Below are 42,826 nucleotides of genomic sequence, written 5' to 3' on the forward strand. Positions count from 1 at the left end.
GCCGCCTCCACAGCCACGTCGACCACACGGGCACGCTCCTCGTCACTCAGCGTCTGGTACTCGCCGAGGGAGCCGTTCGGCACGACACCGTCGCAACCGTTGTCGATCAGCCAGCGCACATGCGCGGCATAGGCGTCATAGTCGACGGACAGATCCTCGCGCAGGGGCAGGGCGGTGGCGACCATGATGCCGCGCCAGGGCAACCGGTCGGAGGAGGAGCGGGCGGACACGGCGGTCTGGGCAGACGTCATCGGTGACTCCCTAGTGTGGTGTGTGACATTTTACTGGTCAACGAGCGGCGGCCACAAGAGCCACACGGGTGCGGCTGGGGGCGCGCCGGGGCAGGCGTGCGGGGGGAGGCGGATGTGGGGCGCGTGGAGAGTGTGCGGTGCGTGCGTCGCGGCCGCGATCAGCCTGCGGACGGGGGCAGTTGGGCGAGGTGGCCGAGCTCCACCGGGCAGGACAGCGGCCGCCGGTCCTCGGCCGGTCCGCCACCCGCGAGGCAGGCCACGGCCTGGCCGCACATCCTGCCCTGACACCAGCCCATCCCGGCCCTGGTCAGCAGTTTTACGGTACGGGCGTCCCGTGCGCCGAGCTCCCTCACGGCCTCCCTGACTCGCCCAGCCGGCACCTCCTCGCAGCGGCACACCAGGGTCGCGTCGTCCAGCCACCCGGTCCAGCCGTCCCCCGGCCGGTGCGCGGCCGCCATCGCGTCGGCGAACCGGCGCAGCCGCGCCCGCCGCCGCACCAGCACCGCCGCCCCGCGCGGGCGCGGGATCCCCCGCAGCTCGTACGCGATCGCCGCCGCCGCCAACTCTCCCTCCGTCAGGGCCAGTTGCGCGCCCCCGATGCCGCCGGTCTCCCCCGCCGCCCAGATCCCGGGCACGGAGGTGCGCTGCGCGGGGTCGAGCTCCAGGGCGAGGGTGTCGTCGGGCATACGGCGGGTGGCGCAGCCCAGGCCGGTCGCCAGCTCCAGCTGGGGGACGAGGCCGTGGCCGACCGCGAGCACGTCGCACGGCACCCGCCGGTCGCTGCCCGGCACGGGCCGCCAGTCGCGGTCGAGTCGGGACACCGTCACCGCCTCGACGCGGTCGGTGCCGTGCGCGGCCGTCACCGCGTGCCGGGTCAGCAGCCGAACCCGGTGCCGCAGCAGCCCGCCGCCGTACAGCGCCCCCTCGCCGAGCTTGCCGGGGTTGCGGACGAGCGCGGGCAGCTCGCGCGCGTACGAGGTGTACGCGGACGCCTCGACCACCGCGGGAACGGTCGCGCCGGCCGCCGCGAGCGAACCGGCGACGGCGAGCAGCAGCGGACCGCTGCCCGCCACCACGACCCGCCTGCCAGGCAGCACCAGGCCGGACTTCAGCATGGCCTGCGCCCCGCCCGCACCGACGACGCCGGGCAACGTCCATCCCGGGAAGGGGAGTTGGCGCTCGTACGCGCCGGTCGCGAGCAGCACCGCCCGCGCCCGGACCGTGGCCGGTGCCTCCTCGCCGCCGGGGCCGCTCGCGACGGCGTGCAGCAGCCACTCCCCCGTGGCCGCGTCCCGTACCACCGTCCAGACGTGGTGGGCGGCGAGATGGGTGACGCGGCCCGCGCGGCAGTGGGCTTCGAGCCGGGACGCGCGCGTGGCGAACGCCTCCCAGTCGTGGTGCAGCGCCTCGGGCCGGGCGGCGCGCATCCCCGGTGCGGGGTGCCGGTAGAACTGCCCGCCGGGCCGCTCCCCCGCGTCCAGGACGGTGACGCTCAGGCCGAGGTCGGCCGCCGCCACGGCTCCCGCGAGCCCGGCGGGCCCGGCACCGACGACGGCCAGGTCGGACGGCTCAGACGGCGAGGTCGGCATGGCCCGTGCCCTCCTGGGTGGTGATCGCGTCGCCGGGGCGGGCCGCGACGAGGCAGGCACGCTGGTTGGGGCGGCCGTTGACGGTGGCGAGGCAGTCGTAGCAGGCGCCGATCCCGCAGAACGCGCCCCGTGGCTCGCCCTGCGCGCGCGTGGTGCGCCAGGAGAGGATCCCGGCGGCCCACAGCGCGGCGGCGATGCTCTGCCCGGGCAGGGCGGTGAGCGTCCGGCCGTCGAAGGTGAGCGTGAAGGCGGGGTCCGGATTCGCCCGGACGAGGGCGGCGGGTGAGGGCGCGGGGGCGTCGCTGGGGGCGGGCGCGCGCCGCCGTGCGCTGTCACCGGTGAGCTTGTTCCACCACCGCGTACGCGGCGCGCCGGAACCGCCGCCTTCCGTCTCGTACCTCTTCGTCATCAGCCGACTCCCCGCTCGTGCTCACCCTCGCGTTCACCCCTATGCTCCCCTGCCGCGAAGCGGTCGGGCCTGAACGGGTGGAGGTCCAGGGCGGTCCGCTCACCCCGCAGGGCGGAGGCGATCAGCAGGCCGGTGGCCGGGGCGAGGCCGATGCCCGCGCCCTCGTGGCCGCACGCGTGCAGCAGGCCCGGCACCCGGGGGTCGGGGCCGATCGCGGGCAGATGGTCGGGGAGGTACGGGCGGAAGCCGTGGTACGTACGGATCGCGCGAACGCCCGCGAGGACCGGGAACAGCGCCGTGGCCTGGTCCGCGAGACGGCGCAACGCCTCGACGGACAGAGCGCGTTCGAAGCCGACCCGCTCGCGCGTCGCGCCGATCAGGACGGGGCCCGCGGCCGTTCCCTCGACCACCGCGGAGGACTGCAGCGCGGCCGAGCCGCTGGCGACGTCCGCGATGTAGTCGGCGGCGTACACCTTGTGCCGCACGACGCGGGGCAGCGGCTCGGTCACCAGGACGAAGCCGCGGCGGGGCAGGACCGGCAGCGCGCTGCCCGCGAGGGCCGCGACCTCGCCGCCCCAGGTCCCGGCGGCGTTGACGACGGCCGGGGCGAACAGGTCACCCTGCGGCGTACGGACGCCTCGGATGCGGCCGTCCGGCCCGGTGAGGACCTCCTTGACCTCCTGATCCAGATGGACCTCGGCGCCGAACTGACGGGCCGCGCGCAGGAGTTGGGCCGCCGCCTGGGCGGGCTGGACCTGGGCGTCCTGCGGGTAGTGGAAGCCGCCCGGGAGGCCGGGGGCGAGATGGGGCTCCAGGTCGTACAGCCGCTCGGGGCCGATCTCACGCGCCCACACCCCGGCCTTGCGCTGCTCCTCGGCGAACGCGCGCAGCGCCGTGAGGGCGGTCTCGTCGGGCGCCACGACGAGACCGCCCTTGGGCTCGTACTCGATCTCCGGTGGGAGGACGTGGGCGAGGTCGCGCCAGAGTCGGGTGGACAGCAGCGCGAGGTCGAGCTCGGGGCCCGCCTCCTTGTCGGAGACGAGCAGATTGCCTTCCCCCGCACCCGTGGTGCCGCCCGCGACGGGACCGCGGTCGACCACCGCGACGCGGAGTCCGGAGCGCCCCGCGTAGTACGCGCAGGCCGCGCCGACGACTCCGGCGCCGACGATCACGGCGTCCAGGGAGTGTCTCTTGGGCACCACAGTAATATGTCACATTCTCCCGAAGGGGCCAAGGGCCGGAGCGGTCGGTGTCGCCCCGGCCCGAGGGTGGGACGTCAGCTGCGCAGCGGACCCTCGCAGGTGTACGTGGAGGTGCCGCCCTTCTTGTCGGACCAGATGTCGACTGTTCCGAAGGAACAGTTCATGTCCGCGAAGTTGGTGCCCCCAGCTTCCGCCCGGTCGAGGATGAGGGAGTCGACGGTCTCGGACATGTCCTCGAAGACCTGGTCCGGGTCGTTCGCGTCGGCGAGCCTCGCGGTGACCTTGCCCGTACAGATGAAGCGGCGCTTGCCCGGGTCGCCGTTCTGGACGCAGTCCGGCTTGCTGTGGGTGGACTTGACGAACGCGGTGCGCACACCCGACACGGCGGAGTACTTCAGCCGCGCGTTGGGGACGTACGTGGTGTTGGGCACGTACAGCTTGTCCACCTTGGCTATCTGCGCGTTCAGGAAGGCGTTGTACTCGGCCTGGATCTCGGTGTCCCGGCCCATCCGGTTGCGCCAGGCGTCGAAGCCCGCCGGGTCGTCCGCGCGCAGGTACCCGTACATCTCGCGCAGCTGGGACGGGTGCTCGTTCCACAGGAACTCGAAGAACGTTCCCGCGTAGTTGTAGAAGCGGAAGCCGTCGCCGTCGTACGTGGCGTGCAGCAGCTGGTCGACGGACATGCGCGGGCCGCCGCCCGCCGTGTCGGCGATGACGCCCTTGACGAGCGACTTGCGCACGGCGATGCCGTCGCCCCGGGTGCCGCCGTCGAAGAACTCGGCGGTCCCCTCGTCCATGGCGGTGGTGCGGTCGCCGGTGTACCAGGAGCCCGACCCGAACGTCCCGGGCACCGCCCAGCGGCCGTTGAGGTAGTGCGTGTACTCGTGCCGGAAGAGCTCTTCGAGGGTGAGCGAGGAGTCCTGCGGCACACGGCGCTGATAGGTGTAGAAGGTCGCGCCGTCCTCGATGTACATCCCCCCGTTGTTGGTGGAGTAGCCGGTGAGGAACGGCTGGTAGACCTCGTAGTCGGCGCGCGAGGCGTACAGGTGGATGTGGAGGGTGGTGTTGGTGTCGCCCGCGAGCGGCTTGTCGGTGCCGAGCACCCGGAAGAACTGCGACTTCACCTGCTTGCTCGCGTAGTACAGCTGGTCGACGGTGGCCCGGTCGAGCGCGGTGCGGACCTGGATGCCGCCGTTGTCGTACGTGTACGTGTGGGTGAAGAGCTGGTCCTCGACCTGGTTCTTGCACACGTTGTAGGTGGCGCACTGGCCGTAGAAGTTCAGCCAGCTCGCGAGCGACATCCAGGGCGCACTCAACTTGCCGAAGTTCGTCTGCGTGGGAGGCAGCAGGGCGCCGAGGTCGGCGACGATCTGGCTCTTGACGGCGTCGATCTGGCCGAAGCGGCCGTACTCCGACAGCGCGTCGCGGACCACCCAGGCGTTGGCCGTGCCCTTGAGGTGGGTGTAGCCGGAGAAGGCGCGGAAGGCGGCGCGGTAGGCGGGGTCGGCGGCCGCGGCGGCCTGGAACGCGGTGTCCTTGTTGCCCGGGTAGACGCCGAGGTAGTTGACCGAGAGCGCGGAGAGCGCGGCGCCGGCCCAGTCCGTGCTGGCGGCGGTCGGGGCGCCCGGCGCCATGGTCGCCAGCACCCGCTTGATCAGCGGAAGTTGGTGCTGGCGCAGACCGGGCGCGCTCGCGGCGTACAGCGCCTCGCGCAGGGTCTGGGCGTTCTGCGGGGTGACGTCGAAGGTGTGGGCTGCGGAGCCGAGGGCGGCGACGGCCTCGCGCATCGCGTCGACGGTGGGCTGGTCGGTGACGTCGATCTCGCCGTGCCCGTAGTCCTGGTACGCCACCGCGTGGAGGTAGGTGAACAGTTCGAGCAGATGACTGCTGTTCTTGCCGTCGTGGGAGGCGGCGAGGCTGGTGGCGCGGCGGGCGACTGCCTGTACATGGGCGTCGGACATGACCGGCGCGAGGCGCGCGTCCCAGGTCCAGACGAGCCCGCGCAGACAGCCGTCGGCGGTGACGGCCGGGTCGGTGAGGAAGTCGGCGAGCCCCTCCGGGGACAGGCCGGTGATGCCGTCGAGGGTGCAGGGCACCCCGGCGGCGCGCAGCGCGGAGTGGGCGGCCGGGGGGAGCGCGCGGGTCTGCGGCCCGGCTATGCGTCCGTCGTCGTGGCCACCGGGGGCGGGCAGCGGACGGGCCGTCTGCTTGGGCGCCTTGGCGAGGCGGTCCACCTCGTCGAAGGGGTTCGTCCCCTTGTCGGCGGACGGGGTGGGCTTCGCGGCGAAGGAGGCGGGAAGCGCGCGCGAGGCGTCGGCCTTGGCGTTGGCGTCGGCCTTGGCGGGGTGCGGCGCCTGCGTAGCCTGGGCGGCCTGCCCGGCGGTGACGAGCAGGGTCGCCGCGACGGCGGCGGCGAGCAGCGGCTTGCGCGCGGATCTGAGCTGTGACACCGAAAGCTCCTGTGTGGGAGGTGATTTGGGGGGTGGGCAGCGGTGCGTGGACGCATGTGTGTAGTGCGGCCGCGACTCCTGCGGCGGGGCACGACGAACCGCCCCCGGGAGGGGGTGGATCGAGGTGAATCGCCCTGTTCCGTACGGCACTTGGGGAACTGAGGAGCCGCGACTGTGAGCTGTAACATAGTAATGTGAAATTGCACTGACAAGACTTGTGCGGCCGCAATTTCCCCGCGCGTCACTTCGGGGTGCACTGAGGGGGCGTCAGGTGCCCTCCGGCGGGCGGGCTGCGCCCGTTGGTGTCCGCCGGGCGGCCCGCGCCCGTTGGTGTCCGACAGGCGGGCTGCGCCTGTCGGCGCCCGACAGGTGACGGCCGCTGTCAGTCCAGAACCGCGAACCCGTCCAGCTCAACCCGCGCCTGCTCGTCCCACAGCCGTACGACGCCGATCACCGCCATCGCCGGATAGTCGCGCCCGGCCAGCCGGCGCCAGATGAGGCCGAGTTCGTGGGCCTGGGCGCGGTAGTCGGCGACGTCCGTGGTGTACACGGTGACCCGGGCCAGGTCGGCCGGGGTGCCCCCGGCGGCGGCGAGCGCGGCGAGGAGGTTGGTGAGCGCGGTCCGGAACTGCTCGGGCAGCGTCTCGCCGACGACCTTGCCGTCGGCGTCGAGCGCGGTCTGGCCCGCGAGGAAGACCAGCCGGCTGCCGGTGGCGGTCACGGCGTGGCTGAAGCCGGTGGCCGGGGAGAGTTCGGCGGGGTTCACCCGGTGGAGGCTCATCGGTACAGCTCCTTCGCGATGATCGTGCGCTGCACCTCGGTCGCGCCCTCGTAGATCCGGGGCGCGCGCACCTCGCGGTAGAGGTGTTCGAGCAGATGGCCCCGCCGCAGCGCCCGCGCGCCGTGGAGCTGGACGGCCGCGTCCACCACGTACTGCGCGGTCTCCGTGGCGAGCAGCTTGGCCATCGCCGAGTACTTGGGGACTTCCGGCGCCCCTCTGTCGTACGCGGCGGCCGCCCCGTACACCAGCAGGCGCGCCGCCTCCGTGCGGGTCGCCATCTCCGCGACCTGGTGGGCGACGGCCTGGAGGTCCTTGAGCGGGCCGCCGAACGCGCTGCGGCGCGCGGTGTGCGCGACCGTCGCGTCCAGCGCCGCCTGCGCCATGCCGACCGCGAACGCGCCGACGCTCGGCCGGAACAGGTTCAGCGTGCCCATGGCGACACGAAAGCCCCGGTCGGGCTCGCCCAGGACGTCGTCCGCGCCGACGCGCACCCCGTCGAACGCGAGCGTCCCGACCGGGTGCGGGGAGAGCATGTCCAGGGCGGTGCCACTGAGCCCGGGCCGGTCGGCGGGGACCAGGAAGGCGGTCACACCCCGCGCCCCCGCGCCCTCGGTGGTCCGGGCGAACACGGTGCAGAAGTCGGCCTCGGGGGCGTTGGAGATCCAGCACTTCTCGCCGCTCAGGCGCCAACCGCCGCCGTCCGACTCGGCCTTGAGGGCGAGAGCGGCCGCGTCGGACCCCGCGTCCGGCTCGCTCAGCGCGAAGGCGGCGACGGCCCGCCCCGCGGTGACCTCGGGCAGCCACCGGGCCCGCTGCGCCTCGGTGCCGTGCGCGGCGACGGGATGGGCGCCGAGCCCCTGGAGGGCGAGCGCGGTCTCCGCCTCGGTGCACGCGTACGCCAGCGACTCGCGCATCAAGCAGAGGTCGAGCGCGCCCGAGGCGAACAGCCGCTCCAGGAGCCCGAGCTCGCCGAGGGCGGCGACGAGTGGCCGGTTCACGCGCCCCGAGTCACCCTTGTCCGCAAGGGGCCGCAGGCGCTCCTCGGCGGTGGCGCGCAGCCATGCGCACCACTCCTGCTGCTCCGGCTCCAGCGCGAATGCGGGCATGGCGACCCCTCTCGTCTCGCGTCCAGTCTCGCTGCGTCTCGCTGTATTCCGCCGTGTTCCGCCGTATTCCGTCCGACCGCTCTTATCGCGAACCGTTGACTGTCGTCATCCAAACGATACGCTCCAGATGCGACAAGGGGGCGATCCCGTATGGAGCTGAAGACCTCAGCGCATGCCGACACGTTTTCCCGCGACCATCTGCCGCCCGCCGATCAGTGGCCGGAACTGGTCTTCGACCTCCCTGAGCTGCGCTATCCCGAGCGGCTCAACTGCGGTGCCGAGCTCCTGGACCGCACGATCGAGCGGTTCGGCGCGGACCGGCCCGTCTTCCGTACGGCAGAGGGCGCGCCGTGGACGTACGGCGAGCTGCGCACCCGGGTCGACCGGATCGCCCACGCGCTCACCGCCCAGCTCGGTGTGGTGCCCGGCAACCGGGTGCTGCTGCGCGGGCCCACCACGCCGTGGCTGGCCGCATGCTGGCTGGCGGTGATGAAGGCGGGCGCGGTGGCCGTCACCGTACTCGCCCAGCAGCGGGCGCACGAGCTCGCCACCATCTGCGAACTCGGCCGGATCGGACACGCCCTGTGCGACGCGCGGTCGCTCGAGGACCTGGAGAAGGCGGCCGTGCCGGGCCTTCGTATCACCCCCTATGGGGGTAGTACGGCCGACGACCTGCTGCGCCTCGCCGACGCGCCGACGGCCCGGGAGCCGTTCACGGCCGTGGAGACGGCGGCGGACGACGTCGCGCTGATCGCGTTCACCTCGGGCACCACCGGCCGCCCCAAGGGCTGTATGCACTTCCACCGGGACGTGCTGGCCATCGCGGACACCTTCGCCCGTCACGTGCTGCGCCCCCGGCCCGACGACGTCTTCGCGGGCAGCCCACCGCTCGGCTTCACCTTCGGCCTGGGCGGCCTGGTCGTCTTCCCGATGCGGGCGGGCGCCTCCTCCCTGCTGCTCGAACAGTCGGGCCCCAGGCAACTGCTGCCCGCGCTCGCCCGGCACCGGGTCTCCGTCCTGTTCACCGCGCCGACCGCCTACCGGGCGATGCTGGACGAGCTCGACGGGTACGACGTGGGGGCGCTGCGCCGCTGTGTGTCGGCCGGGGAGAACCTGCCCGCCGCCACCTGGCGCGCCTGGCACGAGCGCACCGGGCTACGCATCATCAACGGCATCGGCGCCACCGAGCTGCTGCACATCTTCATCTCGGCGGCGGACGACGAGATCAGACCCGGCGCCACCGGGAAGCCGGTGCCCGGCTGGCACGCGCGCGTGGTCGACGCCTCGGGTCAACCGGTGATTGACGGCGAGCCGGGGCTGCTGGCGGTGCGTGGACCGGTCGGCTGCCGCTATCTGGCCGACCCCCGCCAGTCGGAGTACGTCAAAGGAGGGTGGAACCTGACCGGCGACACCTATGTGCGCGAGCCCGACGGCTACTTCCGCTATGTGGCCCGCGCCGACGACATGATCATCTCGGCCGGGTACAACATCGCAGGACCGGAGGTCGAGGACGCGCTCATGCGCCACCCCGACGTGGTGGAGACGGCCGTGATCGGCCGCCCCGACGAGGCACGCGGGCAGGTGGTCGTGGCGTACTGCGTACTGCGCGAGGGGGTGGTGGGCGACGAGGCCGCGGCCGGGCTGCTGCGCGACCACGTGAAGGCCGAGCTCGCCCCCTACAAGTGCCCGCGCGAGGTCGTCTTCCTGGACGCCCTCCCCCGGACGCCGACCGGCAAGCTGCAGCGCTTCCGGCTGCGGGCCCTAGAGTGATCACGTGGCCGAGCAGCACACACCCCGATCCCTCATCGTCACCCTCTACGGCGCGTACGGGCGCGAGACGGCCGGCTCCCTCGCGGTCGCCGAGCTGATCCGCCTGCTCGCCGCCGTGGGCGTGGACGCCCCGTCCGTACGGTCGTCGGTCTCCCGGCTCAAACGGCGCGGGCTCCTGGTGCCCGAGCGCACCGCGAGCGGCGCCGCCGGATACGCCCTCTCCGCCGACGCGCGTCAACTCCTCGACGACGGCGACCGCCGCATCTACCCGCACGCGCGGCCACGCGCGCGTGACGGCTGGGTCCTGGCCGTCTTCTCGGTCCCCGAGTCGGAGCGCAACAAGCGCCATGTGCTGCGCTCCCGCCTCGCCGGGCTCGGCTTCGGCACGGCGGCGCCCGGCGTGTGGATCGCCCCGGCGCGGCTGTACGACGAGACCCGGCACACCCTGGAACGGCTCCAACTCGCCCCATACGTCGACCTGTTCCGGGGCGAGCACCTGGGCTTCGCACCGACGGCCGACGCGGTTGCCCGGTGGTGGGACCTAACGGCGATCGCCAAGCAGCACGACGAGTTCCTGGGGCTGCACGAGCCCGTGCTGCGTGCCTGGGAGGCGCGCGCGCAGACGTCGTCCGAGGTCCCGCCCGAGGAGGCCTACCGCGACTATCTGCTCGCCCTGGACTCCTGGCGCCGCCTGCCGTACGCGGACCCGGGCCTGCCCGCCCCCCTGCTGCCGCCCGACTGGCCGGGCGAACGCTCGGCAGAGGTCTTCCGCCGCCTGCATGCCCGACTGCGGGACGCGGGGGCGGCGTTCGTACGGGGGGAGGCGGGGGTCAGCTGACCACTCGCCACTGACAGCTGACCGCTGACAGCTGACGGCTGACGGCTGACGGCTGACGGCTGACGGCTGACCGCTGACCGCTGACAGCGAGGCCTTGTTCGCCCCCTCAGTAGGATGACGAAGTGACGGATGAGGACAGGCGCGCCCGCAGGCGGGGGCAGGGGGAGCTGGAGGCCCAGGTCCTGGCGGCGCTGCGGAACGCGGCGGGGCCGGTGACCGCCGGCTGGGTGCGGGAGCGGATCGGCGGAGCGCTCGCGTACACCACCGTCGTGACCATCCTGTCGCGGCTGCACGCCAAGCAGTCGGTGACCCGGGAGCGCGCGGGGCGCTCGTTCGTGTGGACGCCGGCGGCCGACGAGGCCGGGCTCGCCGCACTGCGGATGCGCAAAGTACTGGACGCCGAGGCGGACCGGGGCGCGGTCCTGGCCAGCTTCGTCACCGCGCTCTCGCCCGACGACGAGCGGCTGCTGCGCGCGTTGCTGGACGGCGCCGAAGCGGAGACCGGGGACTGACACGGTGGGTGCGTTCGTCGTCCTTCCACTCGTCCTGCCGCTGACCGCCTGGCCGATCGCCCGGCTGGCGGAGCAGCAGCTGCATCCGCGCGCGGCGACGCGGCTGCTCGCGACGGTCGGCGGTGTTCTCGCGCCCTGTGCAGCACGCTGTGTCTGATGCTGCTGATGGTGGTGGGCACGGCGCAGTTGCCGGGCAATCCGCTGCCCGACGCGTGGGCCGACCCCGAGGTGCGAGCGGTGCTGCCGTACGACGAGGTGGTGGGCCGGGCGGCGATCCCGCTCCTGGTGGCGGTCGCCGGGGCGTGCGCGCACCTGGTGTGGCTTCACCTGCGGCTGCGCACGCGCGCGGCCCGGGCGCTGGCGGGGCTGCCCGAGGGCAGGCTGGCCGTACTGCCGGACGACGCGCTGGCCTATGCGTACGCACTGCCCGGAGGGCGCGGCGCGGCCGGGGCGGCCGGGCGGATCGTCGTGTCGCGCGCGATGCTGGCGAGCCTTGACGCGCGCGAGCGGCAGGCGCTGATCGCCCACGAGGAGGCGCATCTGACGGCACGCCACCACCGGTTCCTGCTCGTGGCCGGGCTTGCGGCGCGCGCCAACCCGTTTCTGCGCCCGCTGCGCACCGCCGTGACGTACACCGCCGAGCGCTGGGCGGACGAGGACGCCGCGCGGACCGTGGGCGACCGCAGGATGGTGGCCCGGGCCATCGGCAAGGCCGCGCTGGTGTCGCGCCCGGCGGCAGGCCGGGGCGCGGCGACCGCGCTGGTGGGATTCGCGACGGCCGGGCCGGTGCCGCGCCGGGTGGCGGCGCTGCTCGGCCCGGTGCCCCCGGCGCCCGCGCTGCCGCCCGCGTGGACGTCGGCCGGGCTCGCGCTGTGGACCGCCGCGGGCGGCGCGGCGGTCTCGGCACTGGCGTCGGCGAACGCGACCGTGACCCTCTTCACGGTCCTGAAGGCCGCGACCGCACTGTGACGAGCCGCTCCGAGGCGCGGCCCGGCCCACCCAACAGCCACCCCTACAGGTCGAACTCGGCCGGTGCCAGCGCCAGCGCGTAGCAGGCCTCGCGCACGACGGCCTGCTCCGTCTTGTCGAAGTCGCCGTCGGCGCCGCCGATGACGATGCCTATCTGAATCACCGCGCGCGCCTCGGCGGGCTTCTTCTTCGCCTTGGCGACCTCCTGCAACACGCTGACCTTGCCGAAGTCGAAGTCGGCGGCGAGCTTGTTCAGGTAGTCGTCGAAGCGGCGCTGGAGGTCGTCGGCCGGGAAGTTCTGCAGCACTTCATTGGTGGAGATGAGTTGCGCGACGCGGCGCCGCTCGGACGGGTCCACGGTGCCGTCGGCCGCGGCGACCAGGGCGCACATCGCCATGCTGGCGTCCCGGAACGCACCGCTCTTCAGGTCGTTCTTCTTGGCGAGCAGCTGCGTCTGCATGGTCGACGCGGACTCCTTGAAGCGGTCCCACAGGGCCATGAGGTCTCCATCTGGTCTCGATAGTCACTTCTACAACGCTGTAGAAACTAACCAGCGGGCCGAATGGTTCCCACGGCGTGTCATTTCCCTGTGAGCCGCGCCTTTCTTCGCCGCTCACTTCAGGCTGAGCCGCGGTCTGGGTGCGTCCGTGCGCCCGGTCGGAGGCCTGCGGCTGCCCGCCCGGTACGGCGGCGGCCAGGGCGCTCCGGGGCCGGAGTAGCCCTGCTCGGCGGCTGCGTGCAGGGTCCAGTTCGGGTCGTAGAGATGGGGCCGGGCGAGGGCGCAGAGGTCGGCCCGGCCCGCGAGCAGCAGCGAGTTCACGTCGTCCCAGGACGAGATCGCCCCGACCGCGATGACGGGCACGCCGAGCGTGTTGCGGATGCGGTCGGCGTACGGCGTCTGGTACGAGCGGCCGAACTCGGGCCGCTCGTCCGGGACGACCTGCCCGGTGGACACGTCAATGGCGTCGGCGCCGTGCGCGGCGAACGCACGGGCGATCTCGACGGACTCCTCGGCGGTGGTGCCGCCCGGCGCCCAGTCGGTCGCGGAGATGCGGACGGTCATCGGCCGGTCGTCGGGCCAGATGCCCCGCAGCACGTCGAACACCTCCAGCGGGAAACGCAGCCGGTTGGCGAGGGAACCGCCGTAGGCGTCCGTGCGTTGGTTGGTGAGAGGGGAGAGGAATCCGGAGAGCAAGTAGCCGTGGGCGCAGTGGAGTTCGAGCAGGTCGAAGTCGCAGCGGGCGGCCCGCCAGGCCGCCGCGGCGAACTGTTCGCGGATGTCGTTCAGCCCCGCACGGTCGAGGGCGTGCGGGACCTGGTTGACACCGGGGCGGTACGGGAGGGGTGAGGCGGCGGCGAGGGGCCAGTTGCCGTCGTCGAGCGGCTCGTCGATGCCTTCCCACATCAGCTTGGTCGAGCCCTTGCGCCCGGAGTGGCCGAGCTGGACGCCGATGGCGGTGCCGGGGGCCTGTTGGTGCACGAAGTCGGTGACCCGACGCCAGGCCGTGGCCTGCTCGGGGGTGTACAGACCGGTGCACCCCGGGGTGATGCGGCCCTCCGCGCTCACGCACACCATCTCGGTCATGACCAGACCCGCGCCGCCGAGGGCCCTGGCTCCGAGGTGGACGAGGTGAAAGTCGCCGGGGAGACCGTCCACGGCGCGGTACATGTCCATGGGAGAGACGACGACACGGTTGCGCAGCTCCAGGCCGCGCAGCCGGAAGGGGGTGAACATCGGAGGCGTGCCGGAGGGGCAGGGGAAGGCGTGCTCGACCGCGTCGGTGAAACCGGGGTCGCGCAGCCGCAGGTTGTCGTGGGTGACCCGGCGGCTGCGAGTGAGCAGGTTAAAAGCGAACTGCCGGGGCGGCTGGTCGAGGTAGAGCGCCAGCTCCTCGAACCAGCGCAGGCTGGCGGCGGCCGCGCGCTGGGTGGACTCGACCACGGGTCTGCGCTCCAGCTCGTACGCCGCGAGGGCGGCCGGCAGGGTGGGCTGCTCCTCGACGCAGGCGGCCAGGGCGAGGGCGTCCTCGACGGCGAGCTTGGTGCCGGAGCCGATGGAGAAGTGCGCGGTGTGGGCGGCGTCGCCGAGCAGCACGGTGTTGCCGTAGGACCAGTGCGCGTTGACGACGGTACGGAAGACGGTCCAGGAGGAGTTGTTGCTCCGCAGCGGCCGGTTGCCCAGGGCGTCCGCGAAGATCTTGGCGCAGCGGTCCACCGACCCCTGCTCGTCGAGCTCGTCGAATCCGGCCGCCCGCCAGACCTCTTCGCGCATCTCGACGATGACGGTGGAGGAGCCGGCGGAGAACGGATAGCCGTGCAGTTGCATCACGCCGTGCTCGGTCTCGGCGATCTCGAAGCGGAAGGAGTCGAAGGCGAAATCGGCGGCCAGCCAGATGTAGCGGCAGCGGTGGCCGGTGATACGGGGCGCGAAGTGTTCGGCATGCGTCTCGCGGGTGGCGCTGTGCACCCCGTCGGCCGCGATGACCAGGTCGTAGCCGGTGGCGAGTTCGGCGGCGGGCGGCGCCTCGGTGCGAAAGCGCAGGTCCACGCCGAGCGCGCGGCAGCGCTGGTGCAGGATCTCCAGGAGCCTGCGCCGGCCGAGCGCGGCGAAGCCGTGCCCGCCGGAGGTGAGGGTGCGGCCGCGGTGGACGATGTCGATGTCGTCCCAGCGGACGAACTCGGCCTTGAGCGCCTCGTACACCACGGGGTCGGCGTGCTCGATCCCGCCGAGGGTCTCGTCGGAGAGGACGACTCCGAAGCCGAAGGTGTTGTCGGGGGCGTTGCGCTCCCAGACGGTGATCTCGCGCTCGGGGCCGAGCCGTTTGAGCAGTGCGGCGGCGTACAGCCCGCCGGGGCCGCCGCCGATGACCGCGATCCGCAGCGGCCGCTCGGCGGGGTCGGGGCCGCTGTCCCGGGGCCCTGGCACGGCTCAGCGCCCCTGCCATTTGGGGGGCCGCTTCTCGGTGAAGGCGGCGTGGAACTCGGCGTAGTCCTGCCCGTTCATCAGGAGGGCCTGGGTGGAGGCGTCGAGTTCGACGGCGGCGGCGAGCGGCATGTCGAGCTCGGCGGTGAGCAGGGCCTTGGTCTGCGCGTACGCGAGGGCGGGTCCGGCCGCGAGGTGGCGGGCGAGCTCGGCGGCGCGCGCGTCGGCCTGGCCTTCGTCGGTGAGCTCGCTGAGCAGCCCGATCCGTTCGGCCTCGGGGGCGCGGACCGGCTCGCCGAGCATCAGCAGCCGGGTGGCGTGCCCGAGCCCGACGACACGCGGCAGCAGATAGGCCGCGCCCATGTCGCCGCCGGAGAGGCCGACCTTGGTGAACAGGAAGGAGAACCGGGCGGAGGGATCCGCGATACGGAAGTCGGCGGCCAGCGCGAGGACCGCTCCCGCACCGGCGGCGACGCCGTGGATCGCGGCGATCACCGGGAAGGGACATTCGCGCACGGCCCGTACGACCTGGCCGGTCATCCGGTTGAAGTCGAGCAGCTGGGCGGTGTCCATGGAGAGCGTGGCGCCGATGATCTCGTCGACGTCCCCACCGGAGCAGAAGCCGCGCCCCTCGCCCGCCAGCACCAGGGCGCGTACGGCCCGCTCGCGGGAGAGCTCGGCGAGCAGATCGCGGAGGTCGGCGTAGGCCCCGAAGGTGAGCGCGTTGAGCTTCTCGGGGCGGGCGAGGGTGACGGTAGCCACCCCACCCTCCACGGAAACCCGCAGGTGGCGCCAGTTTTCGGTGCGGGGTGCGGAGCTGGGGAACGGGCTCATGGAGTACGGCCTCCTCAGCGGGCTGCCAGATGCCTGCACTTCGAAGGTATCACTCATGCGTGACTGTCGTCACGAGTACGCGATACGGCGAGGTCGCCGGGGGCAGGGCGCGGCCAGAGGCGAGGTGCCGTGGGGCTCAGCACGGCGCCAAGAGTGGTGGCGCGCCGAGGACAGGTCCTGGACGAAGGGCAGGGCGAACGCCGAGGTCAAGCGCGGCGCGGAGGACGAGGCCAAGAGGCCGGGTTCGGGGCGCCGCATGGCTCTTCACCCCTGACCCCCGGTCTCTATCCGACCCCTTGCCCTACTTCGTAAGGTTGAAGGGAGTAGTAGCGCCCCGCGCGTCCCCCCGCGCCCCGGGCGACTCCACGCGACCGAACGGAAACCCCCGCCGTGCCCGACCCTCCCGGCGCCGCCCGCGACCCGGCCGGTGCCCCGACCTCGTGGCGTATCCCGCTCCCCCACACCAACGCCGCCGTCCCCATCGCCCGCGCCCTGATCCGTACCGCACTCGCGGACATCGACGCCCCCGCCGACAGCGACACCGCCGAGCTGCTCACCGCCGAACTGGTGGCCAACGCCGTCGAGCACACCGCCGCCGACCAGCCCATCGAGCTGGTCGTGGAGCTACTGGACTCGGGCTGTCAGGTCGAGGTCCATGACCGTTCCCCGCTGCCGCCGGGCAATCTCGGCACCCCGGGACCCCACGCAGAGCCCGACCCGTGGCAGGAACACGGCCGGGGTCTGCTGCTGATCCGCACCCTGAGCTCGGCCTGCGGCCACCGCCCCACCGCGCAGGGCAAGGCGGTGTGGTTCACGCTGCCGGCGCGTCCGCCCCTGCCGGAGTTCCCGTAAGCGTCGCGACCATGACCGCCTTGATGGTGTGCAGGCGGTTCTCCGCCTCGTCGAAGACCACCGAGTGCGCGGATTCGAAGACCTCGTCGGTCACTTCGAGCTCGGACAGGCCGTACTGCTCGTGGATCTCGCGGGCGACCGCCGTGCCGAGGTCGTGGAAGGCGGGCAGGCAGTGCAGGAACTTGACGTCCGCGTTGCCGGTGGCGCGCAGGACGTCCATGGTCACGGCGTAGGGCGCGAGCGCCTTGATCCGCTCAGCCCAGATCTCCTTGGGCTCGCCCATCGACACCCAGACGTCGGTGGCGACGAAGTCCGCGCCCGCCACACCCTCGGCGATGTCCTCGGTGAGGGTGATCCGGGCCCCGCTGCGCTCGGCGGCCCGGTGCGCGAGGGCGACGACGGCGTCGGCCGGCCAGTACGCCTTCGGGGCCACGATCCGTACGTCCATGCCGAGCAGCGCGCCCGTGACCAGGTAGGAGTTGCCCATGTTGTACCGGGCGTCACCCAGATAGGCGAAAGCCGTCCGCTCCAGGGGCTTGTCGGTGTGCTCGGTCATGGTGAGGACGTCCGCGAGCATCTGGGTGGGGTGCCAGGCGTCGGTGAGCCCGTTGTAGACCGGCACGCCCGCGTGCGCGGCGAGCGTCTCGACCGTCTCCTGGGCATCCCCGCGGAACTGGATCGCGTCGAACATCCGGCCGAGCACCCGCGCGGTGTCCCGCGCCGACTCCTTCTTGCCGATGTGCGAGCCCGACGGGTCGATGTACGTCGTGGAGGCACCCTGGTCGGCGGCCGCCACCTCGAAGGAGCACCGCGTACGCGTCGACGGCTTCTCGAAGATCAACGCGATGTTCCGCCCGCGCAGCCGCTGGACCTCGGTGCCCGCCTTCTTCGCCGCCTTGAGCTCGGCGGCGAGGGCCACCAGGGCGCGGAACTCCTCAGCGGTGAAGTCCAGCTCCTTGAGGAAGTGGCGGCCTGCGAGGTCTGTCGCCATGGTGACTGCTCCTGGGTGACGGAAGGCGGGAACACTGTAAGTATATGCGATTGAACGCATCACTATACGGCATCGCGTTCCACTGGACAGCTCATACAGCGCGGCCCGCCCCGCCCCCGCCCCAGCTCGCTGCCGGGAATCTCGATCACCTCGATTCCCTGCTTACGCAAATGCGTGTTGGTGGTGACATTGCGCTCGTACGCCACCACCACGCCCGGCTCGACCGCCAGGACGTTGCAGCCGTCGTCCCACTGTTCGCGCTCCGCCGAGTGCACGTCCTGGGTGGCCGTCAGCACCCGGATCCCGTCCAGGCCGAGCGCGGCCGCCATGGCGCGGTGCATGTGCTCCGGGGGGTGGTCCGTCACCTTCAGCTCCTGCTCACCGGCGCCCGGCTCGATCGTGTACGAGCGGAGCATGCCGAGCCCGGCGTACTGAGTGAAGGTTTCTCCGTCGACCATCGTCATCACCGTATCGAGGTGCATGAACGCCCTGCGCTTGGGCATGTCCAGCGCCACGATCGTCCGTGCGGAACCGGCCGCGAAGAGCCCGCGCGCCAGCATCTCCACGGCCTGCGGCGTCGTCCGCTCGCTCATCCCGATGAGCACCGCGCCATTGCCGATCACCAGCACATCGCCGCCCTCGATGGTCGAGGGATAGTCGGCCTGCCCCTTCGACCAGATGTGGAACCGCCCGGCCTCGGGGCCGGAGAAGAGCGGATGGTGGCGGTAGATCGCCTCGAAGTGGACGGTCTCGCGCTGCCGCGCGGGCCAGCGCATCGCGTTGATGGACACCCCGTCATAGATCCAGGCGGAGGTGTCACGGGTGAAGAGGTGGTTGGGCAGCGGGCCCAGCAGGAAGTCGTCCAGGTCCATCGCGTGGAACCGGACGGACACCGGCTCGGCGTGGCGCTCCAGGAACTCCCGCTTGGTCATCCCGCCCACCAGCGCCTCCGCGAGCTCGGCGGCGGACAGCTCCTCGAAGGCCTCGCGCAGATGCCCGGTGGCCAGCGGCCCGTACTCCTTCTCGTCGAAGACCCGGTCCAGTACGAGCCGTCTCGCCTGCGGGATCGCCAGCGACTCGCGCAGCAGATCGCCGAAGAGGTGCACCTCCACCCCGCGGTCGCGCAGCACGTCCGCGAAGCCGTCGTGCTCCTGGCGGGCCCGGCGCACCCAGAGCACGTCGTCGAAGAGGAGAGCGTCCTTGTTGCTCGGAGTGAGCCGCTTCAGCTCCAGATCGGGCCGGTGCAGGATGACGCGGCGCAGCCGCCCGGTCTCGGAATCGACATGGAATCCCATGCCCCCATCCTGTCCCGCGCGCCGCCCGCTCACCCGGCGAACCGGCGGCTTCCGTCCCGGCCCGTGGGGCGGAGCGCACGGCTCCGCCCCACGGCGTCACAGCCTGGGGTCCACCGGCTCCGACTCCAGGGCCAGCACGGCGAAGACCGCCTCGTGAACACGCCACAGCGGCTCCCCCGCCGCCAGCCGGTCCAGCGCCTCCAGACCCAGCGCGTACTCCCGCAGCGCCAGCGAACGCTTGTGCCCCAGAGAGCGGTGCCGCAGCCGCTCCAGGTTGTCCGGGCGCACATACTCGGGACCGTAGATGATCCGCAGATACTCGCGTCCGCGCACCTTGATTCCGGGCTGCACGAGGCGCCCCTTGCCGTCCCGGGCCAGCGCCTGGAGCGGCTTGACCACCATGCCCTCGCCGCCCGCACCGGTCAGCTCGAGCCACCAGTCGACACCGGCCCGCACGGACACCTCGTCGCCGGTGTCGACGACCAGGCGCCGTGTGACCTGGAGCAGACCCGTCGGGTCGTGCTCGACCAGGCGGTCCAGCCACGCCAACTGCTCGTCGTGGGGCACCGCGGCCAGGCTGCGGCCCTGCACGGCCAGGATCTGGAAGGGCGCGAACCGCACGCCCTCCAGGCCATCCGTGGTCCAGCAGTACCGCCGGTACGCGTCGGTGAACGCCTCCGCGTCCCGCGCCCGCCCGCGCTGACGCGCCAGCAGCCCGTCGACGTCGACACCGCGCGCCGCAGCCGCCTCCAGAGCCCCCAGCGCGCCCGGGAAGACCGCCCCCGACGCGGCACCCACCGCCGCGTACTGCGAACGCAGCAGCCCCGAGGCCTTCAGCGACCACGGCATCAGCTCGGCGTCGAACAGCAGCCAGTCCGTACCGAGCTCGTCCCACAGCCCAGCCGCGGACACGGCGGCCCGCAGTCGGCCGAGGATCTCCTCGGTGACGGCCGCGTCGTCGAAGAACGGGCGACCGGTGCGGGTGTGCAGGGCGCCGGTCGGCCCCTCCACCCCGAACCGCTCGCGCGCCACCTCGGCGTCACGGCACACCAGGGCCACCGCCCGCGAGCCCATGTGCTTCTCCTCGCACACGACCCGCGCGACACCGTCCGCCGCGTACTGCGCGAACGCCTCCGCAGGATGCTCCAGGAAGTGCTCGTCACCGCCGCTGCCACGAGCCGCCGCACGCGAGGTCGCCGTGGGCGCCATCGTCGGCGGCAGATACGCGAGCAGCCGTGGGTCGACGGCGAAACGGCTCATCACCTCGAGCGCGGCCGCCGCGTTCTCCTCGCGCACCGCCACATTGCCCAGCTCCCGGGTCTCCACGACCCGGCGGCCGTGCACATCGGCGAGGTCGAGCGGGCGTCCGTCATGGCCACCGGGCGCCTCGGTGGCCAGCGGACGGACCGGCTCGTACCAGACCTTCTCGGCAGGCACGTCGACGAGCTCGCGCTCCGGCCAGCGCAGCGCGGTCATCTTTCCGCCGAACACCGCACCCGTGTCCAGACAGATGGTGTTGTTGATCCACGATGTGTTCGGCACCGGCGTGTGGCCGTAGACGACCGCCGCGCGACCCCGGTAGTCCTCGGCCCACGGGTAGCGCACGGGCAGGCCGAACTCGTCGGTCTCGCCGGTCGTCTCTCCGTACAGCGCGTGTGAGCGGACACGCCCCGACGTACGCCCGTGGTACTTCTCGGGCAGACCCGCGTGACAGACGACCAGCTTGCCGCCGTCGAGCACATAGTGGCTGACGAGCCCGTCGATGAACTCCTTCACCCGTTCCTTGAATCCATCGTCCTCCCTGTCCAACTGCTCGATGGTTTCCGCCAGTCCATGGGTGCGCTGGACCTTCTTGCCACCCAGATAACGTCCGAGCTTGTTCTCATGGTTCCCGGGAACACACAGAGCGTTACCATCGGCCACCATTTTCATCACGCGCCGCAACACGCCCGGACTGTCCGGCCCGCGGTCGACGAGGTCACCGACGAAGACCGCCGTACGGCCCTCGGGGTGTGCCCCGTCCACGTAACCGAGCTTCGTCAGCAGCGTCTCCAGTTCGGAGCGGCAGCCATGGATGTCACCGATGATGTCGAAGGGGCCGGTGAGGTGGGTGAGGTCGTTGTAACGTCGCTCGATCGCGATCCCGACGCTGTCCACCTCCGCCTCGGAGCGCAACACATGGACCTTGCGGAACCCCTCGCGCTCCAGGCCGCGCAGCGAACGCCGCAGCTCACGACGGTGCCGGGCGATGACCTGGCGAGGCATGCCGGCACGGTCGGGCCGGGCCGCGTTGCGGGTGGCACAGACCTCCTCAGGCAGGTCGAGCACGATCGCCACGGGCAGCACATCGTGCTCCCGGGCCAGCTGGACCAGCTGTCTGCGGCTCTCCACCTGCACATTGGTGGCGTCGACGACCGTCAGCCGCCCGGCCGCGAGCCGCTTGCCCGCGATGTAGTGGAGCACGTCGAAGGCGTCGCCGCTGGCGCTCTGGTCGTTCTCGTCGTCGGCCACCAGGCCGCGGCAGAAGTCCGACGAGATGACCTCGGTGGGCTTGAAGTGCCGACGGGCAAAAGTGGACTTGCCGGATCCGGTGGCACCGACAAGGACGACGAGGGACAGGTCGGGGACGGCGAGCGCGCGCGTGCCGGACGGGGCCGGGGCCCCGGCTTCCGGGTTTGTCTCGATACCGGCACCAGTGCTGGTGCTGGTATTGACGCTGGTGCTGGCACTCGTACGGGTGCCGGCACTTGCACTGGTGCTGTTGCTGGTACCGGTGTTGATGCTGGTACCGGCCCCGGTGTCGGTGTCGTTCTCGGCGTTCATGCGGCGTTCGCCTCCTTCACGGTCGTGATCATCTCGAATACAGCCATCTGAGTCGGGGGACCCACCTCGGCGTCGTCCGGCCCCACGGGGACGAACTCGACGCCGTACCCATGCCGTTCGGCCACCGAAGCGGCCCAGTCGCGAAACTCCGCACGCGTCCACTCGAACCGGTGGTCGCCGTGGCGCACATGCCCGGCCGGGAGCGACTCCCAGCGCACGTTGTACTCGACGTTCGGCGTCGTCACGATCACCGTTCGCGGGCGCGCCGCGCCGAACACCGCGTATTCGAGCGCGGGCAGCCTCGGCAGGTCGAGGTGCTCGATCACTTCGCTGAGCACGGCCGCGTCGTACCCCTTGAGCCGCTTGTCCGTGTACGCGAGCGAACCCTGCATCAGGGTGATCCGCCCGGCCTGCCGCTCGCCCATCCGCTCCAGGCGCAGCCGCCGCGCCGCGATCGTCAGCGCGCGCATCGAGACGTCCACCCCCACGATCTCGGTGAACCGGACATCCTTGAGCAGCTCCTGCACCAACTGACCCTGGCCGCAGCCCAGATCGAGCACCCGGCTCGCCCCGGCGGCGGTCAGCGCCGCCAGGATGGCTTCGCGCCGCTGCACGGCGAGCGGAACGGGCCGCTCCTCCGTGTCGGTCGTCTCGTCCACCGCGTTGTCGATGGCCTCGACCGCGATGTCATCGGCCTCGGCCAGCCGCACCAGTTCGAGGCGTTCCATCGCCTCCCGGGTCAGCCCCCAGCGCCGGGACAGATAGCGACTGGTGATCAACTTCTGCTCGGGGTGGTCGGCCAGCCAGCCGTCACCGGCGCGCAGCAATTTGTCGACCTCGTCGGGCGCGACCCAGTAGTGCTTGGCGTCGTCGAGCACCGGCAGCAGCACGTACAACTGCCGCAGCGCGTCCGCGAGCCGCAACTCCCCTTCCAGTACGAGCCGCACGTAACGCGACGCGCCCCACTCCGGGAACTCCTCGTCCAGCGCGACAGGCTCCGCCGACACCGAGGCCCAGCCCAGCGGCCCGAACAGCTTGTGCACCAGGTCTGCGCCACCGCGCGCGGGCAGCGCGGGCACCTCGATCCGCAGCGGCAGCGGCGCCTCGGCGCGCTCGGGCAGCGCGTTGCACACACCGCGCAGGGCGCTCTTGAACACGGTGCTCAGCGCGACGGACATCAGCGACGAAGCCGCGTACGGGCGGTCGTTGACGTACTGCGCCAGCGCGGAATCTGGGGCTCCGCCACGGCCCTTGCCCTTGCCCCGCCGCACCAGCGCGACCGGATCCACCTCCAGGAGCAGCGCGGCCGTGCAGCGCTCGGCGCTCGCCTCGGGGTAGAGGACGTGCGCGGTGCCGTGCGACGTGGAGAACGCCTGCGCCTTCCCGGGGTGCTTGTGCAGCAGAAACCCGAGGTCGGTGGCGGGGCGTTCAGGGGTACCGGTGGTGGTGATTGTCAGGAACACGCGTCGAGTATCGCCCCGTTGGGATGGCTCCTACCAGGCATTTTCCCTGCGACACCCCGGCGCGGCACGCCGCTCCCGGTCCTACCCCGCCCTGCCCCTCACCGCGCCTCGCCCCTCATGCCTCCTCCGCTGACGAATCCCGCCAGCCGTGCGATCTCCGCCGGACCCACTCGACAGCAGCCGCCGACCAGGCGAGCGCCCGCCGCCTGCCAGGCCTGGACGCGCGACGGGTCGAACGTGGCGCCGCCCCGCCACGACCGCGCCCTCGCGTCCCAGCGCTCCCCACTGTTGGGGTAGACCACCACCGGCTTGCCGGTGACCGACGCCGCGAGCTCCACGGCGTGGTCCGCGTCGGCCGGCGTGCAGCAGTTCACGCCCACGGCGATCACCTGATCCAGGCCCGCCACCAGCGCGAACGCCTCCTCCAGCGGCTGCCCCGCCCTGGTCCGCAGCCCCTCCACGCCGTCCGACGCCACGCCGTGCGGCTTCGTGCCCTGCGACTCCATGCCGTCCGACCCGACGTCGTAGGCCTCCACGCTGTACGACAGCCACACCGGCACTCCGCACCCCTCGACCGCCCGCAGCAGCGCTTCGGCCTCGTCGGCGTCGGGCACAGTTTCCAGGGCGAGCACGTCCGGCCCGGCCGCCGCCAGCGTCTCGACCCGCGGGCGGTGGAAGCGCTCCAGCTCCTTCACCGTCAGCCCGTACCGACCCCGGTACTCGCTGCCGTCGGCCAGGAAGGCGCCGTAGGGGCCGATCGAGGCGGCAACCCAGACTTCGGCGTTCTTGGGGGGCTCCCCCTCCCCTCCCCCCACCCCCCTCCCCGCCCCCGCCTCCCCCGTCTCCCCCGCCTTCCTGGCCAGCTCCACGCTCCGCGCGAGCAGGGCCGTCGCCTCGCGGCGGGGCACTCCTCGGCGGGCGAAGCCCTCGTACGTCGCCTGGTAGCTGGACGTGATCAGCACGTGTGCGCCCGCCCGTACATACGCCTCGTGTGCGGCCTCGATCTGGCTCGGGTCGTCGGCGAGCAGCCGGGCCGACCAGAGCGGGTCGCTCAAGTCACAGCCCTGGGCCTCCAGTTGGTTGGAGAGGCCGCCGTCGAGGACCACGGTTTGTTCGGCCAGTGCGTCGGCGAGTGCTCGGGCGGGCCGCACGGTCAGGCCCCGTTCAGCTGGGACTGGACCTGGGAGGAGATCAGTTCGAGGTGGTCGAGGTCGTCCAGGTCGAGGACCTGGAGGTAGATCCGGGACGAGCCGATCGCCTCGTACGCGCCGATCTTCTCCACCACTTCGGCAGGCGATCCCGCCAGCCCGTTCGCCTTGAGCTCTTCGACCTCCCTTCCGATGGCGGCCGCCCGGCGCGCCACTTCGGCGTCGTTCTTTCCTACGCAGACGACCAGGGCGTTGGAGTACACCAGGTCGTCGGGGTTGCGTCCGGCGTTCTGGGCGGCGGCGCGCACTCGGCCGAACTGCCGCTCGCTGTCGGCCAGGGAGGCGAACGGGATGTTGAACTCGTCGGCGTACTGTGCGGCCAGCCGTGGGGTGCGGACCGCGCCGTGGCCGCCGATCAGGACCGGCACCTTGGCCTGGGCGGGCTTGGGGAGCGCGGGCGAGTCGGTGAGCTGGTAGTAGGTGCCGTCGTGGTTGAAGGTCTTTCCGGTCTCGGTGGCCCAGAGGCCGGTGATGATGGCCAGTTGTTCTTCGAGCCGCGCGGACTTCTCCTTCGGGAAGGGGATGCCGTACGCCTTGTGTTCGGCTTCGAACCAGCCTGCGCCGAGGCCGAGTTCGATGCGGCCGCCGGACATCTGGTCGACCTGGGCGACCTGGATGGCGAGGACGCCGGGGAGCCGGAAGGTTCCGGCGGTCATCAGTGTGCCGAGGCGGATGCGGCTGGTTTCACGGGCGAGTCCGGCGAGGGTGATCCAGGCGTCGGTGGGGCCCGGGAGGCCGTCGGCGGAGCCCATGCGCACATAGTGGTCGGACCGGAAAAAGGCATCGAACCCAAGGGCTTCGGTGGCCTTCGCGACGGCGAGAAGGGTGTCGTAGTCGGCGCCCTGCTGGGGCTCCGTGAAGATTCGAAGATCCATGCATCCATCCTGCACCTTCGAACTGTCGTCAACCCCGCCCTTGCCGCATGCTCGATGACTGCCCAGCGGGGTGAATCTCGTCCACCTGACGGGCCGCGACGGCCCTGACCAGTGACTGTGGCGCTGAGTGGTCGTTGGCTCGGGCGGAGCCGGACCGCCCGGCCCGCGCGCCGGCGGCCGCTGCCGACGCGTCTGTCGAACCGCCACCCCCGCTGCTGCGCGGGAGGGCTCGGGCCGAGGAGGCCGCCATGTCCCAGGAAACCGTGCCGGAACAGGCTGTGCCGCAGGAGCCGGCCGGGCAGTCCGTACCGGGGCAGCAAGGTGCGCCGAAGGGGCTGCTGCAGCAGATGGAGGAGCTGATGGCGGCGCTGACCGCGGATCTGTCGCAGCTCGACGCCGATCTGCAGTCGTCGGCCGAGCGTGTGCCGCCGGGTCAGGACGCCGGTGGGAAGGTGGAGGGCCGCTCCACGGGTGTGTGAGGGCTGGTGTGGTGAGTGCCGTCCGGTCATGACGGCCTCGCCGTCGAGTCGCGCAGGGCGCCGGGGCGTCTTTCCTGGTCCCGTACGGTGAGGCGGCGGAGCATGCCGCGGACCCGGTCGCTCGACTCGTCGGCGGCGTCGATGGCTTCGATGCACTGCCAGTAGAGGCCTTCTTCGTCGGTGGCGCAGGCGACGCCGACGAGGGCCATGCCGACGTCGCCGAGTAGGCCGCCGAGCCCGGTCAGTGTTTTTCTGGCGTCGCTGACTTCGGAGAGCTGGGTGGCGCGGATGCCCCCGATGCGCAGGCCGGGGTGGTCGAGGGCGCCGCAGCCGCGGCCGCCGGTTTCGCTGAGGCCGCGTGCTTCGCCTCTGAGCTCGGGCGGGCCGGTGGCCGCCAGGTGGCTTCCGATGGCCTGGGCGAGGGCTTGTGCCTGCCAGGCCTCGGCGACGATCTCCAGCGCCGCGGTGCTTTCCGCCAGCGCTAACCTGCTCACTCCGATGAGCCGTACCGCGTCCATGCGCCGCCCCCGTTCATACGACGATCCGTTTCGCCGTCACTACCTAGAGTGAGCTTCTGAGGCCAGGAAAGCCAGAGGAATTAGGAAATCTGTGGACGAGCAGGGGGTTTTGAATAACTCCCTCACTCCGAAGAGTGACCGTTTGGGCTTTGTTCGAGGTTCTGTACAGGGGCGGGGCCGGTTTGTGCAGGGGTGGGGCGGGTCTGGGCCGGGCCGGGTCCGCCAGGGGATTGCGGGGCGGGCGGGGCGGTGGGGACGGGGAAGCGGAGTTCGTTGCGGTCGATCTTGGCGGAGAGCGCGGCGAGCGGGTCGATGCCGAGGACGTGGCAGAGCTGGAGGAGATAGGCGAGGACGTCGGCGACTTCGTCGGTCACGCGGTGGGCGCGGTCGGGGTCGTGCATGACGCGCCCGGACTGCTCGGGGGTCAGCCACTGGAAGATCTCGAGGAGTTCGGAGGCCTCGACGCTGAGGGCGGAGACGAGGTTCTTGGGGGTGTGGAAGGGCTGCCAGTGGCGCGCGGCCGCGAAGTCGGCCAGTCGGCGCTGGAGTCCCGCTACGTCGAGTTCGGTCACGGCTCCAGGTCTACCACTGCCGCGCCCTGGACTCCTCGGACGCATCCGGCGTCCGTGACGGTGCCGGCGAGACGGATGTGGCCGCGTCGGCACATCTCGGCGGCGAGTGCGGCCAGTGCGCGGGCCTGGCGCCGGTCGAGGCCCCGGTCGAAGCCGTCGGCGAGGACGGTGAGGGTCTGCAGGGCGGACGGGATCTCGGCGACGGTGTCGACGGCGAGCACTCCGGGGCCGGTGAGCAGGACGAGGGCGAGCGCGAGGTAGCGCAGTTCGCCTTCTCCGAGGCGGGCCACGGGTGTGGGTTTGCGGTCACCCCGGCCCACCACGGCCCGTAACGTGCCGTCGGCCAGTTCTTGGGCGGCGAGTGCGGTGACCGGGCCGGCGCAGCCCGCGCGGGCGGCGGTGACCAGCCGGGCGTGCCGGATGGTGCACTCCTCGGCGGTGCGGGAGAGGATCTCGGCGAGGTTGTCGCAGCCGCGCCGCAGTCGTCCCTGGCCGGGCAGGACGGGTTCGCGCATGCGCTGCGGCTGGGGGTCGCAAGCGAAGACGGACCGCAGGGCGACCACCACTTGCTCGGCGGCGGCGAGGACTCGCAGCTGTCCCTCGGTCGTCCCGGCGACGCGCAGCGGCAGCAGGGCGGTGCCGAGCCGGTCGTCGGGGAGCGGGGCGCGGGTGACCGGGACGGCGCCGGCGGTGTGCCAGGCGGCCTGCACGGTGGAGCGGCCGGGGTCGCGCAGGGCGGTGGACAGGAGGGTGTCGCCGTCACTGGTCAAACGTTCGCCGACGACGCGGAGTTCCGGCTCGGCCTGGATGGCCAGGTCGAGCCGGACGGGCCCGGCGGGCCCGTCGACGGTGCAGCCGATGCGGAAGCCGCGCCTGCCCTGGGCGTCGGCTTCGGCGCGTTCCGGTACGCACCCGGCGGGGTCGGGGAACGCCGAGGCGAGGGTGGCGCCGGAGCCCAGCCGCGCCAGTGCCTCGTAGGCCTGGAGGACGCTGGACTTGCCGCTGCCGCTCGGTCCCGCCAGGAGGGTGAGCGGGCCGAGCGGGAAGACCGCGCCGCGGTGCGATTTGAAGGCGGAGAGCCGCAGTTCGGTGACGGTGGGCCGGTCACAGGTTCCGTTCATGGAACGGACCGTACGAGGGCAAAAACCGACGAACCGTTACGCCTCGATCACCTTCCTACGAATGAGGGACGGTTCTGCGCACGGGGACGGCTCTAGGCATGCGGGACGACGGCCTCGGCGATGCCCTCCACCTCCGTGCCGACGGGGGCGAGGAGGAAGACGTTGCGGTCGACGCGGTGCATTCCGCTGCCCAGGCCGAAGACCACTCCGCTGCTGAAGTCGAGGATGCGCTTGGCGACTTCGGTGTCCGCGCCCGTCAGATCGAGCAGGACCGGGGTCTGCGACATCATGTACTCGGCGACCTCGCGCGCGTCCGCGAAGACCTGGACGCGCAGGACCACGAAGCGGCGCTGTTCGACGGCCGCGTACTCGTTGGGGATGGTGCGGTGGTCGACGCGCGAGGGCCACTCGTTGCGACTGCGCAGCGGAACGACCTGGGCGAGCCCCTCCCACTGTTCATCGGTGACGTCGTACCTGCTCACCGGACCACCTCGCCCATGTGCTGTATCTGCATCCGGCCATGATGACGCCGCTCACCCGTTCAGCCCAACTCCGACACGGCTCTGAGCTGTGAAGTTGTCCGGACCGAGGCGTACTAGCGTGCGGTACGGGAGTCCACCGCGTCGGCGATCAGGGCGAAGAACCGGGCGTGGGCCCGGGCGCTGCACGGCGCCTCCGGGTTCCACGGCAGTACGCGCGCGCGGTCCTCGATGGGCCGCCAGTGCGCGTCGGCGCGCAGTTGCTCGACGGGAGTGGCGTTCACCCGTATGTCGGACAGGACGATCTCCGCGGGAAGGGCGGCGGCCGCTTCCCAGGTGAGCGTGGTCCAGTTCGCCCCGGTTCCGGCGGGCGGTTCCACCAGGTGGACGCCGTGCTCGGCCAGGGCGCGCAGCTCCGGCCAGGCGTCCGGGCGCGCCACATGGACCTGGTCGGTGCCGGCGGGCGAGAGGGCGAGCACGCGGGGTCCGGCGGGCGTGCCGGTCTTCGCGTACGCGCGCGTGGCGGCCGTCACGGTGCGCAGGCGGCGCTGTGCCGCGTCGAGGAGGCGGGTGGCGTCCTCGTGGTGGCGGTCACCGCCGAGGGCGCGGGCGAGGCCCGTGAAGCGGTTCCTGATCTCGGCCAGGGAGCGCGAGTGTCCGATGTCGATGACGACCACCGGAACGTGTTCCTCCAGGTGTTTGGCCGTCTCGGGGGCGAGGCCGTAGACCTGGCCGCCGCCGTAGCTGACGGCCACCACGAGGTCGGGCGTGCCCTGGAGCAGCGCGTCGAGGTCCAGGGCGGTGCCCGCGCCCAGGTAGCGCAGGCGGTCCAGGGGGAGCCCGCCGGCCTTGGCGCGGTCGGGTGCGGTCCCGTCGTGGAAGGAGCCGAAGACGGCTCCGGGGCCGACTCCGTGGTCCCAGAGCGTGGCTCCTGCCTGGATGTAGGCGGTCACCCGGGTGGGCACCCGCCCCGCCGTCGCCACCTGCCCGCGGTCGTCCGAGAACTGCCAGACCGGCTTGTCCATGAGGTCACACGCCCCCTGTAGGTCGCTGTGCGCGCCAGCGCCGGGTCACGCTACGCCCGAGTCGTCCCGCCCCGCCAGGATCCGTACCCGATTACCTGCCCGCCGTCCCGGCGCGTCACCCCCTCCGGTGCTCGCGGGCGTCCGAGCCCCGGCGCGTGGAAGCGCTCGGCGCGCGGGGTCGCGGGTGGCTGGCTAGCGTGGCAAACCGGACCGTCTGTCACACAGGAGAGAGCACAGTCATGGCCGTAGAACCAGAGGGCACTCCGTGCTGGGCCGATGCGATGTTCACCGACATCGAAGGAGCGAAGAGCTTCTACGGTGACGTGCTGGGCTGGACGTTCGGCGAGGCGTCGTCGCAGTACGGCAACTACACACAGGCGTACGCGAACGGCAAGGCGGTGGCGGCCGTCGTGCCGCCGATGCCGGGCCAGGAGGGCCAGTCGGCGTGGTGTCTCTACTTCGCGTCGCCCGATGTCGCCGCCACCGCGAAGAAGATCAAGGACAACGGCGGCGAGGTGCTGATGGAGCCGATGCAGGTCGGCGACTTCGGCTCGATGGCGATCGCCCGCGAGCCCAGCGGCGCCGTCTTCGGCGTGTGGCAGGCAGGCACCCACGAGGGCTTCGAGGCCAAGGGCGTGCCCGGCGCGTTCTGCTGGGCGGAGGTCTTCACACGCGACCCGGCGAAGCTCGATGCGTTCCTGCCCGCGGTGTTCCCGTACCGCGCCAAGCAGATGCAGGACGACACGGTCGACTTCCGGGTCTTCAGCCTGGGCGACGAGATGGCCCTGGGGCGCATGAGGATGACGGACGAGTTCCCGCCGGAGGTCCCGTCGTATGTGAACGTGTACTTCACGGTCGACAACTGCGACGACGCGGTGGCGAAGGCGACCAAGCGGGGCGGGGTGCTGCGGTTCGGGCCGATGGACACGCCCTTCGGCCGGTTCGCGGCGCTCAGCGATCCGCAGGGCGCGGCGTTCTCGGTGATCGACGTGCAGACGACGCAGGGCGAGATGCCGGCGCTGTCCGACGTGTAGCGAGCCCCTGCGGGCTTCGTCGGGCCCCGGGGTGTTTGGGGGGGGGGGGGGGGCCCGAACACCCCCCCGGGGGAAACCCCCAGGGGGCCCACGGGGCGGAGTGGGGGGGGGGGGGGGGGGCGGGGGGTCGGGCGCTCACGCGCGCGTGCCCGAACACCCCGCCTGTGTCAACCCCCTTGTCGCACCTGCGTCCTGATCGTCCGGGCGTCCTCGACGTTCTCCTTCCAGGCTGATGACGTCGGCGTCGAGGTCGTCGATGGCCTGGAGGATGTCGCCGAACTCGGCGTAGCACATGTGGGTGTGGATCTGGGTGTCGGGACGTACGCCCCCGGTGGTCAGGCGGAACGTTTCCGTGGCGCCCAGTCGAGATAGGCGGCGCGGTCCGCGGGCCGCAGCAGCACTTGACGGGGCGGTCGGTGAGCGACTGGGCGTACGCGGTCCAGCGCACCGTCATCGGCAGCGGCCGGGAGACACCGAGGCGGTCGAAGTAGGAGGCGACCAGCAGCTTGGGGCGGTCGGTGAGGGACCCGAGGGCCCGGTAGGCGCGGGCGGCGGCGCCCCATTCGGCGGGCGTGCGGTCCTGGACGAGGGCGGGCTCGTCGAGCTGCGCCCACCGCGCGCCGGCCGCCCGCAGATCGGCAAGCACCTCGGGTACACGGGCAGCAGCCGCTCCAGCAGGGTCAGTGGCTCGAAGCCGTCGCCGACGCCCGGCGCGGGCTTGGCCAGGAGGAGGTAGATGACCGGTCCGACCAGGTCGGGCCGGGCCGTCAGGGCGAACCAGTGCGAGCGCCACCCTACGGAGTCGAGGCGTTCCACCGCGCCCCCTCACACCGGGCTCACACGCCTCGTGATGTCCGACATCGGAGGCGTGCCGCAGTCGCACACAGGTGCTCACAGCATGGGGGCGTGGTTAGTGTGGCCGACGTAACCACTCGTGATCGCCGCACGTGACATCGAAGTAACGGGCATTTCGTACGGTCGGAGCCCAAGGGATCCCGGCCGAGACGAGAGGGGACACCCGTTGACCGCACAGGGCACGCGGGCCGCCACCGAACAGGTGCGCACGGTCTGCTCGTACTGCGGTGTGGGCTGCGGGATGGTCCTCGACATCACCGTGGGGCCGGACGGCCGGCGCACGGTGCTCAAGGCCTCCGGCGACAAGGCGCACCCCGCCAATTCCGGCCGACTGTGTACCAAGGGAGCGACGACGGCCGACATGCTGGCCGCTCCCGGGCGGCTGGCCACCGCGCTGGTACGGGGTGAGCGGGGGGCCGAGCCGGTGCCCGCCGGGGTCGACGCGATGATCGCCGAGACGGCGGGCAGGCTGCGGGCGATCGTCGACGAGCACGGGCCGGACGCCGTGGCACTCTATGTGTCAGGACAGATGAGCCTGGAGGCGCAGTATCTGGCCAACAAGCTGGCCAAGGGGTTCATCGGCACCAACCAGATCGAGTCCAACTCCCGGCTGTGCATGGCCAGTGCGGGCAGCGGCTACAAGCTGTCGCTCGGCGCCGACGGGCCACCCGGCTCGTACCAGGACTTCGAGAAGGCCGACGTCTTCCTTGTCATCGGCTCCAACATGGCCGACTGCCATCCCATCCTCTTTCTGAGGATGATGGAGCGCGTCAAGGCGGGGGCGAAGCTGATCGTCGTCGACCCGCGCCGCACCGCGACGGCCGCCAAAGCCGACCTCTTCCTCCAGATCAAGCCCGGCACGGATCTCGCCCTGCTCAACGGGCTGCTGCACCTGCTCCAGGAGAACGGGCACACCGACCCCGCCTTCATCGCCGGGCACACCGAGGGCTGGGAGGCCATGGGCGAGTTCCTCGCCGACTACCCGCCCGCCTCCGTCGCGCAGACCACCGGGATCCCCGAGGACGACATCCGCACGGCGGCGCGGTGGATCGGCGCGGCCGGGGAGTGGATGAGCTGCTGGACCATGGGGCTCAACCAGTCCACGCACGGCACCTGGAACACCAACGCGCTGGTCAACCTGCATCTGGCAACCGGCGCGATATGCCGGCCCGGCAGCGGCCCGTTCTCGCTCACCGGCCAGCCCAACGCCATGGGCGGGCGCGAGATGGGCTACATGGGCCCCGGGCTGCCCGGCCAGCGCTCGGTGCTCGTCGACGAGGAGCGGGCCTTCACCGAGGAGCTGTGGGGGCTGCGGGCGGGCACGCTGCGCACGGACGGGGCGGGGCTCGGCACCGTCGAGATGTTCCGGCGGATGGCCGACGGCGACATCAAGGCGTGCTGGGTGATCTGCACCAATCCGGTCGCCTCCGTCGCCAACCGCCGCACCGTCGTCGAGGGCCTGCGGGCGGCCGAGTTCGTTGTCGTCCAGGACGTGTTCGCGGAGACCGAGACCACCGCGTACGCGGACGTGGTGCTGCCGGGCGCCCTGTGGGCCGAGGCCGAGGGCGTCCTCGTCAACAGCGAGCGCAACCTCACCCTTGCCCGGCAGGCCGTCGACGCGCCCGGCGAGGCCCTGCCCGACTGGCAGATCATCGCGCGCGTGGCGTGCGCGATGGGCTACGAGGATGCCTTCACCTACGCCGGCCCCGAGGACGTCTTCGAGGAGATCAAGCGCGCCTGGAACCCGAAGACCGGCTACGACCTGCGCGGAGTGACCTACGAGCGGCTGCGCGCCACGCCCGTGCAGTGGCCCGCCCCCACCGCCGAGGGACCCGACCGCAACCCGATCCGGTACGTGGCCGAGGACGGCGGCGGACCGGTGTTCCCGACGGCGAGCGGGCGGGCCGTCTTCCACACGCGCCCGCACCTGCCGGCCGCAGAGATGCCCGACGACGACTTCCCGTTCGTACTGAACACCGGGCGGCTGCAGCACCAGTGGCACACGCTCACCAAGACGGGGAAGGTGGCCAAGCTCAACAAGCTCAATCCGGCGCCGTTCGTGGAGGTGCATCCGCAGGACGCCGAACGCCTCGGCATCGCCGAGGGCGACGGGGTGGAGATCGCCTCCCGGCGCGGGCGGGCGGTGCTGCCGGCCGTGGTGACCGACCGGGTACGGCCGGGGTGCTGCTTCGCGCCGTTCCACTGGAACGACCTGTTCGGGGCGGATCTGAGCATCAACGCGCTGACCAGCGACGCGGTCGACCCGATCTCACTGCAACCCGAGTTCAAGGTGTGTGCGGTGTCGCTGACGAAGGTCGCGGCGGAGGTGGCGCGTCCGGTCATGCCGGGGACGACGGCGGCGGTCGCGGGCGGGGTGGTGACGGTCGCGGACGGCTCGGCGGGGGTGGGGGCGGGCGCGGCCGGGGCGGGGGGTCTGTCCGGGGCGGCCGGACCGCTCTTTACGGGTGGCGCGGTGGCGGGCGCCCCAGCGGCAGGCGCCCCGGTGGCCGGCGTCCCAGGGACAGGCGCCCCGGTGACGGGCGTCCCAAGGACAGGCGACCCGGTGGCAGTGGCAGCAGGCGTGAGCGGCGCGGCCGGGGCGCTCGTCGCGGGTACCGCGCTCCTGGACGCCCCCGCACCCCTCCCCCACGGCGTCCCCGCCCAGCGCACGGCCCCCGGCTCGGCCCTGCCGGCGAGCCAAGGCGCCGCGCCCGCCGCCGTGTTCGGGCTCGGAACGCCCCCGCCGGTCCTCACCGAGCGGGAACGCCAGTACCTCGCCGGGTTCCTGGCCGGGCTGGAGTCGGGCGCGCCCGGCATCCCCGTACTGCCACCGACGGCGCCGTTCAGCGAGGAACACGCGCTGTGGGTGAACGGCGTGCTGGCCGGGATGTACTCGAGGACGGCTCCCCGGCCGGCACCCGTACCCGCCGCGCAGGCCCAGGCTCCCCGGGGCCGCGACGTACTGCTGCTGTGGGCCTCACAGACCGGCAACGCCGAGCAGCTCGCCGCGGCCGGTGCCGAACGGCTCGCCGCCGCCGGGCACCGGATCCGGCTCGTCCCGATGGACGACGCCGCTCCTGACACCTTGCCCGCCGACGCCGAAGTACTGCTGATCACCAGCACCACCGGAGACGGCGAAGCACCCGACAACGGCGCCGCGTTCTGGGACGCGCTGGCCGCTGACGACGCCCCGCGCCTGGAAGGGCGCCGCTTCGCCGTCCTGGCCTTCGGAGATTCGTCGTACGACGAGTTCTGTGGGCACGGCCGACGCCTGGACCGGCGGCTGGCCGAGCTGGGGGCGGTACGGCTGCTCCCCCGCACCGACTGCGAACCGGACTTCGAGGACCGGGCGCAGGAATGGCTCGACGGGGTACTGGCGCGACTCGGCGAACTGGCGGCCGCGGCCGCCGGGACCACGACTTCGGGCGGTCCTGACACCCCTGGCGCTCCGGGCACTTCGGGCACTTCGGGCACTCCGGCGGTTCTCCCCGGAGAAACGGTTCCGGGCTCGACCGCCACGCCCTCCCCCGGGCTCCCAGGAAATTTCCCCGACGAATTCGCGGCCGGGCGGGAACTGGCGGCGCGCGGCGTCCGTTCACCGGATACAGCAACAGCCTCGGTCCCCAACACCACAACCATCCCTACGAGTTCCACCACGGTCCGGACCTCGGTCGTTCCCGTGGCTCCTCTCCCCACCGTCCCGCTCCCCAGCTCCAGGGCCGCCGCCATCACGGTCCGGCTGACGGGGAACTCACTGCTCAGCCTCCCCGGTTCGAGCAAGGAGGTGCGGCGGTTCACCTTCGACACCCGCGCGAGCGAGACCCCGCTCACGTACGCGGCCGGGGACGCGCTCGGCGTGCACCCGGTCAACTCACCGGACCTGGTGGCCGAGTGGCTGGCCGTCACCGGGCTGGACTCCACGGAACCCGTCGAGATCGGCGGGGTCGGCGAAGTCCCGTTCGGTACGGCGCTGCACGAACACCTGGACATCACGCGGGTAGGCCCGGACCTGCTCAAGTTCGTCGCCGAGCGGACCCATGACCGCCGCCTGAAGCACTTGTTGCGCCCCGACAACAAGTGGCAGCTGGCGCAGTGGTCCTGGGGCCGTCAGGCGGTGGACGTGGTGGCCGAGCACGGGGTGCGCGCGAGCGCGCCCGAGTGGGCGGGCGTCCTGCGCGGCCTGCGGCCACGGCTGTACTCGATATCGTCCAGCCCGCTGGCCGACCCGCACGAGGTGTCCCTGACGGTCTCGGTCGTCCGGTACGAGAACCGCCTCGGCCACCCGCGCGCGGGCGTGTGCTCGGCGCTGCTCGCGGACTCGCCGCCGGACGCGCCGGTGCCGGTGTACGTCCAGCGCACCCGGCACTTCCGGCCGCCCGCCGAACCGGGGACGCCGATGGTGATGGTCGGTCCCGGCACCGGGATCGCCCCGTTCATCGGCTTCCTCTACGAGCGGCGCGCGCTGGGCCATACCGCTCCGAACTGGCTGTTCTTCGGTGAGCAGCACCGTGCCACCGATTTCTACTACGAGGACGAGCTGACGAAACTGAGTGCGGAGGGCACCCTCACGCGCCTGGACACGGCGTTCTCCCGCGACCAGCGGGCCAAGGTGTATGTGCAGGACCGTATGCGCGAGCACGGCCCGCTGCTGTGGTCCTGGCTCCAGGACGGGGCGCACTTCTATGTGTGCGGCGACGCGTCCCGTATGGCCAAGGACGTCGACCGGGCGCTGCGCGACATCGCGATAGCGCACGGCGGACACGACGAGGAGTCGGCGGCGGCGTATCTGAAGCAGCTGACGGCGGGGAAGCGATACGTGCGCGATGTCTACTGAGCAGCCGCCGTTCCCCTAGCCGGGCACGCGGGGAGGAACTCGAACTCGGCCAGGCGAGGCCCGATGGTGACCGTCGCCCTGGCTGGCCGCCAGCAAGGAGGTGGATCGGTCCGTGCGGGCAGCAAACGCACAAGGTTCCGCCTCGGGCGACGGCGGGCGGGCAAGGATGGCAGGCGCGGACCGCGACCTCACACGATGGACTTACTAGGACGTCCAACTATATGTTCGGGAGATCATCCGGGGAGATCGTCCCGAGGAGATCACCTGAACGGATCCGGAAGGATCTGAAAGGAACCGCCAGCTCATGGGCTCCACCACCGCCGCCTGCGCGCTGCCGAACACCGCGCGATGACCCCGGAGACCGACGCCGCCGCCGAGGCAGAGCATGTCCTGCTCGCGATCCGGGGCCGCACCGCCCACCTCACCCTCAACCGGCCGAGGGCGCTCAACGCGCTCACCCATGCCATGGTCCGCCGGATCGATGAGGCACTGACGGAGTGGGAGCACGACCCGGCCATCGAGACGGTCGTCCTCACCGGCGCCGGGGAGCGCGGGCTCTGCGCGGGCGGCGACATCCGCGCGATCCACGACGACGCCCGCTCGGGCGGCACGGCCTCGGCGGACTTCTGGCGGGACGAGTACCGCCTCAACGCCCGCATCGCGCGCTGGTCCAAGCCGTACGTGGCCGTGATGGACGGCATCGTGATGGGTGGCGGGGTCGGAATCTCGGCCCACGGCAACGTACGGATCGTCACCGAGCGCTCCCGGGTCGCCATGCCCGAGACGGGCATCGGCTTCGTCCCGGACGTGGGCGGTACGTATCTGCTCAGCCGCGCGCCCGGCGAACTGGGCACCCATCTGGCCCTCACGGGGACACCGGTGGGCGCGGCGGACGCCTTGCTCTGCGGCTTGGCGGACCACTACATCCCGTCGGCACAACTCCCGCTGCTGCTGGCCGAGTTGACGTCCTCGCCCGTACGAGAAGCGCTCCCCCGCCATACCCATCAGCCTCCCCCGCCCGGCGAACTCGCCGCATATCGCGAGTGGATCGACGACTGCTACGCGGCGGAGACGGTCGAGGAGATCGTGGACCGCCTGTTCGCCACGGGTATCCAGGAGGCCAAGGAAACCGCCGAGACACTCCTGACGAAGTCCCCCACGTCCCTCAAGGTCACCCTGAAGGCGATGCGCCAGGCCCGCGAACTCGCCACCCTGGAGGAGGCCCTGACCCAGGAGTACCGCATCTCCTGCGCGGCCCTGACCTCCCCGGACCTGGTCGAGGGAATCCGGGCCCAGGTGATCGACAAGGACCGGAAGCCTCGCTGGTCGCCGGGGACGCTCGGGGAGGTCGAGGGCGGGGTGGTGGAGAGGTTCTTCGGGACCGGGGGCGGGCAGGAACTCGGGTTCCCCTCCGTGGACTGATGTACGAGGTTCTGAATCTCTCACCACAAGGTTCAGTCGCATCCCACCCCGCCCGCCTGGCCTTCAGTTCGAGCAGCTGGGCGGCGTAGCGCTGAAAGTCCTTCGCGAGCCCGAAGTCCTCGTGCGGGAGGGTCGCTTGGGCCACGTCCTCCCAAGAGCGTTCACCAATGGCCGGACCTTGCCGTACGTCCCGCCGGGGCCGCCCATGAGGCGCGTCACGGCGCAGGCACCCTGGGTCGCCTCCGGTGCCGGCGTGGCATGAAGTCTGGTGGGCGGGGTGCCTGTGAGGCACGGGCGTTCCGGACACCTGCCGGCGGGACGCTCGAGGAGCGGTCCGGCGACAGGCGGATCCGTTCAGGGGCTCTGTGGTGCAATGACCTCGGCCTGATACCGGGTCTGGTGACGCCCCCTTGAGCCCGCGAGTACCCGGCCCGAAGTCGTGAGCACCAGCGAACAGCGAGGAGTCACCGTGACCGTAGGCGGGCCTGACGGGGAGAGGGGGTCGACCACTCGTACTCCCGAGCGTGGGGGCAGCCGGGACAGGGCGATGACCTTGGCGGGGGCACTGGCCGCGGCGGAGACCGCGGCGCCCGTGGAGTCGCTCGACGTGGTCGCGCGCATGCTGCAGGAGCAGCTCGGGGCCGCGTCGGTGTCGTTCCTGATCACCGACTTCAGCGGTGGCTCGGTCGTACGGCTGGGGGTGGCGGGCAGCGTCGACACCGATGAGCCCGCCCGGCGCATCGCGCTGCGGGGCACCCTGTACGACGACGTGATCCGCACCCAGCGGCCCAGCGTGGAAGACAAGGGCGAGGGCGCGCTGGTGCGGATCGTCGCCCCGGTGACCAACCGCGGGGACGCGCTCGGGCTTCTCGAACTGTTCCTGCCCGTGGCGCCGGACGCGGAGGCGATGCGAGAGATCGGCGAGACCGCGCACGCCCTGGCGTACATCGTCATCGCGAACCGGTCCTTCACCGACGTGTACCAATGGGGCCGCCGCACCACCCCGCTGAGTCTGGCCGCAGAGATCCAGCACCGGCTGCTCCCGGCTTCGCTGGCGTGCGAGGCCGCCCAGTTCGCGGTCGCCGGGGCGCTGGAGCCCGCCGACCACGTCGGGGGTGACACCTTCGACTACGTAATCGACCGGGACACCGTCCAGCTCTCCGTCACCGACGCCATGGGCCACGACGTCGCCGCCGCGCTGCTGGCCACCCTCCTGGTGGGCGCCCTCCGCCGGGCCCGGCGCGCCGGTGCGGGCCTCGCCGAACAGGCCCGCCAGGCCGACCAGGCCATGCGGGATCACGGCCGCCAGGGCTACGTCACCGGCCAGCTCCTGCGCATCAGCCTGCTCGACGGCACGACCGAGTTCATCAACGCCGGGCATCCCTGGCCGCTGCGGATGCGGAACGGGCAGGTGCGGGAGATCACTCCGAAGGTCGATATGCCGTTCGGCTTCCATGCCCCTCACACGTACCAGGTCCAGTCGCTGGACCTGCGGCCGGGCGACCGGCTGGTGATGCTGACCGACGGAATGCTGGAGCGCAACGCCAAGAATTTCGATCTGTCGGATCTGATCGTGCGCACCCGTGAGCTGCATCCGCGCGAGGCCGCCCGTACGCTCATCGCGGCGATTGTCGACGCCAACGACGGCCACCTGCAGGACGACGCGACCGTCATGTGCCTGGACTGGCACGGCGTCGGCCACTCCCGGCGGGACGCCGACACCGGCGCCGACCTCGCCGACGCCTCCGCACCGTCACGGCCGGGGCGGACCGCTGCCGGGCGATGACGTAAGGACTGCTCCGCTCCGGTGTCCCGGAAACGCGTGCCGGGCATACGCGGGGTGAGGGCTGGAGTGTCCCGGGCAGTAGGCAGGTGGTGGGGTAACCCGACACACACGGCCGGGCGGTGTCGCACCGTAGTGCTGGACAAGTGGTCCGAGGACGGAGAGTGAGAGCATCCGCGTCATGGATGGTGCAGACGGCAGGGCTCGGTGGTGGGCGGCGCTGCGACGGACGCCGGTGGCCGTCTGGAACGACGACGTCACGGACTGGGCCGCCGCGCTGACCTATTACGCGGTCCTGGCCCTGTCCCCGTTGCTGCTGGTGATCCTCTCGATCCTGGGTCTGACCATGCCCACGGCCAAGCCGGAGGTCATCGACCGCATGGCGCAGGCCGCCCCGGCCGCGTCCCGCGCTCTGGTCCGCAGCACCCTGCGGCAGATGGCCGGACAGTCGTCGGCGGCATGGACGCTGATCTTCGTAGGAGGGACGGGAGCCCTGTGGTCGGGGTGCAGCTATCTGAGCGTCTTCCGCCGGGCGTTGTACGCCATGCACCGCATCAGCGCGGACCGGCCGGTCTGGCGTACCGCTCCGCGCATCATCGCCACGGCCCTGGTCCTGATCACCCTGCTTCTCACCTCGACCCTCGCGTTGTTGCTCAGTGGCAGCCTGGCCCGGCGACTGGGCCGGGCGCTGGATCTGGGTACCGGGCCGCAGGCCGCCTGGGACACACTGCGGTGGCCGATTGTGGCCGCGGTCGCCGTCGCCCTGGTGCTCGTCCTGTACCGCTCAGGCCCGGCGTCCTCCCGCCCCGTCAGGGGGATGGCGCCCGGCGGCGCATTGGCGGTGGTGCTCCTGCTGGCCGTCTCACTCGGATTCGCCGCGTACACCTCCTACGTCAGCACCTATGACCGTCTGTACGGTTCGCTGGCAGGCGGCGTGGTCTTCCTGGTGTGGCTGTGGCTGTCCAACCTGTCCCTGCTGGTCGGCGCTCAGTTCAACGCGGAGCTGGCGAAGCCTGTGCACGGGGAATGAGCGGTGTTCGCCGTTGATGCCTTGGGCTTCTTGGGGTTGGCCTTCGAGGGTAATGATGCGGCGGGCGGCTTCGATGAGGGCGCCTTGGTCGACGAGTTCGCGGGCGCGGCGGGCGGCGGGCGGCGGGCGGCGATGCGGAGGGAACGCGCTGAGGGGCCCTGGCGCCGTATGGCACCAGGGCCCCGAAGGAACTGCTACACCATCTGCCGGCCTTAGTGCCGCACCGGCCTTCTGTGTCCGCGGACCCGGCCAACACGCTGCCGGGGGTGCGGGGATCGCGGTTGCTTGACCGGAGACCACCTCACTGTCGATGTCCTGCGGTACCCGGGCTCAAGGCTTCCGCCCGGGCGATCCTGATGGCGCTCGGCTCCTCCGTTTCTTCCCTCTGAACCAATCACTTGCCAAACGGGGTACTGCGTACTGCTTGTACTGCGTACTGCTTGTACTGCTGATACCTGTACTGCTGATACTGCGAACCACTGGTGGCCTCACCAAGCGCCACCCTGTCGGCAGCCAGCCCCGTCGCCGCTCGTGCGTCTGCTCTGGCTTGGAACCCCACTGCCGAACCTCCCGGTGCGCGCGCCCGCAGCCGACGCCTTCACCGAGGTACCGCTCACTGACTTCACTGCGGGTACTGCGTACTGCACTGACCGGTACTGCACTAACTGGTACTGCCACTGCATCAACTGCCGTACTGCTCACGGCGGCCCCTGATCACCGCGGGCCACCCGGTCCGGTCATCAGCCGCGTCGCCGTCCTGCAACAACCCTGGCTTCGCGACTCCACCACCGCACCGTCCTGCCAACCGCACCTGCGGGTACTGCTCCCCGGCAGTTCGTCTCTGCCGGGCCCTGCTTGTCTCTCTGGGTTACGAGAGAAACCATAACCACACCACCGACGAATGTCTACTCCGGCCAACATAGATTTCCGTGCGTTCGGGGATGAGGTAACCGCTCGACTGCTCGACCGGTCCGTGGTTTCTGCCGGTTCTGTCGGCCCTGTCGGTCTCCGACTGCGCCACAGCTACCGGCGACACGGGCCGGCGGCCGCCGGGAATTCACCCTTTCGGCTGACTTCGCCCGGCCCATGGTCGACCGCCTCGCCCGCGCCACCGCGGTCACCCGCCAGGCTCCCCGGGGGCCTCCGCCGGCAGGACCGTGAGCGCCCGTCTTGCCTGGTAGCGCCACCGCTCAAGCAGCCGGACCGGTGAATATAATCTGCGGCATGTCGAAGCCTGACGAACTGCTCGTTGCCATCGCCGCCCTGGTGGAGTCCGGGCAAAGCAACCAGATGTCCCTGACCGTGGTCACCTGTGGTGCTGTCATCACCGGTCGACTGGCTCCCGAAGCGGTGTGGCGGCAGAGGGTGTCGGACGTGCTGACGGACTCGGACCGCCTGCGAGAGTTCTCCCCCATCTTCAAAGCCCCTGAGAAGAAGGAAGGCCCGCCCACGCATCTGCACTTCCACGTCGCCCGGATCCTGCAGGGCACGGTGGGGATCCCGGAGACGGGCGGGATGTACCGCGTGGCGATCGAGGACGTCAGCGCCTGGACCGTGGGCGACTTCAGCTATTCCGACCGCTGAGCAATCAGTGCGGCGGGAACCCGTCGCACGCAGTGTGGGCCCGACCGATACGCCGGTCGGGCCCACTGTCGTTCACGTTGCGTCTCGCGCCTGTTCCCTCGGTCAGATGCCGCGGTCGTATCCCTCGGTCAGACGGATACGGGCGTGCCGAGCATCGCGGAAGCTCGCGGCAGCGAGCTGAGGATGCGTTCGGGTGCGGCCGTGGGCAGGGTGCGGCAGGTGAAGCCGAGCCGAGTCATGGCCCGGAGGACCTCGTCGGCGCTGAAGTCACGGCGGTCCTGGCGGGTGATGACCTGGCCGACCTGCTTGACGGGGTAGTGGCGGCGGCCGATGGTCACGGAATCGCCGGTGCCCGCTTCGGGCTTGATGCCCTTCATCGATTCCAGCACGCCGCTCTTGGTGAGCTCGAAGGGGAAGCGGGCGATGACGCAGCGCATGTGACCTCACAGAGAGAAAGAGAGAAGGGGAGAACGGCCCGACCAGGGTGAGGCGGTTCAGCCGGAGAGGGCGAGGATGCCCAAAGCGCTGCCTTGCTCGTCGACCATGGGTGAGGTGAACGTCCCGTGGTCGCCGAGGTGGTCGCCGAGGATGTCGCGCAGGCGGACGCGGTCCGTGTAGGCGGAGCTGTCGCGGACGGTGGTGAGTTCGGCCTGGGTGACCAGACCGGTGCACTGACCGTCCTGGTCGCAGACGACCAGTCGACCCGTACGGGCGGCGGCCATGACGGACAGCGCCACCTCGACGCTCATGTCGTCACAGACCTGCGGTCCGGCCGCGTCCATGACCTGCGCCACCGTCCTGTGCACGGGGTGGGCGATCGCGGGGGGGGTGCCTCTATGTCTTTCGTCAAGGAAGTGGTGCCGGGTTTGAGGTTGTTTGGGGTGGTCATGCGGCGAGGGTGACGGTGGGGGTTCGGGACTCGTAGAAGGTGCCGTCGCGGAGCATGGCG

Annotated in this window: 33 protein-coding genes and 5 pseudogenes; 12 read left to right on the forward strand and 26 right to left on the reverse strand. The window is 71.7% G+C overall.

Annotated features, from left to right (window positions below):
* The 7 genes and pseudogenes from AB0G17_RS34420 to AB0G17_RS34450 all read right to left on the reverse strand — a co-directional run.
* A partial coding sequence (locus AB0G17_RS34420) for a dihydrodipicolinate synthase family protein (protein WP_361391185.1) occupies positions 1 to 251 on the reverse strand: 251 nt, incomplete at its 3' end.
* 158 nt (positions 252 to 409) lie between these two features.
* Positions 410 to 1,840, reverse strand: coding sequence for an NAD(P)/FAD-dependent oxidoreductase (locus AB0G17_RS34425; RefSeq protein WP_361391188.1), 1,431 nt, complete (start codon positions 1,838 to 1,840; stop codon positions 410 to 412).
* Positions 1,821 to 2,132: pseudogene (locus AB0G17_RS34430) on the reverse strand ((2Fe-2S)-binding protein); the annotation flags it as partial. The gene AB0G17_RS34425 and the pseudogene AB0G17_RS34430, both read right to left, overlap by 20 nt.
* Before the next feature lie 116 nt (positions 2,133 to 2,248).
* Positions 2,249 to 3,448: an FAD-binding oxidoreductase gene (locus tag AB0G17_RS34435; protein ID WP_361391191.1), complete on the reverse strand. Its 1,200-nt coding sequence runs from the start codon at positions 3,446 to 3,448 to the stop codon at positions 2,249 to 2,251.
* A 77-nt stretch (positions 3,449 to 3,525) separates the two neighbouring features.
* On the reverse strand, positions 3,526 to 5,901 hold the full coding sequence (locus AB0G17_RS34440) for a collagenase (RefSeq protein WP_361391194.1): 2,376 nt from the start codon (positions 5,899 to 5,901) through the stop codon (positions 3,526 to 3,528).
* 382 nt (positions 5,902 to 6,283) lie between these two features.
* The gene (locus AB0G17_RS34445; protein WP_361391197.1) at positions 6,284 to 6,682 is read right to left on the reverse strand and encodes a RidA family protein; all 399 of its coding nucleotides are present in this window, start codon (positions 6,680 to 6,682) and stop codon (positions 6,284 to 6,286) included.
* Positions 6,679 to 7,788 carry an acyl-CoA dehydrogenase family protein gene (locus AB0G17_RS34450; RefSeq protein WP_361391200.1) on the reverse strand — a complete coding sequence of 370 codons (1,110 nt, stop codon included), beginning with the start codon at positions 7,786 to 7,788 and terminating at the stop codon, positions 6,679 to 6,681. Before AB0G17_RS34450 ends, AB0G17_RS34445 begins: the two co-directional genes overlap by 4 nt.
* 150 nt (positions 7,789 to 7,938) lie before the next feature.
* Here AB0G17_RS34450 and AB0G17_RS34455 point away from each other — a divergent pair, with 150 nt between their 5' ends.
* The 4 genes and pseudogenes from AB0G17_RS34455 (at position 7,939) to AB0G17_RS34470 (ending at position 11,877) form a co-directional block, all read left to right on the forward strand.
* On the forward strand, positions 7,939 to 9,558 hold the full coding sequence (locus AB0G17_RS34455; protein ID WP_361391203.1) for an AMP-binding protein: 1,620 nt from the start codon (positions 7,939 to 7,941) through the stop codon (positions 9,556 to 9,558).
* Positions 9,559 to 9,562: 4 nt separating this feature from the next.
* Positions 9,563 to 10,396, forward strand: a complete 834-nt coding sequence (locus AB0G17_RS34460) for a PaaX family transcriptional regulator C-terminal domain-containing protein (protein WP_361391206.1) — start codon at positions 9,563 to 9,565, stop codon at positions 10,394 to 10,396.
* A gap of 122 nt (positions 10,397 to 10,518) precedes the next feature.
* Complete coding sequence (locus tag AB0G17_RS34465; RefSeq protein ID WP_361391209.1) at positions 10,519 to 10,908, forward strand: BlaI/MecI/CopY family transcriptional regulator; 390 nt, start codon at positions 10,519 to 10,521, stop codon at positions 10,906 to 10,908.
* Between the two features lie 4 nt (positions 10,909 to 10,912).
* Positions 10,913 to 11,877 (forward strand): annotated as a pseudogene (locus tag AB0G17_RS34470) (M56 family metallopeptidase).
* A gap of 43 nt (positions 11,878 to 11,920) precedes the next feature.
* Here the strand turns inward: AB0G17_RS34470 and AB0G17_RS34475 are convergent.
* The 3 genes from AB0G17_RS34475 to AB0G17_RS34485 all read right to left on the reverse strand — a co-directional run bounded on the left by AB0G17_RS34475 (position 11,921) and on the right by AB0G17_RS34485 (position 15,634).
* Entirely contained in the window at positions 11,921 to 12,376 is a 456-nt protein-coding gene (locus AB0G17_RS34475) for a TerB family tellurite resistance protein (protein WP_361391212.1), read from the reverse strand.
* Positions 12,377 to 12,490: 114 nt separating this feature from the next.
* Positions 12,491 to 14,803 (reverse strand): bifunctional salicylyl-CoA 5-hydroxylase/oxidoreductase, encoded by a 2,313-nt coding sequence (locus AB0G17_RS34480; RefSeq protein ID WP_361391215.1) that lies wholly within the window; start codon positions 14,801 to 14,803, stop codon positions 12,491 to 12,493.
* A gap of 3 nt (positions 14,804 to 14,806) precedes the next feature.
* Positions 14,807 to 15,634: an enoyl-CoA hydratase family protein gene (locus AB0G17_RS34485; protein WP_361391218.1), complete on the reverse strand. Its 828-nt coding sequence runs from the start codon at positions 15,632 to 15,634 to the stop codon at positions 14,807 to 14,809.
* A gap of 390 nt (positions 15,635 to 16,024) precedes the next feature.
* On the opposite strand from AB0G17_RS34485, the gene AB0G17_RS34490 reads away from it, so the two are divergent.
* Entirely contained in the window at positions 16,025 to 16,486 is a 462-nt protein-coding gene (locus AB0G17_RS34490) for an ATP-binding protein (RefSeq protein WP_361391221.1), read from the forward strand.
* On the opposite strand, the gene argF is transcribed toward AB0G17_RS34490, so the two are convergent.
* From argF to AB0G17_RS34520, 6 genes are all read right to left on the reverse strand, one after another.
* Entirely contained in the window at positions 16,446 to 17,477 is a 1,032-nt protein-coding gene (gene argF / locus AB0G17_RS34495) for an ornithine carbamoyltransferase (RefSeq protein WP_361391224.1), read from the reverse strand. The two genes, AB0G17_RS34490 and argF, sit on opposite strands and share 41 nt — an antisense overlap.
* 62 nt (positions 17,478 to 17,539) lie before the next feature.
* Positions 17,540 to 18,772 (reverse strand): arginine deiminase, encoded by a 1,233-nt coding sequence (locus AB0G17_RS34500; RefSeq protein ID WP_361391227.1) that lies wholly within the window; start codon positions 18,770 to 18,772, stop codon positions 17,540 to 17,542.
* Between the two features lie 96 nt (positions 18,773 to 18,868).
* Positions 18,869 to 21,595, reverse strand: coding sequence for a polynucleotide kinase-phosphatase (locus AB0G17_RS34505; RefSeq protein WP_361391230.1), 2,727 nt, complete (start codon positions 21,593 to 21,595; stop codon positions 18,869 to 18,871).
* Complete coding sequence (locus tag AB0G17_RS34510) at positions 21,592 to 23,058, reverse strand: 3' terminal RNA ribose 2'-O-methyltransferase Hen1 (protein WP_361391233.1); 1,467 nt, start codon at positions 23,056 to 23,058, stop codon at positions 21,592 to 21,594. The genes AB0G17_RS34505 and AB0G17_RS34510 overlap by 4 nt, the downstream gene beginning before the upstream one ends.
* A 98-nt stretch (positions 23,059 to 23,156) precedes the next feature.
* Entirely contained in the window at positions 23,157 to 24,209 is a 1,053-nt protein-coding gene (mmuM, locus tag AB0G17_RS34515) for a homocysteine S-methyltransferase (RefSeq protein ID WP_361391236.1), read from the reverse strand.
* Positions 24,210 to 24,211: 2 nt separating this feature from the next.
* Positions 24,212 to 25,141, reverse strand: a complete 930-nt coding sequence (locus tag AB0G17_RS34520) for an LLM class F420-dependent oxidoreductase (protein WP_361391239.1) — start codon at positions 25,139 to 25,141, stop codon at positions 24,212 to 24,214.
* Between the two features lie 248 nt (positions 25,142 to 25,389).
* On the opposite strand from AB0G17_RS34520, the gene AB0G17_RS34525 reads away from it, so the two are divergent.
* On the forward strand, positions 25,390 to 25,620 hold the full coding sequence (locus AB0G17_RS34525; RefSeq protein ID WP_361391242.1) for a hypothetical protein: 231 nt from the start codon (positions 25,390 to 25,392) through the stop codon (positions 25,618 to 25,620).
* A 26-nt stretch (positions 25,621 to 25,646) separates the two neighbouring features.
* Here the strand turns inward: AB0G17_RS34525 and AB0G17_RS34530 are convergent, their stop codons facing one another.
* The 5 genes and pseudogenes from AB0G17_RS34530 to AB0G17_RS34550 all read right to left on the reverse strand — a co-directional run bounded on the left by AB0G17_RS34530 (position 25,647) and on the right by AB0G17_RS34550 (position 29,335).
* Positions 25,647 to 26,138 carry a DUF6099 family protein gene (locus AB0G17_RS34530; protein ID WP_361391245.1) on the reverse strand — a complete coding sequence of 164 codons (492 nt, stop codon included), beginning with the start codon at positions 26,136 to 26,138 and terminating at the stop codon, positions 25,647 to 25,649.
* A gap of 251 nt (positions 26,139 to 26,389) precedes the next feature.
* Positions 26,390 to 26,710 (reverse strand): annotated as a pseudogene (locus AB0G17_RS34535) (nucleotide pyrophosphohydrolase); the annotation flags it as partial.
* Positions 26,707 to 27,831, reverse strand: coding sequence for an ATP-binding protein (locus tag AB0G17_RS34540; RefSeq protein ID WP_361391249.1), 1,125 nt, complete (start codon positions 27,829 to 27,831; stop codon positions 26,707 to 26,709). The pseudogene AB0G17_RS34535 and the gene AB0G17_RS34540, both read right to left, overlap by 4 nt.
* A gap of 92 nt (positions 27,832 to 27,923) precedes the next feature.
* Positions 27,924 to 28,313, reverse strand: a complete 390-nt coding sequence (locus AB0G17_RS34545) for a cell division protein SepF (protein WP_361391252.1) — start codon at positions 28,311 to 28,313, stop codon at positions 27,924 to 27,926.
* Positions 28,314 to 28,426: 113 nt separating this feature from the next.
* Entirely contained in the window at positions 28,427 to 29,335 is a 909-nt protein-coding gene (locus AB0G17_RS34550; RefSeq protein WP_361391255.1) for an ABC transporter substrate-binding protein, read from the reverse strand.
* Between the two features lie 239 nt (positions 29,336 to 29,574).
* Between AB0G17_RS34550 and AB0G17_RS34555 the strand changes: the two genes are divergently transcribed.
* A complete protein-coding gene (locus tag AB0G17_RS34555; protein ID WP_361391258.1) occupies positions 29,575 to 30,369 on the forward strand; it encodes a VOC family protein in 795 nt (264 codons plus the stop codon).
* Between the two features lie 135 nt (positions 30,370 to 30,504).
* Here the strand turns inward: AB0G17_RS34555 and AB0G17_RS34560 are convergent, their stop codons facing one another.
* Both AB0G17_RS34560 and AB0G17_RS34565 read right to left on the reverse strand, forming a co-directional pair.
* Positions 30,505 to 30,732 (reverse strand): hypothetical protein, encoded by a 228-nt coding sequence (locus AB0G17_RS34560; RefSeq protein WP_361391279.1) that lies wholly within the window; start codon positions 30,730 to 30,732, stop codon positions 30,505 to 30,507.
* Between the two features lie 94 nt (positions 30,733 to 30,826).
* Positions 30,827 to 31,140 (reverse strand): annotated as a pseudogene (locus AB0G17_RS34565) (5-methyltetrahydropteroyltriglutamate--homocysteine S-methyltransferase); the annotation flags it as partial.
* A 250-nt stretch (positions 31,141 to 31,390) separates the two neighbouring features.
* Here AB0G17_RS34565 and AB0G17_RS34570 point away from each other — a divergent pair.
* From AB0G17_RS34570 to AB0G17_RS34585, 4 genes are all read left to right on the forward strand, one after another.
* Entirely contained in the window at positions 31,391 to 36,058 is a 4,668-nt protein-coding gene (locus AB0G17_RS34570; protein WP_361391261.1) for a molybdopterin-dependent oxidoreductase, read from the forward strand.
* A gap of 348 nt (positions 36,059 to 36,406) precedes the next feature.
* Positions 36,407 to 37,480, forward strand: a complete 1,074-nt coding sequence (locus tag AB0G17_RS34575; RefSeq protein ID WP_361391264.1) for an enoyl-CoA hydratase/isomerase family protein — start codon at positions 36,407 to 36,409, stop codon at positions 37,478 to 37,480.
* Positions 37,481 to 38,027: 547 nt separating this feature from the next.
* On the forward strand, positions 38,028 to 39,266 hold the full coding sequence (locus AB0G17_RS34580) for a PP2C family protein-serine/threonine phosphatase (protein ID WP_361391267.1): 1,239 nt from the start codon (positions 38,028 to 38,030) through the stop codon (positions 39,264 to 39,266).
* Positions 39,267 to 39,444: 178 nt separating this feature from the next.
* Positions 39,445 to 40,293 (forward strand): YihY/virulence factor BrkB family protein, encoded by an 849-nt coding sequence (locus tag AB0G17_RS34585; protein ID WP_361391270.1) that lies wholly within the window; start codon positions 39,445 to 39,447, stop codon positions 40,291 to 40,293.
* On the opposite strand, the pseudogene AB0G17_RS34590 reads toward AB0G17_RS34585, so the two are convergent.
* Positions 40,294 to 40,401, reverse strand: a pseudogene (locus AB0G17_RS34590) (MerR family transcriptional regulator); the annotation flags it as partial. It lies immediately after the preceding gene.
* A gap of 1,116 nt (positions 40,402 to 41,517) precedes the next feature.
* Between AB0G17_RS34590 and AB0G17_RS34595 the strand changes: the two are divergent.
* Positions 41,518 to 41,877 carry a hypothetical protein gene (locus AB0G17_RS34595; RefSeq protein ID WP_361391273.1) on the forward strand — a complete coding sequence of 120 codons (360 nt, stop codon included), beginning with the start codon at positions 41,518 to 41,520 and terminating at the stop codon, positions 41,875 to 41,877.
* Positions 41,878 to 42,005: 128 nt separating this feature from the next.
* Here AB0G17_RS34595 and AB0G17_RS34600 read toward each other — a convergent pair whose 3' ends face one another.
* Positions 42,006 to 42,314: an SCO5918 family protein gene (locus AB0G17_RS34600; RefSeq protein ID WP_361391276.1), complete on the reverse strand. Its 309-nt coding sequence runs from the start codon at positions 42,312 to 42,314 to the stop codon at positions 42,006 to 42,008.
* 57 nt (positions 42,315 to 42,371) lie between these two features.
* Positions 42,372 to 42,659, reverse strand: a complete 288-nt coding sequence (locus AB0G17_RS34605; RefSeq protein WP_361391282.1) for a CBS domain-containing protein — start codon at positions 42,657 to 42,659, stop codon at positions 42,372 to 42,374.
* Between the last annotated feature and the right edge of the window lie 167 nt (positions 42,660 to 42,826).

It is taken from the genome of Streptomyces sp. NPDC023838, assembly GCF_040639555.1.
Lineage (GTDB): Bacteria > Actinomycetota > Actinomycetes > Streptomycetales > Streptomycetaceae > Streptomyces.

What these genes read in the sequence shown, in the direction of transcription:
- AB0G17_RS34500 (WP_361391227.1), bottom strand. Translation starts at nt 18,772, where the DNA reads ATGGGATTCCATGTCGATTCCGAGACCGGGCGGCTGCGCCGCGTCATC.
- AB0G17_RS34450 (WP_361391200.1), bottom strand. Translation starts at nt 7,788, where the DNA reads ATGCCCGCATTCGCGCTGGAGCCGGAGCAGCAGGAGTGGTGCGCATGG.
- AB0G17_RS34475 (WP_361391212.1), bottom strand. Translation starts at nt 12,376, where the DNA reads ATGGCCCTGTGGGACCGCTTCAAGGAGTCCGCGTCGACCATGCAGACG.
- AB0G17_RS34525 (WP_361391242.1), top strand. Translation starts at nt 25,390, where the DNA reads ATGTCCCAGGAAACCGTGCCGGAACAGGCTGTGCCGCAGGAGCCGGCC.
- AB0G17_RS34445 (WP_361391197.1), bottom strand. Translation starts at nt 6,682, where the DNA reads ATGAGCCTCCACCGGGTGAACCCCGCCGAACTCTCCCCGGCCACCGGC.
- AB0G17_RS34600 (WP_361391276.1), bottom strand. Translation starts at nt 42,314, where the DNA reads ATGCGCTGCGTCATCGCCCGCTTCCCCTTCGAGCTCACCAAGAGCGGC.
- AB0G17_RS34575 (WP_361391264.1), top strand. Translation starts at nt 36,407, where the DNA reads ATGACCCCGGAGACCGACGCCGCCGCCGAGGCAGAGCATGTCCTGCTC.
- argF (WP_361391224.1), bottom strand. Translation starts at nt 17,477, where the DNA reads ATGGCGACAGACCTCGCAGGCCGCCACTTCCTCAAGGAGCTGGACTTC.
- AB0G17_RS34585 (WP_361391270.1), top strand. Translation starts at nt 39,445, where the DNA reads ATGGATGGTGCAGACGGCAGGGCTCGGTGGTGGGCGGCGCTGCGACGG.
- AB0G17_RS34455 (WP_361391203.1), top strand. Translation starts at nt 7,939, where the DNA reads ATGGAGCTGAAGACCTCAGCGCATGCCGACACGTTTTCCCGCGACCAT.
- AB0G17_RS34605 (WP_361391282.1), bottom strand. Translation starts at nt 42,659, where the DNA reads ATGGACGCGGCCGGACCGCAGGTCTGTGACGACATGAGCGTCGAGGTG.
- AB0G17_RS34505 (WP_361391230.1), bottom strand. Translation starts at nt 21,595, where the DNA reads ATGAACGCCGAGAACGACACCGACACCGGGGCCGGTACCAGCATCAAC.
- AB0G17_RS34485 (WP_361391218.1), bottom strand. Translation starts at nt 15,634, where the DNA reads ATGAGCCCGTTCCCCAGCTCCGCACCCCGCACCGAAAACTGGCGCCAC.
- AB0G17_RS34425 (WP_361391188.1), bottom strand. Translation starts at nt 1,840, where the DNA reads ATGCCGACCTCGCCGTCTGAGCCGTCCGACCTGGCCGTCGTCGGTGCC.
- AB0G17_RS34595 (WP_361391273.1), top strand. Translation starts at nt 41,518, where the DNA reads ATGTCGAAGCCTGACGAACTGCTCGTTGCCATCGCCGCCCTGGTGGAG.
- AB0G17_RS34550 (WP_361391255.1), bottom strand. Translation starts at nt 29,335, where the DNA reads ATGGACAAGCCGGTCTGGCAGTTCTCGGACGACCGCGGGCAGGTGGCG.
- AB0G17_RS34540 (WP_361391249.1), bottom strand. Translation starts at nt 27,831, where the DNA reads ATGAACGGAACCTGTGACCGGCCCACCGTCACCGAACTGCGGCTCTCC.
- AB0G17_RS34520 (WP_361391239.1), bottom strand. Translation starts at nt 25,141, where the DNA reads ATGGATCTTCGAATCTTCACGGAGCCCCAGCAGGGCGCCGACTACGAC.
- AB0G17_RS34555 (WP_361391258.1), top strand. Translation starts at nt 29,575, where the DNA reads ATGGCCGTAGAACCAGAGGGCACTCCGTGCTGGGCCGATGCGATGTTC.
- AB0G17_RS34530 (WP_361391245.1), bottom strand. Translation starts at nt 26,138, where the DNA reads ATGGACGCGGTACGGCTCATCGGAGTGAGCAGGTTAGCGCTGGCGGAA.
- AB0G17_RS34580 (WP_361391267.1), top strand. Translation starts at nt 38,028, where the DNA reads ATGACCTTGGCGGGGGCACTGGCCGCGGCGGAGACCGCGGCGCCCGTG.